Genomic DNA, 57,671 nt, shown 5'->3' with positions numbered 1-57,671 from the left:
ACACCAATTGTGCTAAAAGCTGATGGTTTAGCAGCTGGGAAAGGGGTTTTAATTTTAGATAACGTTGCAGAAGCACAAGAAGAATTAAAATTAATGTTGGGCGGAAAATTCGGCAATGCCGGAAGTACCGTTGTAATTGAAGAATTTTTAACAGGAATTGAACTTTCGGTTTTTGTATTGAGTGATGGAAAAAACTATGTGATTTTACCAGAAGCGAAAGACTACAAAAGGATTGGGCAAGGTGATACAGGTTTAAATACTGGTGGAATGGGTTCGGTTTCTCCGGTTCCTTTTGCTAATGAAGCATTTATGGCTCAAGTTAAACAAGAAATTATTCAGCCAACTATTGATGGTTTATTAAAAGATAATATTGATTATACAGGTTTTATTTTCTTCGGATTGATTAAAGTTGGCGATGAACCCTATGTAATTGAATACAATTGTCGTATGGGCGATCCAGAAACAGAAAGCGTTATTCCTCGTATAGAAAGCGATTTAGTTGAATTATTCATCGCATGTGCGGATAAAAAATTAGCCAATTACCAATTAAAAATTAGTGAGAAAAGTGCAGCAACTATTATGCTAGTTGCAGGTGGTTATCCTGGCGAATATGAAAAAGGAAAAGCAATTTCTGGAATTGAAAACTTACGTGATTCTTTAGCTTTCCATGCAGGAACTAATTTAGAAGGTGGTATTGTTAAAACAAATGGTGGTAGGGTTATTGCTATTACCAGTTTGCAAGATGATCAGTTTAATGCTTTACAACGAGCAACTGCAGATGCTGGTCGTATTTATTTTGATGGTAAATATTTTAGAGAAGATATTGGTTTCGATCTGATGTAATACTTTAAAAACAAGACATAAAAAAGCCTCGATAATGACTATCGAGGCTTTTTTATTATAATTTGAAAATTATTTAGCTAGTGTTTTTCCTTCTTTCTTACCAAGAATTTCAGCTAGTTTAGTTTGCAACTCTTCTCCTCTAATATTGCGAGCTACAATTTTTCCATTAGGATCTACTAAAAAGTTGAATGGAATAGCTTGTACACCAAAACTTTTTGAAACGTCATTATCCCAGCCTTTTAAATCAGTTACATGTGTCCAAGTTAAACCATCATCTTTAACTGCTTTTAACCAAGCTTCTTTTGTGGTACGTGTATTTCCACCATCTAAAGAAACACCTAAAACGGTAAATCCATCATGTCTAAATTTGTTATAAGCAGCTACCACATTTGGATTTTCTCCTCTACACGGACCACACCATGATGCCCAGAAATCAACTAATACATAACTTCCTTTAAAGTCAGAAAGGCGAACTGGTAAGCCATGTCTGTCATTTTGAGTGAAATTAACAGCAGTTATTCCAATTTGAGTTTTCTTAGCTCCATTTATAGAATTTTGAATATCCTTACCATATTGAGTAGCTCTTATTGCCGCAGAATATTTTAAAAATTCTGGCTCAACAACTTTTGGATCAATATCATATCCCATCGAACTTCTAAAAGCAACTAAACCTATATATGAATCCAGGTTTTCTGATGCAAATTTCTTCGTCAATGGATCTCTTTCCTTATTAGCCGCATTATATTTAGTCATAAAGGGCTTCATAAATACAGTATCTTTCTTCTGTTCAACACTATATGTGTTGTATTCTTTCATTAAAACAGCAACTTCGGCATCCATCGTTTTAAATAAAGATTTAAACCTAGCATTGTCGTCATTAATTTTTGATCCTGTTATTTTAGCATATTTAACAGAATCTGTCGCATCAACATTAATTGTTGCTTTTTCTAAATAAAGAGAAATTACATCAGATGGAACACGTTTTTTAGGATCAACTGGAGTTGCATCATGTTTAACTCGAATAGATGCCATAACTGGAGATTCTAACGTTCCTTTAAATTCAAATGCTCCATTTACCAAGGTTGCAGAATCTGTAATACTGTTTGAACCAACACGATACACTAAAAATGCTTTAGCGGGTTCATTTAAATTACCAACTTTACCTTTTACAGTAAAATCTTGTGCCATTAAGCCCACCGGTAATAGGCAAAGAGCAGATAAAATTATTTTTTTCATTATCAATAGGGTTTTTAGGTGGTGATTTACCAAAAATAGTAATCCTAAAATTTTTTAGCGAAATTCTATTGTAAAATTATCCTAGCTTTTGGTAAGTTCTCCACCATAAATCTGGCATTTCGCCATTAACGGCAGTATTATAATCTTCATAACGGCATGGCACAAGGTGATACCTTTCGTTTTTAGAAATTCCAGTAGGATATGGAACTTGCATCCACCAACGATCTGAACGTTTGCTTTTAACGAAATTCATTTCGCCAGAACCATCTTTTAAACTTGTTCGGTAAATAATGTATTGAGACTTTGGTGTTAACGGAAAATCTTGTTTTCGATTATAAAATCCATCTATAAAATACCACACCATTTGAGCAAGTAACATTGCCGTTTGTCCGTTACGATCATATGCTGGATTAAATTCATAAAAACCAATCGAAGTCAGTTTATCATTCATCCCCGCATAACGGGTAATTCTGCAAATATCTTCGCCATAAAAACCATTCGGACCAGCATTTATGTTTGCACCGGCATCGGCAGAACGAACAGCTCCAATATCAAAACTCATCATATTCGCATTACGGATAATCGGCTCTGTTAATGAAATATCAGGCATAAATTCACCTAACCGATGTACATCAAAATACAGCTTATCCATTACTTTTAGGCTATCCTGATTTACATAATAGGTTTGATAACCCACATTACTAAAGTTGAATAAATAATTAGGTTGATGTAAAAATATTTTACTCAAATATGAATTAGAATCAGTTGCAATTCCATCATTACTGTCTTCATCTAAATCAAATTTAGAATCAATAACTACCAAATCTACCTTTTGCTCTAAGCTTTCATACGCCATATATTGAGCATAGGTAATATCCTGACCACCACCAATAATTACAGGTAAAATATTCAATTTTATCAGCTCAGCTACCACAGTTTTTACTGCGAAATACGTATCAGATATTTCTTTACCCGCAATAATATTTCCTAAATCGATTATTTTACTCGTAAAAGCACCTTCGTTTAGGGTATAAAACTGAGCTCTAAAATGATCCGCACCTAAAGCACAACCGTTATTATTTACAGCTCCTCTATCATCTTTTACTCCAAAAATGGCAATATCATACGCTTTATCTTCCAAATCAGGAAAACGATCGGTATAAAAATTAGCCTTTAATCCCAGCTGACTGGTTAAAAATCCCTGCTTAGGACTAAACTTATCGGGGTTAATGGGCGAAAAAAAATCTGATAAAGACATAAAAGCGGTATAAATGTTTGGCATCAAATATCTATTTTTGAGCGCATATATTAATAAGCTATCTAAAAAAAATACAATGATACTGGTAACCGGCGCTACAGGGTTTTTAGGAGCAGAATTAATTACACAGTTAACAGCTCAAAATTTAAAGGTTCGAGCTTTAAAAAGAACGACTTCTAGTATTCCAGATTTACTGAGAGAAAATAAATTAGTGGAGTGGTTTGTTGCCGATATTAATGAGCCAGAAAGTTTGGAAGATGCTTTTGAAAACATTACACAAGTTTATCATTGTGCAGCCTTTATTTCTTTCGACCCAAAAGATAAGGCTAAATTATTGAAAATCAATATCGAAGGAACTTCCAATATCGTAAATCTTTGCGCTGAGCATCAAGCTCGATTAGTGCATGTAAGCTCTATTGCTGCTTTAGGAAATGCAAAAAAAGGAGAGCAAATTACCGAGAAAGATTTTTGGGAATACGATTCTAAAGTTCATGCCTACGCTATTTCTAAATACGAAGGCGAAATGGAAGTGTGGCGTGGCATAGCCGAAGGTTTAAATGCGGTAATTGTAAATCCAGCAGTAATTATTGGTAAAAATGCTGGCTTTGAAGGTAGTGGAGCAATTTTTAAGCTCGTAAAAGATGGTTTGAAGTTTTACACAGATGGCGCAACAGGAATTGTTGATGTGGAAGATGTTGCAAAAGCAATGATCCTTTTAATGAATAGCGAAGTTTTCGCTGAACGATATACGCTATCCGCAGATAATTTAAATTACAAAGATTTTTTTGCCGAAATTGCCACAGGATTTGGAATAAAACCTCCAAAAACAGAAGCAAAACCTTGGATGTTGGGTATTGCTTGGAGAGCAGCAAAACTGGCTTCATTATTTACTCAAAAAGCACCAGCTTTAACTCAAGATGCAGCTAGAAGTAGTTTTAACTTAAGTTATTATAGCAATGCAAAAGTTAAAAACGCAATTAATATTAATTTTAAACCTTTAAAAGAGAGCATTCTGGAAGTTTGCCAAGCTTTGAAATAATTTTAGATGAAACAGCAGAATTTTTACATTATTGATTTTGACAGCACTTTTACACAAGTAGAAGCATTAGATGAGCTGGCCCGTATTTCGTTAAACAAACATCCTGATAAGGAAGCGATTTTTAAGAAAATTGAAGATTATACCAATTTAGCTATGGAAGGAAAACTTTCTTTTTCTGAAAGTTTAGCAAAACGTGTGCAATTATTAGAAGCAAACGAAGATCATTTAAAGCAATTAATTACGCGTTTAAAAAAGAAAGTTTCTGCTTCATTTTCTCGTAATGCTGCGTTTTTCAAAAAACATGCGGATGAAGTTTTAATTGTTTCTGGCGGATTTAAAGAATTTATTACACCTGTTGTAAGTCAGTATCACATTAAAAAAGAAAATATTTATGCCAACACTTTTGTAACCACAGGTGATGGGAAAATTATAGATTACGATCATGCAAATCCATTAAGCGAAGAAGGTGGGAAAGTAAAATTGATGCGCCAAATGGACTTAAAAGGCGATCTATATGGCATTGGTGATGGCTATTCAGATTTTCAGCTTCGCGAAAGTGGATTAATTAAGAAGTTTTTCGCCTTTACAGAAAATATTGCTCGCGAAAGTATTGTTTCAAAAGCCGACCATGTTACGCCAAGCTTTGATGAGTTTTTGTATGTAAATAATTTGCCAAGAGCGATTTCTTATCCTAAAAACAGAATTCTGTGTTTGGTAATTGGTGATGTTTCTGCTGAGAGCATCGCATTGCTTAAAAAAGACGGTTTCTCGATCCGACATAAAACTTCTTTTGAAGAAAAATATGTTGCCGATGTAGGAATGATTTTATTAGCCGATGGCGAAAAAATAGAAAATGAAAAACTAGAGCGTGCTGTTAAACTAAAAACGATTGGTTATTTAGGAAGCGCTAAGAATAAATTCTCTTTTCAAACCTGTACAGATATGGGAATTGTAGTTTTTGATGATCCAAAAAGCAATCCACGAAGTGCTTCTTTTATCCCAAAACGCGTAATAGATTTTATGAATAAGGGAACAACTTACATGAGCACTAATTTCCCGAATTTGCAATTGCCAGCTATTGATAAATCGCATCGTTTAATTCATATTCACAAAAATGTTCCTGGAATTATGGCGCAGATTAATACTATTTTTGCTAAGCATAACATCAACATTGTTGGGCAATTTTTAATGACAAACCAAACATTAGGTTATGCCATAACTGATATCAATGCAGAATACGATAAGCAATTATTCAAATCTTTAAAAAAGATCGAGAATACCATTAAGTTTAGAGTGTTGTATTAAATATGCTTACTTTGTCAATCTTCCATAGATTGACAAAGTTTAAAAAGCAAACATGGCCAAAGAAGAACATTATTACACCAAGTTTGAAGAAGGAAAATTTTATCATATTTACAATCGTACAATTGATAAAAAAACCATGTTTGCTAATGATGGAAATAATGAATTTTTTCTACAAAAACTACGAGTTTATCTTTTAGGCGTTGCCGATGTTTACGCTTACTGTTTACTAGATAATCATTTCCATATTTTAATTCGGATTAATGAAAATATGAGCAATTATAGATTGGTGAATCAAATTGAAGATACCATTGACACTCATATAATTATAAGTAAGCAGTTTCGAGTATTTTTTCAGAGTTATGCCTTAGCTTTTAATAAACAGCAAAATAGATTTGGTACACTTTTTCAAACTCCTTTTAAAAGAGCATTAGTGAATGATGATGACTACTTCACGCATTTAATTTATTATATCCACTCCAATCCTCAAAAACATAATCTTATTGGTGATTTTAGAAATTGGAAATGGAGCTCATACAAAGGAATAATTAGCATTAAACCTAGCAGGCTAATGAAAGATGAAGTAATTAAGTGGTTTGGAGGTGAACAAGAATATTTAAACTTTCATCATAGCGGAAAATATTTATTAAATGATAATTTCATAATTGACGATTTTTAATTAGAACTTTGTCAATCTGCAAAAGATTGACAAAGTAACAAACATACTCATGGGTTTTAAAACTTGGAAATGGGCTTCATTTATTAGCCTAATTATATCTAGACCAAGCTAATTGATTAGTAATTCTATCGGTACATTTATTTTTGCCGCCTATTTTATTATTACTAATTTTAATTAAACCATGGATTTTACACCAGAAATAAAAGACAAAATAAACAAGCTTCAAGAAAAATACGAAGCGATGGGGCAAGATATGGCCTCCTATCTTGATGGATTATTGTACGCAGATTTTTTAACCTATTGGGATTATATTCACCTAGATACATTACTAAGTTTACAAAGCCCAAAAACACCTTTCCCTGATGAGGAAATTTTTATCATGTACCATCAGATTACAGAGTTGTACTTTAAACTTTGTTTACACGAATGCACACAAATTTCAACCCATCAAGAATTAACTGCTAAATTTTTTACGGAGCGTGTAAAACGGATTAACGCTTATTTTAATGCCTTAACCACATCTTTTGAGGTGATGGTAAATGGCATGGAAAAAAAGCAGTTCTTAAAATTCCGTATGTCATTGCTACCTGCTAGCGGTTTTCAATCTGGCCAATATAGAATGATTGAAATTAGTGCTACAGATTTTACCCAACTGGTAGATAAAAGTCAGCGTGAGGCATTAAAAAACTCCACTATCGAACAAAAATTCGAATACATTTATTGGAAGTTCGGAGCTACCGAATTAGCTACTGGCAAGCAAACTTTAACGTTAAAACAGTTCATTAAAAAATATGCAGATCAGTTTTTAGCACTAGCAAAAGAACGTGAGCGTAGCAATTTCTCCGCTTTATATCATCAACTAAACGAAAAAGGCGAAGATGTAAATGAGTTGGGAGAAGAATTGCGGAAATTAGACTTGTATGTGAATGTAGAATGGCCATTATCGCATTATAAATCCGCTGTGCGTTATTTAGAAAAAGACCCTGTTGATATTGCTGCGACTGGCGGAACAAACTGGCAAAAATATTTGCCTCCGCGTTTTCAAAAACGAATTTTCTATCCGTTTTTATGGACTGAAGAACAAATGCAAGAATGGGGTAAAGGATGGGTGCTTAGTGTATTGCAAACACTTCGGAAATAAGATTAATTTGGGTTTAGACCCATTTTTTTCTTAATTTTGCAGCTTAATTTAATACTTAAGGCAGTGATAGATACTTTACAAATTAAGGTTACCGAAACCAGCAATCCGAGATTGGCTGAAACAGAATTTAAAGACATTCCATTCGGAAAAATTTTTACCGACCATATGTTTATGGCTGATTTTGAAGATGGCGAATGGAAGAATTTGCAGATTTTACCCTATGGACCAATTCCAATGAGCCCTGCAATTTCTGCTTTACATTACGGACAAGCGATTTTTGAAGGAATGAAAGCATACCGTTTGCCAAATGGCGATATCAGTGTGTTTAGAGCGAACAAAAACTTTGAGCGTTTTAATATTTCTGCAGATCGCATTGCGATGCCTACTATTCCAGAAGAGATTTTTATGCAAGCCATTTCTGCTTTAATCAATATTGATAAAGGCTGGGTGCCAACACAAGAAAATTATTCGTTGTATTTAAGACCAGTAATGTTTGCTACCGATTCTTCTTTAGGTGTAAGAGCAAGCGATACCTATAAATTCGTTTTATTGGCAACACCAACTGGACCATATTATACTAAAGCGTTAAAAGTTAAAATCGAAACAAAATATACGCGTGCAAATGAAGGTGGAGTTGGTTATGCTAAAACCGCTGGCAATTATGCTCGTTCGTTATATCCATTTGCAGAAGCGCAAAAAGAAGGTTTCGACCAATTAATTTGGACAGATTCTGCTACACATACTTTAGTTGAAGAGTCTGGTGCAGCTAACGTAATGTTCGTTTTAGATGGCAAATTAATTACTGCTGCTGTAAGTGAAACCATTTTAAACGGTGTAACTCGTGATACAATCATCGCCTTAGCAAAAGACAAAGGAATTACAGTTGAAGAAAGAAAAGTTACCGTTGCCGAAATTATTGAAGGTGCTAAAAATGGAAAATTAACTGAAGCATTTGCAGTGGGTACTGCAGCTACGGTTACTCAAATTGGCGAAATTGGTTACGAAGGTGAGCTTTATAAATTAAGCGATGCAAGCACTCGTACTGTTTCTACAAGCCTAGCAAAAGAATTAAATGATATTAGAAACGGTTTAGCTGAAGATAGATTTGGCTGGAACTGGATAGTGTAATTAGTTTACAAGAATATTAAATCCCTTACACATAAAACATGTAAGGGATTTTTAATTTAACGCTGTTCTCGTTCTTTTTTCTCTATTCGTATTTGCCTACGCCTTCTTCGCTCATCCCTATCATCTTTCATCTTTTCAAATTTGGCAACTTGAGCTTTAATTTCGGCTTCTCTTTGTGGCGTAACACCCACACTATATTTAACGCCTTGGTAAAGTGTTTTCCAAATAAAATTGAAGAAAGATCCAGTTGGTCGTCGGTTATAATTTATTGGTGCTGTAGTAAATTTTCCTTCTTTACTAGGGTTATCAGAATAAATAACCAGTGCATTTGCCAAAATGGATAGCAAGCCTTTTCTAACTAATCTTGCCTTTCCTTCTTCCTTTTTTAACAACGCCACCGAAAGGTCATTAAAAGCAAAATCTACTTTCCCCGTAGCCACATCTTGATTTGCCTTGATATCAAAAGCCAAACTTTTAATCATCCCTTTATTTACCTGCACCATGCCCAAAGGTTTCGTAATCTGATTTAATTTTCGTCCATCTAAATTGGTAATTGCACCTTTATACGCAAATTCGCCAGTTGGCGAGTTCAAATCAAATTTAAAATTGATAGCTAATTTTCCTTGCCCCATTACATAACTCACTAAATCCGCTTGCATAATCGGATTTATAGTTTTCACTTTTACCCCATTGGTCACATTCATTATTGTTCCAGAAGTTTTTTCAAAACTTATTCTGCCTCGCTGCTGACTTCTTTTATCAAATTCTGTATAGCTGACATCGATATTGCTCAGTTTTATTTTTTTAATGGTCAATTGCGCTTTTAATTGCTGCAAAAGTTGATGAGGAAATCTTCCTGTTTTAATTTTTTCCAATTTTGGAAACGTGTTGTTATTGAAAACCGCAACTCCGCCATCAGCTATACTCATCTGACTAGCAATTAATTCTCTTTTTTGTATATAAGCAGGTAAATCAATGCCATCAAGGCTGATATTATTAAGTTGAATAGTAAAACGATCACGAGCATAACCTGCAACTTTAGCAAAATCAGCTTCGCTATAACGAGGTATTAATCCGAATTGTTTAATATTTACTTTTCCGCTAGATGCGTTAAAATCTAGTTGATTAACGTTGATGTGATACATGCTATCTGGCGTAGCATAACTATAATTACTCAAATTTATATTCACATCTTTTAGCAAGTATAATCTGGTTGTATCTTGCGCAGAAAGCGAATCAATTAGCCAATCCTTTAAGGTTACATTCAAGTTTGCAACAGAATCTACATCGGGTAAAAGCTCATTATTGTTCACATATTTAAATCGCACATTTTTAAAATCTACGAGCTCAACTCTTAAAGATTTAAACAAGTTTTTAATGTAATCATAAGGCGATTTACGTGGTCTAGGTGGCCGATTATCGTTAAAATCAAAATGTTTGTTCACCATTGTGATATCCGGATTATCGAATAAAAGCAAGCTTATATCTACCTTTTTATTGAAATAGATATCGTATGGATGAAATCTTTTAATAGAAAGTTTTTTTAAACGAATGTAATACAGATTGTTAGGCGCTTTTTTCGCTGCAACAAGCAATTTAAAAACATTCGTATCTGGCATAATATTTACATCGCCAATTGTGGCAGAACCCGTAATAAAATTGGTATGTATTTGTGAAAATTCTATACGGTACAAACCATGAGTTGATTTCTGTACCAGTTCTTTTATTTCTCGCCTAATTAAGGGTTTAAACTTTACACTGATATACCATGATGCACCAACTAAAGCTAAAGAAATGAATAGCACAATGCTTATCATCCATTTTAAAACTTTAAATTTTCGTGGTGCTTTTTCAGCCATATCGGAATTCATTTTGTGTGTTCCAATATAGTAAAATATAGCCATTTAAGAAATGATGTGATCCCGACCCAGACAACGCATTAAAGCTTATCTCCATACTAATAAATTACATGGTGTTAACAAGGTATAAACAGGGTGTTAACAGGGTGCTTACAGGGACATTTACTATATAATCATACTGTTATTACCCTGTAATATTCGAATAAGTTTTAATGTATATAAAACCCATATTTTAAATAGAGCGCATGAGAGATTTTTCGTTTCACGCTGGATAGCAAAACTCAATTAATTCTTTTCTCGTTCCGCTTTTCGTTCTGCTCGTTTTTTAATCCGTTCTGCTTTTTTGCTAGAGATAGGTTCTTTCATCGGTTTTACTGGCACAGCTTCAATCCCAACAGTTTCTCTAATACCTATAAAAACACTTTTCCACATGAGGTTAAAAAACGAAGCTTGCGGCACTCGTACAAAAGTAATATTGCTAGTTCTTAGTGCTTCCCCTTTGGTTGGATTATCATTTTTAATTAAAACGGTATTTGCCAAAAACGATAATAATCCTTTCTTTTCTTTCACCCCATTTTCATCTTCTTTCAGTAAATTAATTTTTAGGTCATTGTAGGCAAATTTAACCGTTCCAGAACTTCCTCTTTCATTGGCAGAGATGTTAAAATCTACACTTTTCACATTGCCATCATCAATAGTTACCAACCCCAACGATTTAGAAAGTGGATTTAATACTTTTAAATTAAATGGGCTTACATGACCAACGTAGCTAAAAGATGCGGCTTTATCTGTTAAATTAAAGTCGATTTTAACATTCAATTTTCCAGTACCCATCACATGAGTAGTTAAATCGGCATAAGCATGATTTTTCTTCACCAACCTCAAGGAATCATTTGTAATATTCAAAATATCTCCACCCAAATTGGTTAAATGTAATGTTCCTCTTTCTTTGGTTTTGGCGCTATATTCTGTGTAATCAATATCAACTTTGTTTATGCTTAAAGTATCAATCAAGGTTTCAATTTGCAATCTTTTTAAGGCATTGTTCGGGTAGTTTCTTCCTTTATCAAAATTTGGCGGAGGTAACTCTCTATTTAAAAATACCGCAACTTTTGCTGGGCCAATTATCAATCGTTTGGCATGTAAATCCCCATCATTATTTAAGGATATAAAATCTACACCGGTTAAATTAATTTCGTTAAAGTTTAAATTATAGCGGTCTTTCTGCACATTGTATTTACGACTAAAAGTTAAATCCGGATACAATGGAATAACCTTTAAACCTCTTACATTAATTGTTTTTTTGCTAAATGAACCACGAATGGTATCCACGCTAACCGTGTACATTTTATCTTTAGTTGTAGTTTTATATCCACTTAATTCGAAGCCAATATTTTTGGAATGAAAAACGCGAGTAGTATCTCTTTGCGAAAGTGAATCCACTAAAATATCTTTTGCACTAACTGCTAAATGTTGTACTCCATGCAATTTTTTCAACCCGCTATAATAATCAAAATCAGCCTCTACAATAGTAATACTCCCTACTCTAATTGATTTAATTGACTTTGATATCTGTTGATAAAGTGTTTGCTCAACCGCACTAGTATCTATTTGTTTAGGCACTTTATGATAAATCATATCAATAGATGGACGGTCCAACACGATGGAGTTTATTTGTATTTTTTTGTCAAAATAAGCAGTTAAAATTCTAACTCTACTCAACTTCAAATGCGCCAATTTAATTCTAAATAAATGTGTAGGTGCTCTTTTTATCGCTTTTAGCTGATTAAACACATTCGTATCTGGTGTTAGAAAAACGCTATCTAGCACCACATTTCCAGTAACTAAGTTTAAATGGATGTCTTTAAAATCTACTTGATATAAATGATTTGAACCAGTATACACTCCCTCCTTAATCTTTTCAGTCAACAAAGGTTTCCATTTGGCACTCAAATAAATAGCTGCTCCCCCAATTAAAAGAATGAACGTTAGCAAAATGCTTCCAACCCACCCGAGTATTCTTTTTGTATTGCGTTTTTTAGTTGGCATAAAATGATTTACGTAATAACTCAAATCTTGGTTGTTTTGTTTGAAATTTGTAAGGAGAGAGAATTTTGATGCTGACAATTTGTCATTTACAAATTAAATTTAGTACTTTTGAAACCCATAAAATTTGAATATTTGATGATTGATTTACAGCTTACGGATAAGAAACATGATGAAGAACGCCAAGGAGAGGCTTTAGTAATTGACGCTCCAAAAAAAGGCGATGGAAGAAAACTGTACATTGAAAGTTATGGTTGCCAAATGAATTTTGCAGATAGCGAAATTGTGGCTTCTATCTTAGCTGATACCGGTTTTGAAACGACTGGAGATTACCACCAGGCCGATGTGATTTTCATCAACACCTGTTCTATTCGCGAAAATGCAGAGCAGCGTGTGCGTAATCGTTTATCGCAATTTGGTGTAGAAAAAAGAAGAAATCCGAAGTTAATTGTAGGTGTTTTGGGTTGTATGGCCGAACGCTTAAAAGCTAAATTTTTAGAAGAAGAAAAGTTAGTTGATGTGGTAGTTGGTCCAGATGCATACCGTGATTTACCAGGTTTAATTAGTCAGGTAGAGGATGGACATAAAGCAGTAAATGTAATTTTATCCCGTGAGGAAACTTATGCAGATGTAAGTCCAGTTCGTTTAAACAGCAACGGAATTACCGCTTTTGTAACCATTATGCGTGGTTGCGATAATATGTGTTCGTTCTGCGTTGTGCCGTTTACAAGAGGTAGAGAAAGAAGCAGAGATCCATTCTCTATCATCAAAGAAGCAAAAGAATTATTTGAAAACGGCTACCGCGAAGTTACTTTATTAGGTCAAAATGTAGATTCATACCATTGGAAGCCCATCCCCAACCCTTCCCGAAAGGAAGGGAGCAGCGAAATGCTTAACCAAACTGAAGTATCAGATAAGCTAGATTTTATGAATACCTTAACTGGTGATGCGTTATTAGAGGCGTTAACGAATAAAACTGATTTACCTGCAACACGTAGAAACGAAAATGAACTAACAGAAGAAGGATCAATGAACTTCGCTCAATTATTGAGTTTGGTTGCAGAAATTAGTCCAGAATTGAGGGTACGTTTTTCTACTTCTCATCCAAAAGATATTACCGATGAGGTTTTATATACCATCGCTAAACACGATAACATTTGCAATTACATTCACTTGCCAGTTCAGTCGGGTAATTCGAGAATTTTAGCATTAATGAACCGCACCTATACTCGCGAATGGTACATGAATAGAATTGATGCTATTCGTCGTATTATTCCGGGTTGCGCCATCTCGGCAGATATTATTGCAGGTTTCTGCACCGAAACGGAAGAAGAACATCAAGATACGTTGAGCATTATGGATTATGCAAGATACAATTTCGCCTACACGTTCTCTTACTCAGAACGCCCTGGAACTTTAGCTGCTCGTAAATACCCAGATGATATTCCTGAAGATGTGAAAGCTCGTCGTTTGGCAGAGATATTTAAAAAACAACAAGAAGATTCATTAGCGTGTTTAGAAGATTTTGTAGGTAAAACGGTTAAAGTTTTAATCGAAGGTTTCTCTAAAAAATCTGACAAAGAATATAGAGGTCGTAATGACGAAAATGCAATGGTAGTTTTCCCAGTTACAGATTCTGTAAAACCTGGTGATTATGCGAACGTTTTTATTGAACGTTGCACATCAGCTACTTTGCTTGGGAGGATAGAAAATTAGTTGCGAGTTACAAGTTGTGGGTTATGAGTTTGGATGCATAAAGTAATACGCCCAGACCTGCAACATACAACATGCAACTCACAACACAATAACAACCCATAACACAAATGGATATACAAGATATTAAAAATAGGTTCGGAATAATTGGTGGTTCGCCGCTATTAAACCGTGCTATAGATACAGCCAGACAAGTTGCTCCTACAGATATGTCGGTATTAATTACCGGCGAAAGTGGTAGTGGTAAGGAAGTTTTTTCGCATATTATTCATCAAATGAGCACGCGTAAGCATGGTGCTTTTATTGCGGTAAACTGTGGTGCTATTCCAGAAGGAACTATAGATTCAGAATTATTTGGACACGAAAAAGGTTCGTTTACAGGTGCTCATGAAGCTCGTAAAGGTTATTTTGAGGTTGCCAATGGCGGAACGATTTTTTTAGATGAAGTTGCCGAATTACCATTGGGAACACAAGCTCGTTTATTGCGTATTTTAGAAAGCGGTGAGTATTTGCGTGTAGGTTCATCTAAAGTTCAAAAAACTGATGTGCGTATTATTGCAGCCACAAATGTGGATGTTTACAATCGTGTAAAATCGGGCAAATTCCGTGAAGATTTATACTACCGTTTAAATACAGTTCCGTTGCGCATTCCTGCTTTACATGAACGTAAAGAAGATATTTATTTGCTTTTCCGCAAGTTTGCAGCAGATTTTAGCGATAAATATCGTAGTCCAGGTATACAATTAGAGCCTGAAGCTATTCAGATTTTAAGCAATTATAGCTGGCCAGGAAATGTTCGTCAGTTAAAAAATATTGCAGAGCAGATTTGCGTTTTAGAGAAAGATAGAAATGTAAGTGCGCAGGCTTTGTTAAACTATATTCCGAATGAGCAAGCTAATAATTTGCCAATGACGATAAATGGGAGTAGCAAAGAGGATTTTTCGGAAAGAGATATTTTATACAAAGTTCTTTTTGATATGAAAAAGGACATGATGGAATTGAAGAAATTGGTTGCGGAAATCATCCAAAACGGCGGTAATACGTCGCATATTATGGCAGATAATCCTCAATACATCAATCAATTATACCAAGAAGTTGATTTACCAAATAATCACGAAGCAACATTAACAATTAAACATCCGACGCAAAATGCACCAACAGATTACAATTATGCGCATGATGTAGAAGAAGTTGAAGAATCATTATCCTTAATTGATAAAGAATCTGATTTAATTAAAAAAGCATTAAAAAAACATAAAGGCAAACGCAAATTTGCTGCACAAGAATTAGGAATTTCTGAACGTACATTGTATCGTAAAATCAAAGAATTAAATCTGTAACCTATGAAAAAAGTACTATTCATTTTAGCAGTTATCGCTCTCAGCGGATGTGGTTATAAATTTAACGGAGCCTCTACCGAAGGATTGAAAACTGTAAATGTTCAGTTTTTCGAAAACAATGCGCCATTAGTAGTTCCAAATTTAAGTCAATTATTTACAGAAGATTTAAAAGAGCGAATTCGTACACAAAGTAGATTGAGTATTACACAAAACGAAGCAGATGTTACTTTTGAAGGCAGAATTACGGGTTACGATATTAAACCGATCGCCATACAAGACAACGCTAGACCAATTGCTGGCGCAAACCGTTTAACCATTACCGTTCAGGTTAAATACACCAATAATACTAAAGCCGAAGGCGCAGGCAGTTTAAGCAAAAGTTTTGATCAAAGTTTTACTGCTTTTGAAGATTTTTCTTTGGCAGGGCAATCCTTACAATCGCAAGAGCAAGCACTCATTAAAAAAGTTAATGTTAAACTTACCGAGAATATTTTTAACCAGGCTTTTGCACAATGGTAAAGAAATTGAAATTTCAATTATTATCTTAGCGGCATGGAGCTCGATTTAAACACGAAACAACAACTGGCAGGTTTACTTGCAAAGCCGGCAACGGTAACGCAAGCTCATGCAGGTATGTTGACAACGTTGGTTAAAAAATATCCATATTATCAGCCGCTACATTTATTGCTGGCAAAAGCCAATATTAATGAGGCTAATCACGAAAACAGTTTAGCTACCGCAGCATTATACAATGGTGGTGGCTTAGTACATCGAGTAATTTATCAACCCGAAACATTAGCAAATACTTTTTCTTCTTCAGCCATCAAGGCGGATGAAAATTTTGACGGCGAACAGATTGAAATTGCAGAAGATATTGAGTTTATTGAGCCTGTGCCATTTGAAGATAATTTAACAGACGAGCAGGAAACTTTTGAGGAAATAGCTGAGATCAAAACAACTCCATCAAAAGAAAATAAAACCGATGAACAAGAAGTTTTTGATGAAATTGTTGAAGTAAATACCACAGCATTTGTTGCTCAGCCATCAGAAAAAGAAGTTGAAAACGAAGAAGATATCACAGAAGCAATTCCTGATGAATTAGCAATTGAAAGTATTGTTGCTACAGATTTCTTCGCATTCGAAAAGAGCTTTAGTACTGAAGAAGCTGTAGAAAATCAAAAAACTGAACCTGCAACTGTTACGCTACCTGAAGAATATAATCAAGAAGCAGAAGCGCAAACAGTAAGTAAATACGATGATGATAAGCTTCCGTATACTTTTTTATGGTGGCTTGCAAAAACGCGTAAAGAACATGAGCAAATATTTCAGCCTTATGTTACGCCTAAAAAGAACGATAATCCAACTCCAACTACTCCTGGTGAATTACAACAGCAATATGTAGAGCACATTTTTCATATTCAAACTCCATTTAATGTTGCGGAAGAAGCAAGCAAAGGTCCATTAAATAGACAAGTTGCACCAAAAGGATTAGAAATTATTGATTCGTTTATTAAGAATGAGCCTCAAATTAGAGCTCCAAAACCTGAACAAATCAACAATGAAAATAAAGCAAAGAAAAGCGCTGAAGATAATTACGATTTAGTTTCTGAAACTTTGGCCGCTATTTATATCGAGCAAATGCTTTACCACAAGGCGATAGACACTTATGAAAAATTAAGTTTGAAGTTTCCAGAAAAAAGCCGTTACTTTGCCGACCTTATTCAGTCTTTAGAAAAGAAAATTTAACAACATAACATAGTATGGTAACCTTATTAATCATTTTATTAATTATTTTTTGCATCGCATTAGGTTTATTCGTTTTAATACAAAACCCAAAAGGTGGTGGTTTAGCTACTGGCGGATCTGGCAGTAACATGTTTGGCGTACAACGCACAGGCGATGTTTTAGAAAAAGGAACTTGGGTGCTATTAACTTTAATTGTAGTGGCTTCATTAGCGCTTACAACTGTTGGTAAATCTGGTAACGGTTCTACTGCAACAGGTTCTAAAATAGATGAGCAAATTAACAAAGCTGCAACTCCATCTGTATTAGGTGGCGGCGCACCTGCACCTGCAACTACTACTCCAGCTGCAACTCCTAAAACTGGAGATACCACTAAAAAATAATTTTTCTTAACCGAAATAATGAAAACTCCTTAGTTAATCGCTAAGGAGTTTTTTTATACTCATTTTTAAAGTTTCTCCTGTAAAATTAGGTTAATCCTTTAGTTTTCATATCTTTAATATTAGATAAGAGCAAACCTAAACTATGAAGAAACTATTTAATCTCTCCCTTAAAAAAATTAACTTTCTGTTAATTTTTGGCTTATCAAGCCTTTTTCTATTTATCAATTCCTGCAAAAAAGACATCCAGTATTTAACTGATGAGCTAAACAAACAGGAAATTAATAAACTTTCAGATTGGTATCATAAAAATCTGGTAGTAGCCGACACTAACCAATTCAGTAGGTTGAAACCTATGTGGAAAGATGTATATGTAAACGAACAAACAGACTACAAGGTATATGAGGTGGCCTTACAAAACCCAGAAAAACTCTTAGTTTCTACCACAAATGTTTCAACGGAAAATTTTGAACAGCAGAACAATAAGCACGAAATAAGGTTACTGCTATTTGAGGATAAGAAAAATGCGGCCCTCGAGTTCTTTTGTTATATTGTACTGGAAAACCAAGGTAATACCGAAATGGAAAACTTTCATTATAAAAGGCCTGGAGAGTTTAGTGGCAAGGTATTGTTCTATGATCCAAGGGGGATAATGGCAAATGGATGGACCTATAATAAGGGCAAACTTAGCCACAGTATAACAGTTACAGCGAAGCCCGAGCCAACACAGGTTGTCAAGTCTGGGAGCAAGAAACTTAGCAATGTATATGGCTCTGGAACACAATGTAGTTCTGGTTTTGCAGATAGGTATATGATTGTATGCGGCAGTTACGAAGGCAGTACTGTAACTAACTGTAGGCTACAGTTTATAGGGATTACCTATGTAACCTATTGTACAGAGATTAGGAATGAGGGAGATGATGGTAGTGGCGGGGGCACTGAAGGACCTGGTGGTGGGGGTGATTATATTCCCCCAGTAGTTATTGACTGCGCAGATGTACCAAATGGAGATGCTTATTGGAACTCTAGCTGTAATACCTGCATGGGTGGCACTACTGGGATAACTGAATGCCCATTGGAACTAAAAACAGATTCATTAAAGAAAAAATTCCCTTGTGCAGATAAATTAATTGCTCAACCAATACTCACTTCGCCAATTATGAGTAAATTTGTTGAGCCTTTTTTAACTCCTCAAAGACCAACTGTAACCTACCTAACAGATAATACCTTGCCTTGGGGCAATGCAACAACGGGTGGCACCTTTATGCTTGGCAATAATGCTCCGGTAAATAGTGGTGCAGGACTATCATCGACCGTTACATTTAATGAAAAAATGTTGCAAAATAGTTCGCAACTCTTAATTGCAGCTACAGTTGTACACGAAACCCTACACGCATATATTAATTATAAAATAGCAATAGCACAGTATAATTATAATGCTTACAATGAAAGTAATTGGATGGTAGGATTAAATAATTTTTATTTAATGGGTAATTTGCCAGCTAATTACTCTAATCATACCATGATGTTAGAAGATTATTTCGATAAATCTATGGATGTATTACAGGCTTGGAATGCCAAACAAGGCTTTATCTATTCGACAAAAGATATGGCATCGGCCATGCTATATGGACTTAATACTTATGATACAGGTACTTCACAGACTCAGATAAACAATATTAATGCCGTGTTTCAAAATGTTAAAACAAAATATAGCATTACAGCATCTGATTTAACCACATTCAATCTAGCAAATTTAATTGCTACCACAAATAAGCTTCCAACAACAGGGTGTAATCAATAAATATATTATGAAATATTCATTCATTTTAGGAACAATGTTTTTATTACTTTTTAACCTACAAAAAGTAAATGCTCAAGCAAAAAGAGATACTATTTATTACCTGTTGGATACTGCGAAGGTGCCCATTAAAGATAGAATGTTTCGTATTGAAAGTGAGGGCCCTTTTATGTTTTATAGTTTAGAGTGTAAATGTTTTCCCTATGGATACGGGATTGGTTTTTACTATCAAATTGCCGATAAAAAAGAAAAGAGGATTAGTTTTCAAAAATTTAGGCAGCTTAAAACAGTTTCAGTTATGCAATTAATAGATTTAGCCCTTAAATGCTTACCACCAGAGAATAGAAATAAATATCAATTTATATTTGCTGAGCCAGAAGGTGATAAAATTCGACTTACAGAGATGATGCTGTGGATACCACTTAAGCCCCGAAAAACTATCACCGTCGAAACAATTGGACCGATAAGAAATTAATCTTTTAAGTAAAAATTCTTTAGCCAAAAGCTAAGGAGTTTTTTGTCTTTCCGTCAGTCTGACAAGGTATATCATCATGAAAAAAATATTTTTAATAGTTCTATTTTCAATTTGGCTAAGCAATGTTTTCTCGCAAGAAACGAATAGAAAAATCTATTTTTTGGCAGACACTATAAACACGCCGAAAAACAATCAAGTTTTGCGAATTGAAACAATAAGTTTTTTTGAGTATTCATTTATTTTCTATTGCAAATGTGCTTACCCATATAAAAGTTATGTTTCATTTTCTTATTTAACAACTAAAAAAGGACCTAAAGCAGAAATTGTATCTAAGATGCCAAATTATGCATATATCAGTTTTAAAGAACTTATGGAAGTTGCAGCAAAACATCATCGTTATTTTGATAATAGTTATGATTTGTATATTACTGAAGTATTACCAAATAATAAGTACAGAACAAACAAGGTGAAGTTTAATATTTACCCTGAACCAATTAATGATGGCGTTATTATAAAACAAAAGTAAGTGTCTTTATGCTAAATACATTAGAAACTTAACCAGATATTCACGAATAGCATTAGTAAAAACTCCTTAGTTAATTGCTAAGGAGTTTTTGTTTTTCTGCCAGTCTGACACCTGAAATTATACCTTAAAATCTATTAACTGACATCAAATGCAAATTTGACAAGTAAAACAGTCTTGGCATAAAAACTGTTTATTCCATTTCATCGTATTACATTTACGAATTAATTCAATTACAGAAAACTAAAAAATAAAAGTATTTATGGCTTTAAACTTTAAACCTAATGCAGACAGAGTAGTTGTTGAAGCTGCTGCTGCAGAAGAAAAAACTGCTTCTGGTATCTATATCCCTGATACTGCTAAAGAAAAACCTCAGCAAGGTATTGTTGTTGCTGTTGGACCAGGAAAATATGCTGATCAAACTGGAAATTTAATCCCTTTAAGTGTTAAAGTTGGTGATCAAGTTTTGTACAGCAAATACGGTGGTACAGAAGTTACTATCGAAGGTACAGAGTATTTAATCATGAGAGATTCTGATATTTTAGGAACATTATAAACCAAAAAAATTAAATTATTTAAAATTAGGTATGTTTTGGGTTCGATACGATTGCCTCAAATCTCAATACTCATATCTCAAATCTATTAATAATGGCAAAACAAGTAAAATATAACGTTGAAGCGAGAGACGCCCTGAAAAGAGGTGTTGACATTTTAGCGAATGCAGTAAAAGTAACATTAGGCCCTAAAGGTCGTAACGTAATTATCGATAAGAAATTTGGTTCACCAGCAATCACTAAAGATGGTGTAACAGTAGCTAAAGAAATCGAATTAAAAGACCCAATCGAAAACATGGGTGCTCAAATGGTGAAAGAAGTGGCTTCTAAAACTGCGGATATTGCGGGTGATGGAACTACAACTGCTACTGTTTTAGCACAAGCAATTGTAACTGCAGGTATTAAAAACGTAGCTGCTGGTGCAAATCCGATGGATTTAAAACGTGGTATTGATAAAGCAGTTACTGCTGTAGTTGAGAACTTGAAAAAACAATCTCAAGCTGTTGGCGATGACAACAATAAAATTAAACAAGTTGCTTCTATCTCAGCAAACAACGACGAAGTTATTGGTGCTTTAATTGCTGAGGCAATGAAAAAAGTAGGTAAAGATGGTGTAATTACCGTTGAAGAAGCAAAAGGTACTGAAACTGAAGTAAAAACAGTAGAAGGTATGCAATTTGATAGAGGTTATTTATCTCCATACTTTGTAACTAATGCTGATAAAATGGAAGCGGAATTAGAAAGCCCTTACATTTTAATCTACGATAAAAAAATCAGCAACATGAAAGAATTGTTGCCTGTTTTAGAGAAAACTGTTCAAACTGGTAAACCTTTGGTAATTATTGCTGAAGATTTAGATGGTGAAGCTTTAGCTACGTTGGTAGTAAATAAAATTCGTGGATCACTGAAAGTTGTGGCTGTTAAAGCTCCAGGTTTTGGCGATAGAAGAAAAGCAATGTTAGAAGATATCGCAATTTTAACTGGCGGTATTGTAATTTCTGAAGAAAGAGGTTATAAATTAGAAAATGCTGATTTAACCTACCTAGGTTCTGCAGAAAAAGTTGTGGTTGATAAAGACAATACAACTGTAATTAACGGCGCTGGTAAATCTGAAGATATTAAAGCTCGTGTTGGTCAAATTAAAGCGCAAGTAGAAACTACTACTTCAGATTACGATAAAGAAAAATTACAAGAGCGTTTAGCTAAACTTTCTGGTGGTGTTGCCGTACTTTATGTTGGTGCTGCTAGTGAAGTTGAGATGAAAGAGAAAAAAGACCGTGTTGATGATGCTTTACATGCAACTCGTGCTGCAGTTGAAGAAGGTATCGTTGCTGGTGGTGGTGTAGCATTTATTCGTGCAGTTGAAGCATTAGAAGGCTTAAAAGGCATTAATGATGATGAAAACACTGGTATCCAGATTATTCGTCGTGCTATTGAAGAGCCATTACGTCAAATTTGCGAAAACGCAGGTATTGAAGGTTCTATCGTAGTACAAAAAGTAAAAGAAGGTAAAGCCGATTTCGGTTACAATGCTCGTACTGATGTTTACGAAAACTTAATTGGAGCTGGTGTTATCGACCCTACTAAAGTTGGTCGTGTAGCATTAGAAAACGCAGCATCTATTGCGGCTATGTTGTTAACAACAGAAGTTGTTTTAGCTGATGAACCAGAAGAAGCTGGTGCAGCAGGCGGTCACCCACCAATGGGCGGCGGCGGCATGGGCGGTATGATGTAAACCCCTAAATCCCCTAAAGGGGACTTTAAAATAAAAATCCCTCTTAACGAAAGTTTTGAGGGATTTTTTTGTGCTCAAAAATTATAGTTAATTCTCTATATTTACTATACCTATTGTTTTTATCGTGAAATTAGCCCGTATACTGCTCTTAAGCTTTTTTTGTGCGCTTGCATTTCCTGCGTTTGCACAGTTAACTATAGGAACAGTAGACCCAGGGCCTTATACACCGGGTAGTACAATTGCTGCAACATTTACAATTAGTAATTCTTCCTGTATTGCGCAAGGGAATACGTTTAATCTAAGATTATCTAATGCTTCAGGGAACTTCTCTCCAGGGGTTATAATAGGTAGTTACAATGGCTTTTATGGTGCATTTGTAAATGGCACAATCCCGTCTGGAACACCTACTGGAAATGGCTATAAGGTTAGAGTAGAATCTACAAACCCTGCCTATATAAGTACGGAATCTGCTGCTTTTGAGATAAGGGCTGGCGGTGTAGTAACCGCCCAATTAAATTCAACATTATTAAGCTCAACAAATACAGAAGTCTTTGGAACCTGTACTAGTAAACCAAATAACAATTTCTTCTTAGATGACGAATCAACAACAGGAAGTACAGTTACCGCAACTGTTACTGATGAAATAAATGGTGGCACACCTACAAATTTGAGTTTTTCTTCAGGAATAGTTTCTTATACTGCTCAATTAGCTCACTATACCATTTTCACAAAGGCTAGGATGTCTGACGGAACCATTGGTACAAAAGCTTATTTCATCATTAATAATAGTGCGGTTACAGCTTTCTCAACCTCTGGAAATAATGTTGTATGCTTACCATTGGGATATTTGGAATTTACAGTAGTAACATCTGGCTCTGGCGGAATACAAAATAACTTCCCAGGTGATACTTATAAAATTAATTGGGGAGATGGTTCACCAGAAAGTTCTTATACTTTTTGTGAAATCGTTAGCAATTTGGGCAAGGTTCGCCATTTATATACGCAATCTTCATGCGGATCAAACTCAACAGGAAGTAGCGGTACAATTTATAATGTTTTCGATGTAGTTATTAAAGTAAATAATTCTTTTTGTGGTGATATCGGAACTCCCGTTTCTTCAACCGCTAAGGTTGTTGCAAAACCAGTAAATTCATTCACGCCTCCATTAACTGGTTGTACAAATACTATTCAAACGTTTTTAAACACCTCAGTTTCTGGAGAAAATCCAAATACAAATACGCCTGGGTGTACACCTAATAATGTAACTTATAATTGGTTTGTTGATGGAGTTCCTGTTAAGGTAAATCAGCCAAGATCTTACAATTTACAATGGACTTTTTTAACTCATGGCAATCATGTGGTTAGACTAGAGTCAACTAGTTCAGGAGTCTGTGACGCAGATCCTATTGAACACACCATCTGCATCCAAGACCCACCCGTACCAAGCTTTAACTTTAATGGAAGTAATGGTGCAACAGTATGTGCTCCAAACATTTTAAAACCAACAAATACATCATTCATAGATAATATTTGCAACGCCAATAACACTTATTCCTGGTCAGTATCACCAGCGGTTGGTTATGCAAATGGCACAAATGCAAACAGCGCTGAACCAGAGTTTAATTTTACCACTCCGGGTATTTATCAAGTAACTCTATCTATATCAACAGCATCATGCGGAACGGTTTCTTCGGCAGTACAAACTGTTATAGTCAACGGTCCACCCACCATAAGTTTATCGCCTAATGCTGCTCTTTGTAATGTAACCACTTACGATTTTAACCCAACCACAAACGGCCCAACTAAAACCTCATTTACAGGAACTCAAGTAGATTTACCTGCTACGTATACTTGGTCAGTTGCAGGTGGTGCTTTTGCTTTTACTGGCGGAACAACTGTCAGTTCAAAATATCCTTCCATTCAATTCTTAGATTATGCAACTTATACAGTAACAGTTACTCATACCAACACCTGCGGTACTATTACAAAAAGCCAAATCATTTCATTTACAAGCGCACCAGTTGTAGATGCAGGCCCAGACCAAATTATTTGTTACAATGATCCATTAGTAAATTTAAATGGGAGTGTTTCAGGCACTCCCACAAGTATAATTTGGGTAGGCGGAGGTGGAATTTTTTCTCCCGATAGGAATACATTAAATGCAACCTATACTCCAACAACAGCAGAAAGAAATGCCGGGCAAGTAACATTAACTTTAAGAGCGACGACTTCGCTACCAGCTCCATGTAATCGTATAGATAATGATGTAATCATTACGATTAAAAAGGAAGTAGTTGTCAGCAGTGCTGCTACTAAATCTATTTGTACAGGAACCAGTGTAAATTATAATATTACTTCTACAAGTGTTGGTGCAACTTTTACTTGGACTGCATCAGGCAGCACAAATGCAGGCGGCTTTACTAACGGAAGCGGGCTAACTATTTCAGATGTTTTAACAAATAGCGATCTTAATGCAAATGCAACTGTAACTTACACCATCACCCCTTCCGCAAACGGCTGCACTGGCAACCCTTTCACCTTTACAGTTACCGTAACCCCAAATCCAATCCTTACTCCAACGGCAACAAATGCAACTATATGCAGTGGTCAAAGCGCTGGAATTAACTTATCTTCTAATTTAGGAATAACTACAAAGTACACATGGACAAGTACCGTTACAGGAGGAGTAACTGGAAATACAAATAATCCAACCGCTACAACAACTTCATCAATTAATGATATTTTACTAAACTCAGGCACTTCATCGGGTACAGTAACCTATACCATTACTCCTATTTCTGCTACAGGATGTCCAGGAGATCCAAAACAAATCACAATAACCGTTGAACCTCAACCTACCACACCAATTGCAGGTCCAGATGAAAGTATTTGCAACACTAATGATTATACCCTAAAAGGAAATCAACCTATTGTAGGTGCGGGAGAATGGAAAGAAACCTCTAACATTGGAGGTATTACTTTTGACGATAAGACCGTATACAACACAACCGCTCATGGTCTACAACCTGGCAACACCTATACTTTTAGCTGGACAATTACAGGCGCTGCAAGTTGCGCTCCAAAAACTGATGATGTTAAAATTACCGTAAACCCTGTATCCGTAGGTGGCTCAACCGCAGCTAGCATTTCTACTGTTTGTGCAGGAAACAACTCTGGAACAATTACCTTAACAGGTCAAACTGGAACTGTAATCAGATGGGAAAGTTCTACAGATAATTTTGTAACCACAACACCAATAGCAAACACAACAACCTCATTAACCTATACCAATTTAAACGCTACTACTCAATACAGAGCAGTAGTACAAAGCGGTGTATGCGCACCTGCTAACTCTACCATTTCTACAATAACTGTAAACCAAGGAGCAGTAACGGCAACTGCGAGTCCAGATCAAATCCTTTGTGATGAAAGAACTACAACTCTTGCAGGAAATGATCCCTTAACAAATATTGGGGAATGGACATTAATATCTGGGCAAACAGGAGTAACATTTAATGCAAACCAATATAACACAGCTGTTAGCGGCATAGTTGGCGGCCAAACATATATCTTCCGTTGGACCATTTCTGGTTTAGCGCCTTGCCCTGCAACAAGTGATGAAGTAACCATTACCAACTTATCTGCCCTGCAAAATAATACCATTAGTACACCAGGAACTACTGTATGTACTGGGCAAACCATTACAATAGTAGGTTTGCTACCAACTGGCGGAAACAACGTTTACACCTACACTTGGCAAAGCAGTGCAGATGGCGGCGCAACTTGGAATCCCATCAGCGGTCAAACTAGTCGTGATCTTATTATACCCGTTTCTACTAATTTATCTTATCGCCGAATAGTAACTAGCGGAACATGCTCATCACCTAGTAACCCAATTGCAATAACTGTTTTACCTCCAATTGCAAACAATACCATTGCTGCAGATCAAATCATTTGTATCACCACACTTCCTAATCAGCTTACGGGTTCACAACCAACCGGTGGCGATGGCGCAAATTACACTTACCAATGGCAGCAAAGCACAGATAATGGTACAACATGGAATCCAATTCCATCTACCGATACTCGTAATTATCCTCCGCCAGCAATTACACAAACTACTTTATACCGCCGATTAGTAAGTAGCGGTGCCTGCACAGGAAGCCAACAGAGCATAAGCGGTATAGTTAAAATTACAGTAAACCTCAACGCAAAAGCAGAGTTTACCTTTACAAACGATATAGGCTGTGTTCCTTTTAAACTAGATGGCAATAACATTAAAGCAGTACCCTATCCAACCCGAAATGCAACGTATACCTGGTATGCAGACAACGTACAAATTGGAACAGGAATTAATTTCCCAAGTTTGGGTTACACCATCCCTACCGACAACACAAATGTTGTAATTAAATTAGTAGTAACCAGCAGTCTCGGTTGCCAGGATGATGTAATGACCCATACATTTAGCACCCGACAAACCATTACATCATCTTACAGGCAATCGGCTACAGAGGGTTGCGGGCCATTAGACGTTACCTTCACCAATACATCAACTTCGTTAACTAACGCTACATTCTTATGGGATTTCGGCAATAACACAACATCTACTCAAGCAACTCCACCGCCAATAAGATTCTTAGCAGACCCTAGCGGAAAAGACATCACCTATACCGTTACCTTAACCTCAACAACACCTTGCGGCAGTAGCACTACTACATCAACTGTGTTTATAAAAGCAAATCCAATCTCAGTATTCTCTCCAGATAAAACGGTGGGCTGTTCGCCATTTTTAGTAAACTTTAGCAATACCTCACCAGGTGGCACAAATACGTATACCTACGATTTTGGCGATGGAAGCGCTCCTTTCATCACCAACAATAAAAACTCAGTTTCACACACCTACACCACAGGACGTAATATTACAACCTACACCGTAACAATGACCGCCCAAAACGACTGTGGCACAGATGTAACTCAATACACCATACAAGTTTCTCCAAATACAATTACACCAGAGTTAGTAGTAAATAGCAACGAATTACGTGGTTGCGCACCATTAACGGTACACTTCTTTAACAACACCTCTGGTGCAAATTCATTTACCTACACCTTTGGCAATGACGGCACTGCAAATACACTTTCAGCACCAGAAACAGTTACCCATACCTTTACCCAACCTGGCATCTACACTGTTAGGCTCGATGCTACCAATGGTTGTTCTAATGCCAGCACTACAGAAACAATTACAGTTCTTGCACAACCAAAGGCAGAGTTTCATGGTGATATCCTCATTGGTTGCACCGGACTAAGCGTAAAATTCACCAACACCAGTACAGATGGTGTAAGTTACCTTTGGGACTTTGGCGACCTAACTTTCTCTCGAGATGTAGAACCAACGCATGTATACATAGACCCAGCTGGTTCATACACCGTAAAACTAACTACATATAATAATTTAGGCTGTCCAAACACAGCAACACTTACAGATTATATAAGAATTGTTGGGCCACCAAAAGCAGATTTTTCAACGTCGCCTGCGCCAGTAGTTAGCATCCCAACTTATACATTCAAATTCACCGATGAAAGTACAAATGCTCCTAAAACTTACAGATGGACTTTTGGCGATGGCGATGCTTCTTTACAAAAAGACCCAACACATACCTATGCAGATACTGGCAGATATTTAGTAACCATGCGAACATACAATGAATATGGTTGTGCAGATAGCATTCAAAAATTTGTACAAATTATTGGTGTGCCAGGCTATATGTATGTGCCTAATTCATTTATCCCGGGAGGTACAAGCTCGCAATTGCAAAAGTTTATAGCCATAGGTTCGGGCATTAAATCGTGGCACATGTCTGTATTTAATAAGTGGGGGCAGGTACTTTGGGAAACCACGCAATTAAACGATGGCAAACCTGTAGAAGGTTGGGATGGAACCTATAAAAACACACCGCAGCCACAAGGTATTTATTTCTGGAAAATAGATATAGAATTTATAAACGGCACAGAGTGGAAAGGAATGACATACGATAATTCGGCGCCAAAACGAACGGGCTCAATATATTTAATAAGATGATGAAAAGGATTGCCATAGGGATTTTACTGTTAAGCTTTGGGGTTTTAAAAACTAAAGCTCAAGATCATCTATTTTCTCAGTTTTTTAATGCCCCAATCTATTTAAACCCATCCTTAACCGGTCAGTTCGATGGCGATTTTAGATTAAACATGATTTACAGAAACCAATGGACTTCACTTGGCGGAGATTTATCTTACATCAACGCATCCGTAGATGTAGCTGTTCCAAAACTCGCTGGCGGTGTTGGTTTATCATTTAACAGAAGTACCGAAGGCACAGCCTATTTAACCAAAAACAATATTGCTGCAACCTATTCGTACAGTGTAGGTGGCGATGATTTTTTAGCATCCTTTGGCATACAAGCAGGTTTTACCAACCGCACTATCGATTGGAGTAAACTAGTTTTTGGCGATCAAATTGATAGAAGATTAGGCTATATACCAGGCAGTATTTCTTCCGCACAATTGCCAGATGTTTCTAACCGTTTTTACTTCGATCCAGCAGCCGGCGTAAACTTTGTATATCGCAATGCGATGTTAGGTGCAGCAGTATATCACATTAATAAGCCCGACGAATCTTTTAGTGGTACGCAAGCCAAATTACCTATGCGCATGAGCATAAACGCCAGCTTTAAAATGCCTTTAAGTTATAATTACGATTATACCGAAGATGAAGGCGCTTTCTTAATTCCTTCCGTAGTTTACTATAAACAGGGCAATGTAAGCTCCATAAGTGCAGGCGCACAATTCAAATACAAAGGCTTCAATACAGGCCTTTGGTACCGCACCAATCAAGAAGGGGGTTCAGATGCATTAGTATTTTCTTTAATTATCGATATCTTTCTAAAACGTAGCGACACCGAAAAAGTAAGAGTAGGCCTAAGTCACGATGCAACCACCTCTAAACTAAATTACACCAACACCAGCGGCACAACCGAAGCAAGTATTGGCTACGAAAAATATTGGCCAAATAGCACACGCACTAAAAAATACAACGGCTTGCGCTGCTCTAACTTTTACTAAAACTTTACGCTACAATCAGCGTTATTTAACTAATAATCCCGAAATTAGATCATCATCTAAAATCCATTCTATATGCAAAGCTTTTTTGATAGCAGCCATTTCATTACACAAAGTGAAGTCAATAAATTTTTATTAGCCACCCTACTTTGCGGACTAATTGGTGTAGAACGAGAGTTTAGAAGCAAACAAGCCGGCTTAAAAACCATGATTATGATTGGCCTCGGCGCAACCCTATTCACAATTTTATCAACCAAAATAGGACTCAACAGTCAAGATCGTATTGCCTCAAACATTGTAACTGGGATAGGATTTTTAGGAGCAGGTGTAATATTTAAAGAAGATAATCAAGTAAAAGGACTAACAACAGCCTGCGTAATTTGGATTGTCGCCGCTATCGGCATGGCAGTAGGCGCAGGTTATCACGAACAAGCCATCGGCGTAACCGTCGTAGTTTTACTAGCCCTACTAATTTTCCCCTATGTAGAAAATTTTGTAGAAAGACGCTTTACCAAAAGAACCTATCGCATAGTTAAACGATATGAAAACGAAAGCCTCGATGCTTACGAAGAAAACATCAGAACCTCCAAACTTAAACTCCACAGAGGCAAGCAAGAACTAGCAAACGGTATTATAAGCGGCACATGGGTAGCAGTGGGCAGCCCTAAAAACCATAAAAAATTTGTAGATAAAATGTTAATGGACGATAAGATTATTGCCTTCGATTTTTAAAACATTACTCCAATTTCACCCCTATTTCATTCTCCATAATTTCATCCAACAACTCATGCAGCCAGTACAAATCCGTTAACAAATCTTTAAAATCTATCGGTAAAGCATCCATATTATAAAAAAGATAATCAGATAACATCTTCCTCAAATTCTTATTTAACCTATTTGCTGGCACTATTTTTATAAATGTTTTAAATTCGTTTAAGATATTTTCAGAGATTTCAGTATCTGCTGATGTATTTAATTGTGGTGTAACTGCCTCATCCATATCTTTAGTTTATTTAGATTCTATTCACAAATTTGATTTTTTCTACTACATTTATAACAACAACACAAGTGTACTCACAATAAACGAACAATACAACAACAAAAGAATACATAATTCACAAAATGAAAGAAAAATTAGATAAAGAATTGATTTTAAGCAGAATAAAGTTTCACTATAAATTCAAATCTGATGCGCAGTTGGCTAGATTTTTAGGACTTGGCACAAATACACTTGCCAATTGGTACACAAGAAACACCATCAACTACGATCTAATATTCACAAAATGCAATGACCTAAACCCTACCTGGATTATTACAGGAGAAGGCAGGCCTACAAAAGCATATAGTAATTCTGAGGCTAATGCTCCTTCAATAGCCGAAGAAGATGCAGTAAAAATCAACTCCCAATACAATCAACTTACCGAAATAGAGCGTTTACATCAAATTATCACCCTACAAGAAGGAACAATTTCAGCGCAAGCAAAAACCATAGAAGTAATGAATAAACTCATTAATACAAAAGACAAATAGTTAAACAACCTCATTCCTACCAACCCTTAGAAAAGCCAATTCCGTAGCATCTATTTACGTAAGCCCCGCTTTCCGTTACAATCTTTTTTGGCAAAGTCTTCCGTCATTTCGAGCGCAGCCGAGAAACCTTTAAGCTGTGCGCTCCAGATAGATAACACAACAAAAAAGTATTTCCACTACAATCAGGTTTAGAGAACCCAAAACTGCACTATAAACTTAAGTTGTAACATTCCAAAAAAGAAACCTAGCACCTGCCAAGAGAAACCTAACAAACGCAAGTAAGAACCTAGCAAACGCAAGAAGAAACCCAGCAAACGCAAGAAGAAACCTAGCAAACGCAAGGAGAAACCGAACAAGCGCAAGAAGAAACTTAGCACCCGCCAGTTAAACACTATTAATTTCCATCATGAATTCCCCTCTCCTTCGGAGAGGGGTTAGGGGTGAGGCTCCCAAACCACAACCCACCCCCAAGAACGAGGACCGGCCTTGTAGCATTCCGAAGGAGAAAGCAATCCAAACTTCAGCACAAACTTTCAAAAACCACAATCCAAAACAATGAGCCAGTTCGATCCTTCATCGAACCTGCTGCTTGTTGCCTTAAAAGTTTTGATAGCTTAATCCAAGAGATGATACTAAGCCTTGATTTTTGTTAAACTTTTTATCAAGAAAAAGTTTAGAGCCATAGCGGCGGCGAGCTGAAAAAGAGAAAGCAAGAAAGATTGCTTCGTGCCTTTACAGCAATGACGAACGCGTTAGGTAAGCAGCAGTATAAAGCGGTCGTCTTTGCGAGCGCAGCGTGGCAGTCTCCTATTTATCTCTGTATTTACTAAAATAAAGAAGGTTCCCACTTCAGATGAAGAACCTTCTTCGCAATAACGAGTATTAGAAATATATCTTTACTATTCCATCTTAAAAACTAACGCATCCTTCAAACCTTTTGCATCCTTAGGTAAAACAATCTCCAAATCATTACCAACCCGCTTCCATTTCAAAACAGATTTAACCCCCAATAAAGAAATCCTTTTAGGCATCTTTGGTACCGATTTAAGCAGAATAGTTGGAGCAAGCTCAGCCTTCTCATCAATCAAATACAACGCATAACTACTTTCGTTTTTACTTTTAGTAAAGCAAACGTTAGCAGTTTTATAAGGCGCAATTGGCTCGGTTGCATAAATTGCTTCCTTATTAATATCCATCCATTGCCCAATTTCAGTTAAGCGTTGTAACACAACATCGGGAAAAGTACCATCAGGTTTTGGACCAACATCTAATAAAAAGTTCCCGCCTTTGGCAACAATATCTACTAATAAATGAATGAGGGTATTGGTGCTTTTATAATTATCATTTGGCACATAACCCCAAGCATCACCCATGGTCATACACGTTTCCCAAGGATAATTTAAAGGCTTTTCGGGAATCTTTTGTTCAGGTGTCTGATAGTTTTCATATTCACCATGCACCGTTCTATCCACCATAATTAAACCAGGTTGTTTAGCCCTAGCCATCTTGGCAATGCTAGGCATATCAATATCCTGATCCCAAGCAGGAATTGGCGCACCCCAAGACAAAACCTCTTCATTAACAGTTGCCTTTGGTCTAACCCAACCACCATCTAACCATAAAATATCCACCGAACCATAATCGCTCATTAACTCCTCAATTTGGTTATAAGTGTACTGCTTAAACTGTCGCCAACGCTGCGGATGTAAACGAATATCATAATTGTTGTTCCGATCTGGCGTAGCATAACGCGGCCACCAATAATATTCACTGTGCCAGTCTGGTTTAGAAAAGTATGCGCCAATCATAAACCCTTCGTTTCTAAAAGCAGAGAAAACTTCCTTAACAATATTCGCCTTTGGATTTGAGGAGAAAGGAACAGCTGCATTCGTTACCTTATACTCACCTTGTTTCGTATCGAACATTGCAAAACCATCGTGATGTTTAGTCGTAAAAACCACATATTGCATACCTGCTTTTTTAGCATAGCTAGCCCAAATGGTTGGATCGAACTTTACAGGATTAAATTGTTTATTGAGATCGAAATACCACTTTTTATATTCTTCGTAATTACGGGTACTATCGCGAGGTATCCATGATGCATCTTCAGAATTAATACTCCACGATTCTACAATCCCTGGGATACTGTAAATGCCCCAATGCATAAACAATCCAAATTTTTTATCTCCCCATTGGGATAATTTAGCGACAACTTTTGTATCTGTTGGTGGTTGGTAGGTTTGAGCAAAAGTTAAAAAACTGATGAAAAGGAAATAAATTATACATGCTGCTTTTTTCATAAAATGATTTTAAACTTCGCACCACAAAATACACAAATATCAGTAAAAGTATATAGCTTTGTTAACGATGCAAAACGAACAAATTTCAGTTTTCGACATATTTAAAATAGGTATTGGTCCTTCCAGTTCACACACTTTAGGTCCTTGGCGAGCAGCTCAACAATTTACAGCTTCCTTAAAAAAACAAGGTTTATTAAACGAGGTTGAGCAAGTAAAAATACTTTTGTATGGTTCTTTGGCTAAAACAGGCAAAGGGCACGGAACTGATATTGCTATTTTATTGGGTTTAGCCGGTGGCGATCCGGTAACTTTTGATGTAAACGCAATTGATAGCACTGTTGAAGAAATTAAAACTAGTCAGAAATTACTTTTAGGAGGAGAAAAAAAAATCGATTTCTCGTATATAGATGATTTAATCTTCCTATTTACAGAGAGTTTACCTTTTCATCCTAACGCAGTCACTTTTCAAGCATTCTTAAATACAGGCAAAGCCTTTTCTGAAACTTATTATTCTATTGGCGGTGGTTTTGTAGTTAAAGAAGGAGAAAATGGAAGTGAAAAAGAACAGGTTGACCTTCCATTTCCCGTACAAAAAGCAAGCGAACTTTTACATTGGTGTTTATCTACGGGTTTAAAAGTAAGTGAGGTGGTATTAGAAAATGAAGCTGCTTGGCGACCAGAAGCTGAAACCAAAAAGGGTATTTTGCAACACTTCCAGGTGATTAAGGAATGTATTTATCGCGGTTGCCACACTGGTGGTTTTTTACCTGGTGGATTAAATGTTGCCCGCAGAGCTTCGGCATTAAATAAACGATTAATTAACGGACAAACCTATACAGATTACGATAGTTGGGTAGCGGCTATTAGAAATGGTGGCAATGGTTTTAACTATATTTTAGACTGGGTAAGTTGTTTTGCTTTGGCTGTTAACGAAGAGAATGCTGCTTTTGGCAGAGTGGTTACAGCGCCAACAAATGGGGCGGCGGGTGTTATACCAGCAGTTTTACAATATTTTATTGCTTTCTGCGATGGGTATGATGAGGAGAAAATAATTCATTTTATTGCTTGTGCATCTGAAGTTGGAAGTATTTTTAAAAAGGGAGCAACAATCTCTGCGGCCATGGGTGGTTGCCAAGCAGAAATCGGAGTATCATCAGCGATGGCTGCCGCTGCATTAACAGAATGTTTGGGTGGTTCGCAACGACAAGTTTTAATGGCTGCGGAAATAGCAATGGAACATCATTTAGGTTTAACCTGCGATCCGATTGGTGGTTTAGTGCAAATTCCGTGTATAGAACGTAATACGATGGGCGCTATCAAGGCTATAACTGCAAGTCAGTTGGCGTTGCAAAGTAATCCCGATAAGGCAAAAGTAAGTTTAGATGCAGTTGTAAATACCATGTGGGAAACTGCGTTAGATATGAACTCTAAGTACAAAGAAACTTCTGATGGGGGCTTGGCAACGAATATTCCATTAAGTTTACCAGAGTGCTAGGTTTGGGGTTTACCACCTTAGAAACCTAAGAGAACCTAAGTTAGATCTTTCTCAACTATTCTAAAATGTCTTAGCTAGTAATTTATTTAAATCTGCTGTTTCGCTTTGATTGCCAAGTATCTATTTACCACATTAACAGTTAATTTTTGAGGTGGAGTTAGCAAACTTAAAATACCATGTTTCGTTAATTCCTTAACCATTAATTTCTTTTCGAAAGCAAATTTCTCGGCAATGGTTTTAATATAAATGCCTTCTATATCTTGTGCTGGTTCTTCACTTAATGATTTCAACGTGGTATTCTCAAAAAACACCACTAATAACAAATGGAATTTAGCAATGCGTTTTAAAAAGGGTAATTGTCTTTCTAACGCCGACATACTTTCGAAATTAGTAAAGAAAACCACCAAACTTCGCTGCTTTAAAACTGCCCTTACACTAATATATAAAGCTTCCATATCGGTTTCCAGATAGCGAGTTTTCTCTTTATACAACACTTCCATAATTTTGTTTAATTGCGTTGGTCGACGATCGGCTGGCACTAAACTCCCTGTTTTTTCGGCGATGGTAATCAGCCCTGCTTTATCTTGCTTTACTAAAGCTACGCTACTCAAAATTAAGCTGGCGTTAATGGCATAATCTAGTAAGCTTAAACCTTCGAAAGGCATTTTCATTGCCCTGGACTTATCGATTATGCAATAAATATGTTGTGCTTTTTCATCGGTAAAAGAGTTGACCATTAAATCGCCTTTGCGAGCTGTTGCTTTCCAGTTTACAGTTCTATAATCGTCTCCAGCAACATAGTTCTTAACCTGATCAAATTCCATACTATGACCAATTCGTCTCATTTTCTTTATCCCGATATCGGTTAAACGATTTGACACAGCCATTAATTCATATTGTCTCAACTTTAAAAACGAGGGATAAACGGGTACAATCTTATCAGCCCCAATATTAAATCGACGGCTTATTAAGGCCAAAGGTGATTGCACATATAATCTCGTCAATCCAAAATGATATTCACCGCGTTTAGTTGGTCGCAAGGTATAGGTGATTATTTTTTGCTCTCGCGATGATAAATTAGCTGTAAACCATAAATCGCGTTTTTGGAATTGAAATGGAATTTCATCGATAATTCCTACACTAATTTGAAAAGGATAAAAGTTTTCGAGGTAAATCTTAAGTTCATTATCATCGCCATTGCTTAACCGTTCTGGCACATCTCTCCGAAGAAAAACGCCCCTATCATTTCTGTACAGTAAAAAGATATCTAGTAAAACTAGAACCATTAATATGCCAAAAAGGATGTAAGGTAAATCGCCTAAAAATGGCATGAAAAAAGAAAATAAAAACAGGGTTACGCATACGCCAATGGCGATGAATAATCGTTTACCTAAAAATAGGTCTGTATAATATTTTCTAAACAGGTTCTTCATTTACTATCTCGGCACTTCTATTTTTTTAATAATTTGTGCAACCACATCTGCCGTAGTTAACCCTTCCATTTCCTTTTCTGGACTTAGCATAATGCGATGCGCTAACACAGGCGCAGCTACTTTTACAATATCATCTGGTGTTACAAAATCACGACCAGCCATTGCAGCAATAGCTTTTGCCCCATTTACCATAGCCAAAGATGCCCTTGGCGATGCTCCTAAATACAACGATTTATTATGTCGGGTTTCATGCGTAATTTGCGCAACGTACGCCAGCAATTTAGGTTCAACAAACAATGATTTGATAGTTGCTCTTAACGCTTTAATTTGCTCCACCGATAAAACAGGTTTAATTTCTTTTAATTGGTCTTCTGTTCGTTGTTGATGTTGGCTCGTTAATATTTCTATTTCTTCTTCTAACGAAGGATATTTAACTTCGATTTTAAATAGGAAACGATCCAATTGTGCTTCTGGCAAACGATACGTTCCTTCTTGTTCTATTGGGTTTTGAGTTGCCAAAACCATAAAAGGTTCTTCTAATTTGTAGGTGTTTCCGTCCACTGTAATTTGGCGTTCTTCCATCGCTTCAAATAACGCAGATTGCGTTTTTGCGGGCGCACGATTAATTTCATCTACCAAAATGATATTGCCAAAAATAGGTCCTTGCCTAAATTGAAATTCTGCTGTTTTAGGGCTAAATACTGCTGTTCCTAATACATCAGATGGCATTAAATCTGGCGTGAATTGTATTCTAGAAAATGTTGCTGAAATACATTTTGCTACTAATTTAGCGCTTAAGGTTTTCGCTACACCAGGCACACCCTCTAATAAAAGATGTCCATCTGCCAATAAACCTGCAATTAAAAGATCTATAGTGTCTTTTTGACCAATAATTACATGGCTTAAAGATTGCCTAATTTGATCTACTGCGGCACTTAATTGGCTTAAATCGGTTCGTTGATTAAACATTTCCTGTTCCATTGTTATAATTTAGTTTTTTATTTAGCCCTATATTTTTAACCACATAGGCACATAGTTTAGTTATCTGGTAGCGTACTAAAATATTCATTTACAAAAGTCTTTTGACCTTCTTTAAAAATATTTGAGCTATTAAAGTTAATAAGGATGCCCTTAGGGCATCGTAATAGTTTCATATAGGTCAGAAGCTGAGCATCAAACACTTTTGTCATTTCATTCACTGATTTTAATTCTACCACTACACATTGTTCAACAAATAAATCACATCTCAAATCTATATCCAATACTTTGCTTCTATAAACTATAGGAACTTTCATTTCAGTAAGAAAATTTATTTTTCTATATAATAGTTCTTCTATTAAACACCTATGATATACGCTTTCTAACAATCCTCGTCCCAATACTTTGTGAACTTCAATAGCACTTCCTATAATCTCATAAGTCAAATCGTCTAAGTACTTTTTTGTCAACATAACTATGTGTCTATGTGGTTGTATATTATTGGTCTTGTTTATAAAATTGTTCAATTAATTTATTTAGACGGATTAGCTGTTGGTCTTTCACCATTTGCCCCGCTTTAAGGTATGTTATTTCTTCTAAAAGCTCATCGATTATATCTGCATTTGCACCAGAAATTTTAATCAGCGATTCTTTAAATTCTTGGTTTAAATCCAAAGTTTTTAGGCGGTATTTATTCCGGATATACTCTAATAAATAGCTTACTTTTTTCTCTGCAATATCTCTATTATTGCGCTGCTGGTAATACACTCGCCCTACTACTTCGGCAAATTCTACAGATGTATTTTTTAATCTTTCTATTACTGGAATTATCCGTTGTCTTCGTTTAATTTCAAATAAAATGAACGCCACTAAACTAAATAGCGCAATGTAATAGGCCCATCGTAATTCATCGTATTTAAAAAACACTCTTAAAACTGAATGATCTTGCGCATCAGGCCGGGTAAAATGTTCGTTCCAAATTAAGGTTTCTGCTTTTGGCAAATAAGAAAGCACTTTAGATGCATAATCCAAACCATCCTCTTTGAGCAGACTATAATTGGTTAACAATTGTGGATTTGGTAAGATAAACAAAGAGCCTTTACCAAATTTGTATTGAATAAAATTGGAAAACTTATCTTCCTTCTTCCCTAAAACAATAGCTCTTGCGGTATCTACATTTAAAAAATATTGCTCGCTTATTCCTTTATCAAAATAATAATCAAGGTCTCTTTTTAAGGATGGATTAACAAAGTTGATAGGATATTTTCGTTTATTCTGGAAGTTGAAATCGGATGCAATTTGTAGTTTTAACTTATCTAGTAAACCACCTTTAATTTGAAAAGCAGCAATAAAAATATTGTTTCCGCTTTGCATATATTTTACCATTTCTCGGTAATCGAGTTTATCTACACTTAAGTTTGAAGCAATAATAAAATAATTAGATTGACCTTTTGGTTGCTCTCTTAAGTTATTATAAACAGCAGATTGAACAGTTTTTATTTTTGTATTTGGAAAAATATCATTAATTCTTTGGCGTAAAATGTAAGTGCCAAATGGAATTTTATCTTCAGAAAGATAAGTGGGCGCCCAATTAGTTGGCTTTGGTTTAAAATATTGTGCAACCAAATAACCCACTATTAAAATGCTACCAATTATTAAATATCTTCTCAATCCGCTGTTCATATCGTTTTTTGATTAAACTGTAAAAAGGATTGATTAATTGGTTCGAAACTACTTTTATCTATAAAAAACTCGCCGTACCAAATGTATTCGAATTGGTTAGTTAGCGTATTAAATTCTTGTTTGTAGTTTTCATTTTCGAGCTCTAAAACATAAGCCTGATTGGTTTTTTCTGGCTGCCAGTTAATGAGCTGTTTATCGCTTAAATGCTTTAAAGTTTTTAAATATAACAGTCGTACCGCGAGGCGATAATTTCCGTTTTGCAAAGCGAAATCAATTTGTTCATCGAAATCAATTTCATGAATGTTTTCTAAACTTTCCTCAAATGGTATGGCTACTGCTTTAGATTTTCCCGTTAGGAATTTATAATCTAAACCAATTAATTTAATAACCGCAAATACAACTATGGCAATTACAACAGCGATTAAAACATATTTTATAATGCTGCCGGTAATTCCTCCACTAAAAATATTATTGATTAAACGCCAAATCCATCTCCAAAAACGATCCCATAAGCTTAAACTTTGTGGTGCAACATCATCATAAATAAAGTCTTTTTGTACACTATATTTTTTAACTGCCGTTTCATCAAATTTTCGTAGATCTACTTTACTGCTATCTGATTTTAAAATAATACCTTTTTTAACTACGGCAGGTTTAGCAACTGGTTTTTGCACAGCAGTCGCGTGGGCATTACTAGTCCATATAAAAACGATAAAGAAAACCAGCAGTAAGCGCATTTAATATTCTTCTGGAGTTTCGGCTTGATTTGAATTTTGACCCAAACCATCAATTCTATTTAATAAGCCAAGGCTTTCTTTTCGTTCTACTAAATTGAAATAAATTAGTGTTGAACAAATGATTGGAAGAATCATAAATATATAAGCAATCTGTTGCGATACTGAAGAAACAAAAGCATAGGTTTTTGTAATGGGTTGTTCTGCATGTGTAAATGCACTGACCATTGCAATAATTATGGCAGGTAATTGTACAATCATACTGCAAGCGTAAAATATAACATAGATGACTAATAAAGTTGCAGCGGTTACCCACCATTCATTTTTTAGTAATTTGAATGATCGTTCAAAAGCGTGTGAAAAGTTTCCGTTCTCTATAATCATAACTACATAAAATAATGTTACTGCTGGGAAAACGTACACACCAGGAATTAAACAACACGCAAAGCATAGACATAAGAAAATTGTCATCAAAAGTCCACTTCCCAACATTCTGAAAAAGTAATATTTAAAGTACGCCCATACTTCAGCAACCGTTGGTGGTAAATTTCCCTTTTCTACATACAATGTAACGTAACTTAAAACCGAAACATACATGGAGGTATAGCTTAAAATCATAAAAATGATAACTATTACATAGCTAAATCCCATGTTATAATACTTTGCAAACGGGCCGCTACCTGGATAACCCCCACTTTCCGTTAAACCAACTAACTGCATTTGAGCAATTATTGAACTTAATATTCCGCCTAAAATAAAAATGCCGCTTAGCGAGAAAAATGCCGCCATTAAAGGCTTAAAATTCTGTTTAATGAAGAGAAAAGTATCTCCAATAATATCTCCAAATTCTCTTATTTTTTTAAATTCTACTTTATCTTTCATGAGTTTACTGTTTGAGTGCGTTTATATAGTTGTATTGGATAAATGATTACATACCAAATCATAAAAATTAAGGAGCCAGCTAAAATACTAATGCTTAACCAAATTGGCATTTCGGTATGACGAGTAATAAAGCTTTCGAAAAATGCAGCCATTAAAATGATTGGAATAATACCCAAAGCTATTTTTGTGGCATCTTTGGCGCTGTTTTTAAAGGCGACTAAACGTGTGTGCGTTTTTGGAAAAAGTAGGCCATGACCTAAAACTAATCCGGCACCGCCCGCAATAATAATGGCTAATATTTCTAACGTTCCGTGAATCCAAATGACTAAAATAGATTGCGTACCTAAACCTTTGCTGAAGAAATAATATTCGAATGCGCCAAGCATAATTCCATTTCTGAGCAGAAAAAATACTGGTCCAATTGACAAAAGTGCTCCACTTACAAACATCACAAACGAAACCCAAACGTTGTTTGCTGCAATTTGAAAGAACATTTGAAATTCTCCTGTTTTCTTGTAAACACCAAACGGATCTCCCTTTGCAATATTTTCATTCGTCATGTTTACATAACTATCGCCCATAATTAAGCGAACAAAACGATCATCATACTTGGCAGATAATGCTCCAATGCTAGCGGCGATAATGAAAAAAATAAATGAGTAAACTATCTGCTTACGATATTGATAGAATAATAACGGTAATTCGTATTTCCAGTAGCGGGCAAAACGACCTTTTTCTTCTTTTTTATTTTTATAAATAGATTGGTGTAAAACAGATGCAATACCATTTAAATATCCTGTAGTTTGAGATTTTGGATAAAAGGTTTTTGCATACGCCAAATCGTTTGTAATATCTATGAAACGATGGGCCAATTCATCGGGGTTATTCGTTTGTAAAACTTCGTAGCTTTTCCATTTATCGGAATTCTGCTTCACAAACAGCGCTTCTCTCATAAAATAATTTCCCGGGTTAAATATTTCTGTTAAAATAAAACAAAATTTCAATTAGTCAATAAAAAATAAAAATCCCTATTATATTTGAGACTATGGAAACCGTTAAAGTAAATACTAGTCAACATATTGATATTGATTATCCCGTTGCGGGCTTAGGCGAACGTGTTGCCGCTCGATTAATTGATTTCGGTTTGTTTATAGCAATATTTATTATCTTTTTACTGTTGTTTCAAATGATTGGATTATCGAGTGGTGGCAGTATTTTTAGCTTTATTCCATTTATTATTTACGCGGTTGGTTTCGTATTCTACGATTTATTGTGTGAGATTTTCATGAATGGTCAAAGTGTTGGTAAACGTTTATTAAAAATTAAAGTCATCAGCCTTGATGGCGCACAAGCGAGCCTAGGACAGTATTTTATACGGTGGGTTTTTAGAATAGTAGATTTTACGTTAACGCAATGGTTGGGCGCATTAATTTGCGTAGCCGTTACAGATAATAAGCAGCGCATTGGCGATATTGTTGCGGGTACAACGTTAATTAAAACTGTGCCGCGTACACAATTTCAACACATTGCTTTTCATCCAGTTGCCGAAGAATATAATCCAGTTTTTGATAGTGTACACCAAATGACGGATAGAGATATAGAACTCATTCACGAAGTTTTAAATACGTATTACAAAACTCGAAACCACGATTTAATTTATCACATGGCAGCTAGAGTTTCTAATCATTTGGGTATTGTTATGCCTAACGGGATGAATGAACTTGAGTTTTTAAAAACTGTGATTATGGATTATAATCAGCTTACTTCTAGAGCGGTTTAGTTTTTTCACCACCTAAGAAACCTTAGATCATCTTAGCACATACTTTTATAAATAAGCTTAGGTTTTCTTAGCTGTCTTAGGTCGTAATTTATTTAAACACAGCTACAACCGCATTCGAAACTTTTACTGCCCATTCGCTGTACATTTTACCAGAGGGATGTAACCCATCGCTAGCTACTAAAGAAGCATCTGTTGCTGCATTTCTAGAACCTGGTGTAATATCAATATAACTCACACCTTTTGCTAAAGTTTCTTCTTTACAAATAGCATTAAATGTATCAATTTCTTGTGCAATGGTAGCTGTATTTCTCCCACTTCCTTTTCCAAAAGGTGTTACACCCCAATCGGGGATTGAAATCACAAAAACATGTTTTTTATTTCCGCCAGCAAAGCCGATAGCTGTTTGTAATAATGCTGCAAATTGTACGCGATATTCTGCTTGCGAATTTCCTCTATACTGATTATTAACCCCGATGAGCAAAGTAACTATATCGTAAGTTTCAGTAATTTTTTCAGCTTTGATAGCGGCTTGCAGTTCATCCGTTGTCCAACCTGTTTTTGCAATAATTTTTGGAGCAGCAAACTTTAATCCTTGCTCATTTAGCATCGAACTTACTTGATAAGGGAAACTTTCTTTTTGAGGAACAGCTTCGCCAATGGTATAAGAATCGCCGAGGGCGAGATAAGTTAAGGATGATTTATTTGTTGGAGACATCTTTTGGATTGCATTTTTACTACAACTCAATAATAAGCATAATGATAAAAACCCAAGGCTAAATTTCATCTTTTAATTTACGTAAAATTTTATGATGAAGATTTAAACCAATTAAATTAATTCCATTTTAAATAACTGAGCGATATGATTTTTGAGTTTTCCTTTTACTTCTTCCATATCCAATTTTCTACCCAATTCTCTCTCCAACGAAGTAACATCTTTATCATCTATCCCGCAAGGAACAATGTTTTTAAAATAATCTAAATCGGTATTTACATTAAATGCAAAGCCATGCATGGTTACCCATCTGCTACAACGCACACCTAATGCACAAATTTTACGAGCTTTTTCATTGTCTGCATCTAACCAAACACCTGTAAACCCAGTATAGCGACCAGCGGTAATTCCGTAATCTGCAAGTGTTAAAATCACGGCTTCTTCTAGTGTTCTTAGATATAAATGGATATCGGTGAAAAAATTATCTAAATCTAAAATTGGGTAACCTACAATCTGACCAGGGCCATGATAAGTAATATCACCCCCACGATTAATTTTATAATAAGTAGCTAGTTTATTCTTTAAGCCTTCTTCATCCAATAATAAATTTTCTGGATGCCCGCTTTTGCCTAACGTATACACATGCGGATGTTCGCAAAAAACAAGATAATTCGAAGTTTCAATTTCAGTGTTTTCAGTTCTGTTTTTGCCTTTTAAGGCAACCGTTTCATCAAATATTTCTTCTTGTTTTGCCCAAGCATCTTGATAATCTGTTAAACCCCAATCTATAAACTTAACTACCTTATTCATCCTTTTTAATTAAGCAACAACATAACCCAACATATAACCATCTTTGGTTTTAAAATAATTCACGGCTAATTCCTTTGTACCATCTGGTAATTCTACCAAGGCTTGCAATGAACCTTCATCTTTTAATTTAAAAGGCTTAATATGTATATGTTGTTTAAACTCTAAACCCTTTTTGCCATGCCATTTGTAAATTGCTTCTTTAACACACCAAGCAACATATAAACCATTGGTATTATCGCCAATTTGTTTTTGAGCAAGCTCAACATCAGATAAAAATTTATGTTTAATGCTTTTAATTTTCATTTTAATCAATTCGATATCCACCCCAACTTTTTTATCCTTACTAATTATTACGGCAGCATAATCATACGAATGACTTAAAGAAATATGAGTGTCAGAATTAACTAAATACGGTTTGCCATGATCATCCATTCGACAATCTATATAATCTGCTGTATTGAGCATGGTTCGCAGCAATAAACGCGTACTTAGCCAATGTAATGCTCGTTTTCCATTACTTAAAGAAGCGATAACATCCAGCTCATGCTGTTTAAGTTGTAAACCAGAGAGTAACTGTTCTTCCGTTTCCTCAATTTTCCATACCGAAAGTATGGTTTGATCATCAATTTTTTTATTAAAAACTACTGGCATCTCTTATTTAGAAAATCAATGCAAAAGTATCTTAAATTAATCATAATTTAGTCCAAAATACTTATAAAATGATACTGTCAGATAAACGCATACTCGAAGAAATAGACAAAGGCACCATTATTATAGAACCATTTAATTTAAACTGCCTTGGCACTAACTCTTACGATGTGCATTTGGGCAAATACCTGGCTACATATAAAGATCGTGTTTTAGATGCTAAAGCACACAATAAAATAGAGCATTTCGAAATACCAAAAGATGGATTTGTACTACAACCTGGCACTTTATATTTGGGTGTAACACTAGAATATACCGAAACTCATGCTCATGTTCCATTTTTAGAAGGCAAAAGTAGTACAGGTCGTTTAGGTATTGATATTCATGCTACCGCTGGCAAAGGCGATGTTGGTTTTTGCAACACCTGGACATTAGAAATTTCTTGCGCACAACCCGTTCGTATCTATGCGGGCATGCCTATTGGTCAGCTTATTTATTTTTTAGTTGATGGTAGTATAGAAAATATGTACAACACTAAAAACGATGCTAAATACAACAATAAAACTACCAAACCAGTAGAAAGTATGATGTGGAAAAACACATTTTAATTAATCAACTAACTTTTTAATTACATTATTTCAATTAAGCCTTAGGTTTTTGTAACTTAAGGCTTTATTATTTTCACACAATGAAACGAAAACTTCTAATCCTATCCATTGCGCTCCTCTCTGTGTTCAGTTTTTCTGCCTTTATAACTGATGATGATCCATTTACCGAATTACTCAAAAAGCTCGAAGAATTTGCTAAAAAGTATCCACAAGAAAAAGTTTATCTCCATTTAGATAAGCCTTATTATGCCGTGGGCGATAACATTTGGTTTAAAGCTTACGTAGTTGATAGTCGAACTTCTGAACCTTCAACGCTAAGCAAAATCTTATATGTAGAATTAATTAATGAAAAGGATTCTATTAAAAGACAAATCAAATTGCCTATGCAAAGCGGAATTACGTGGGGAGATTTTAAGCTGACCGATTCGTTAAACGAAGGAAATTACAGAATTAGAGCGTACACACAGTGGATGAGAAATGCCGGACCGGAATTCTTTTTTGATAAAACAATAAAAATTGGGAATTCTTGGGCGAATAAAGTTTTCACTAAAACTAACAATCAATATAGTACCGAAAATAATGCAGAAAAAGTAAATAGCACTATTCAATTTTCAGATAAAAATGGCAAACCATATGCAAATAACTTAGTCAATTATGAGGTACAATTAAATTCGAGAAATATTACTAGAGGCAAAGCAACTACTAATGAAAATGGTGAAATTAATGTTGCAATCCTTAATACTCAACCTAATGTATACAAATCGGGTAAAATTACTGCCACCATTACAATGGCTGATAAACAAACCGTTGTTAAAGTTATTCCAGTAAAAACCACTTCTGCAGAGGTTGATGTTCAGTTTTTCCCAGAAGGAGGAAATTTAGTTGAAGGTTTACCGAGCAAAGTTGCTATCAAAGCAATTAATGCAAATGGTTTAGGAGAAAATGTAAGCGGTAGAGTTTTAGATAATGAAGGTAGCGAAATTTTAAAATTTGAGACAGCTTATTTGGGTATGGGAAGTTTCATTTTAAATCCGCTGCCAGGCAAAACTTATACAGCAAAAGTTAAACTTACAAACGGTTCTGAAAAAACTATTGCCTTACCTAAACCACAAGCCAGTGGTTATGTACTTTCCGTAAATAATACAGATAGCGCTAAAATGAACATCAAAGTAATATTAACTACCGATGTAATGAATAAAGGCGAACTTAAATTAGTAGCACAACACAATGGCAATGTATATTTTGTAACCAAACTTTCATCAGAAAAACAACTAATTTCAGTAAGCGCTCCTAAATCCGAATTTCCATCAGGTATTGTTCAACTCACTTTGTTTTCTGCCGATAATTTACCCGTTGCAGAACGATTAGCTTTTGTAAATAACAGCAATGATAAAATTGCCCTAAATGTTCAGAATTTAAAATCGGATTATGACAAAAGAGGAAATGTAGATTTAATATTCACTGCAACCAGTAATGCAAAACCAATAGAAGGAAGTTTCTCAGTCGCTATTACAAATACAGCTGCAGTTGCTCCAGATTTAGAAAACGAGAGTAATATTTTAACAAGTCTTTTACTTACATCAGATTTAAAGGGTTATGTAGAAAAACCAAATCACTATTTCTTAAACAACGATTTAAAAACACGCACCCAATTAGATAATTTATTACTTACACAGGGGTGGAGGAGAATAAATTGGAACAACATTATCAATAACCAATTTTCAGCTATCGCGTATCAAGCAGAAAAAAGTCTAAAAATAAGCGGCACGCTTACCAAAGGAGGTAAACCAGTAGTTAAAGGAAAAGTAGTACTCTTTTCTAATTCTAACGGCTTTTTTGTTGTTGACACCTTAAGTGATGCCAATGGTCGTTTTAACTTTGATAAAATTGATTTTACAGAAAATATCAAATTTGTGGTACAAGCCCGCACCGATAAAAATAACAAAAACATACAAATAGACCTAGATGTGGTACCTGGGCAAGTAGTTACTGTAAATAAAAACACTGGTGATGTTGAAGTTAATGTGAACGAAACCTTAATGCCTTATTTAGCACAGAGTGATAAATATTTTGATGAGCAAACTAAAAGAGGCTTATTGGACAGAACGATTACGCTTAAAACAGTTAACATTGTTGAAAAGAAAAACCCAGCTCCTAATTCATCGAATTTAAATGGTGCTGGTCGTGCAGACTTTGTAGTTACAGCTAAAGATTTAGAAACTGCTTTCTCCCTTTCCATGTATTTACAAGGCAGGGTTGCAGGTATAATGATACGCGACGGAAAAGCCTATTCTACACGGGCGAATGGAGGTGCAATGAGCATAGTTTTAGATGGAATGAATATGGGAAGTGATTTCCAATTAGACGACATCATTGTACAAGATATAGAAAGTGTTGAAGTGTTAAAAAGTATAGGCAACACCGCAATTTATGGCAGCGGCGGTGCAAGTGGTGTTATCGTAATTACCACAAAAAGAGGTGCTGGTACAGAAAGTAATTACGCCAGATATGCCCCAGGCATAGTTACCTATGCACCGAAAGGGTATTATCAAGTTCGCCAATTTTATTCACCAAAATACGATGCAACCCCCGATCCTAAACCAGATTTAAGATCAACTGTATATTGGAACCCTCACGTAGTATCAGACGCAACTGGTAAAGCAAACCTAAATTACTACAACACAGATCAAACTGGAACATACAGAATTGTAATAGAAGGAATAGATGTAGATGGAAATTTGGCCAGAAAAGTAATTACTTACCAAGTAAATTAATATGAAAAAAAGACTAATTGTTTGTTTTGTTGGCCTATTATCTCTCTTTAGCTTCTCTGCATTTATTGTAGATGAAGATCCATTTACAGAGTTGCTAAAAAAATTGGAAGAGTTCACAAAAAAATTTCCGCAAGAGAAAATTCATCTTCACTTGGATAAACCTTATTATGCCATTGGCGATGATATTTGGTTTAAAGCTTATGTAATAGATAGTCGTGATCAAAAGCCAACAGCAATTAGTAACATTATTTATGTTGAGTTGATTAATGAAAAGGATTCAATCCAAAAACAACTCAAATTATCAATGAAGGGTGGTATTGCTTGGGGAGATTTTAAATTAACCGATTCTCTAAATGAGGGCAATTATCGTATTAGAGCCTATACACAATGGATGCGAAATGCTGGATCAGCATTTTTCTTTGACAAAACCATAAAAATTGGAAATTCTTGGGCAAACAAAGTTTTCACTAAAACAAGCAGTCAATTTACTACGGAAAATCTCATTGAAAAAGTTAGTACAACTATTCAGTTTACCAACAAAGATGGCAAGCCTTATACAAACAGTGAGGTCAATTATGAAATTCAATTAAATACAAACAAGAGTTCTAAAGCAAAAACTACAACAAATGCCAATGGCGAAATCAAAATTCCTATAATTAACACGCAACCAAACCTCTCTAAATCTGGAAAAATACTTGCAACTATTACCATGCCAGATGGTCAAAAAGTTGTTAAAAACATCCCCATAAAAACAACATCGAATGCGGTCGATGTTCAATTTTTCCCAGAAGGAGGAAATCTAATCGCTGGCCTCCCCTGCAAAATTGCTATTAAAGCAATTAATACCAACGGACTTGGAGAAAATGTAAATGGAGTAATTATAGATAATGATGGGACCGAGATTTCAAGCTTCGAGACTGTTTACTTAGGCATGGGTACATTATCGCTAACACCAAACGAAGGGAAAACTTATAGCGCAAAAATAAAATTTGCAAATGGCACAGAAAAAACCATTAACCTACCAAAAGTAGAACCAAGCGGATATGCATTAGCTGTCAATAATACCGACACCTCAAAAATGGCAATCAAAATCATGATGAGTCCGAATCTCCTCAACCAAGGCGATCTTAACTTAATAGCACAACATAACGGCACCATTTTTTTTGCAACTAAAGTTTCTACAGCCAAGCAGATTGCAACTGTAGTTGTGCCTAAAATTAATTTCCCATCGGGTATTGTTCAAATTACACTTTTCTCTCCAAATAATACCCCAGTTAGTGAACGTGTAGCTTTTGCAAATAATGCTGCAGATAAAATTGATATCGACTTACAGAATTTAAAATCAAGTTATGGCAAAAAATCAAATATGGATTTGACGTTAGTAGCTTCAAACAATTCTAAAATTACACAAGGTAGCTTTTCAGTAGCCGTTACTAATTCATCTGTGGTTATCCCTGATATAGAAAATGAAAGCAATATATTAACAAGCCTTTTACTCACTTCAGATTTAACAGGTTATATAGAAAAACCCAATCATTATTTTTCAAATAATGATTTAAAAACCCATATAGAATTAGATAATCTTTTACTTACCCAAGGATGGAGAAAGATAGATTGGAAAGCGATAAATAACCCCTCTATACAAACCCCTACTTATCCAGCAGAAAAAAGCATGAAAATTAGTGGATTAGTAACAACAAATAATAAAAAACCTGTAGCAAATGGAAAAATCACGTTGCTTTCCACAACAAAAGGAATGGTAATGGCAAATACCACATCTGATGAAAATGGTCATTTTAGTTTTGATGGTGTTAGTTTTGGAGATAGTATAAAATTTGTATTACAAGGCAGTACTAAGGAAGGCAAAAAAGATGTTAGAATAGTACTAGATAAATTCCAGCAACAATCAATCGGTGCAAATACTAACAATGGCGATATCGAAACAAATGTAAATACCTCCATTTTAAAATACCTTACAGAAAGTGATAATTACTTTGAGGAACAATACAAAAAAGGATTTTTAAACAGAACAAACCAACTAAAAACTGTAAATATTGTACAGAAAGTTACTAAAGAAGATAAAGCTTCACCAAATTCATCAAACTTAAATGGGCGAGGCAGAGCAAATTATGTGGTAACTGAAGAAGATTTAAAAAATACTCTTTCCTTAGCTCAATATTTCCAAGGCCGTGTTCCAGGGGTAGCAGTATCTACAGAAGAAGACACAAGAGGGCAACCAATTCTTACAAAAGGCAGATTCGAGGCTGCTCCTATAATGGCAGTATCGTTAGATGGAATAGTACTACGTGATTTCTCTTTGGATAATATTGAAGTTTCCGAAGTTGAAAGCATTGAGGTAATTACTGATGTTGCGTTATCAGTAATTTATGGTGTAGATGGATATAATGGAATATTAATTATTACCACCAAAAGAGGTAAGGGCAAAAAAATGTCTGAAATAAGTGCGCCGGGTATCACCATTTTTACACCAAAAGGATATGATATAGTTCGCCAATTTTACTCTCCAAAATACGATGTAAAACAAGATGACAAGCCAGACTTTAGACCAACCGTGTATTGGAATCCTCACGTAGTATCAGATGCAACTGGTAAAGCAACGCTAAACTATTACAACACAGACCAAACTGGAACATACAGAATAGTAATAGAAGGTATAGATGCCGATGGCAATCTCGCCAGAAAAGTAATTACTTACCAAGTAAATTAACCAAACCCTATGAAAACAATAGAAACCACCATAAAAGATCGTCTAGCAATAATTAGCCTCAACAGGCCCAAATCAAACTCATTAAACCGAGAAATGGTTATCGAACTAACCGATATGCTAAACAATATCGAAACAGACCCTAACATTGGTGGTGCAATAATTACAGGCAAAGAACACTTCTTTTCAGCAGGGTTAGATTTAATAGAACTATACAACTACAACGAAGAAGAAGCAAAAAGTTTTTGGCATCTATTTCTAAACTTCGTTGCCAAAATCACCTCCTTCAAAAAACCATTAATAGCAGCAATAAACGGACATAGCCCAGCAGGCGGTTGCGTAATTGCTCTCGCTTGCGATGCCCGCGTAATGGCCGAAGGAAAATATATCATTGGCTTAAATGAAGTTCCAGTTGGTATTATCGTGCCAAACAGCATCTTTAGCCTATACTCATTTTGGTTAGGCAAAGCCCATGCAACAAGAAGCCTATTAGAAGGAAAACTATTTCATCCAGAAGAAGCCCTAGCCATAGGTTTAGTAGATGAATTAGTAAAACCCGAAAGCATTTTAACTGCTGCCGAACGCAAAGCCAGAAAATACATGGCGTACGAGAGAAACACCTGGTCGCAAAGCAAACTAAACATCCGAAAAGAACTAATAGCAAGCACAAGTGCAGATCAAAGTGCCGACCTAGAAATTATGCTAAAACAATGGTGGTCACCAAGCACCAGAGCAATTCTAAAAACAATTATCGATAGCCTACAAAAGAAATAGTAAATGGTTTACGGTCGATAGTTAATAACTTCAACAGGTTAAGCATAATCGACCATTGAACATATGAACCAATGAACAATTGAACCAAATGAACAATTGAACCAAATGAACCAATGACCAACGAAATGTTAAAAGACGATGCCCTAAAAGGTAAAACCATAGTAGTAACAGGTGGCGGCACAGGCTTAGGCCGAGCCATGGGAACTTATTTCTTAAAACTAGGTGCCAATTTGGTTATCACCAGCCGCAAATTAGAAGTACTACAAAAAACCGCCAATGAAATGGCAGCAGAAACAGGCGGACAAGTTTTAGCTGTGCAATGCGATGTAAGAGACTATGAACAAGTAGAAGCCGTACTCTCAGCAACCATCCAAAAGTTTGGCAAAGTAGACGGACTATTAAACAATGCCGCAGGCAATTTCATCTCCCCAACAGAACGCTTATCAGCCAATGCCTTCTCCAGCATTATCGATATCGTTTTAAAAGGAACCGTAAACTGCACCCTCGCCTTTGGCAAACATTGGATCAAAGAAAAACAACCCGCAAGCGTCCTAAACATCGTAACCACCTATGCCTTTACCGGTTCCGCCTACGTCGTTCCATCCGCTTGCGCAAAAGGCGGCGTACTCGCACTCACCAGATCCCTAGCCGTAGAATGGGGTAAATATGGCATCCGAACCAACGCAATCGCACCAGGCCCATTCCCAACAAAAGGCGCATGGGATAGATTATTACCAGGAGATTTAGCCGAAAAATTCGATTTCAAAAACCGAGTTCCCCTAAAACGCGTAGGCGAAAACCAAGAACTAGCCAACTTAGCCGCATTCCTCATCAGTGATTTTGCAGGCTACATCAACGGCGAAATCATTACAATAGATGGCGGCGAATGGCTACAAGGTGCCGGCCAAATGAATGGATTAGAAGCAATACCATCAGAAATGTGGGACATGCTAGAACAAATGACCAGATCCGCCAAAGGAAGTTAAAGTTAACCTAACCACATAGACACATAAAAAACATAGCTAAAACTTATGAAGAACTATGTGCCTATGTGGTAAAAAATAATTCGAAAAGCCAACTCAGTAACACCTATTAAAGCAAGCCCTGCTATCCACTTCAATCTTTTTGTATTAACGTCTTTCGTCATTTCGAGCGCAGCCGAGAAACCTTTAAACAGTGCAATTCAACAACAAGATGATGCAACAAAAAAGTATTTCCGTTACTATCAGGTTTAATAAACTCAAAACAATCTAAAACACTTCGTCATTGCGAAGTACCCCTAAACACCCAAACACCTAGGAGAAACCCAGCTAAGGTTCTCTTAGGTTTCTTAGGTGGTAAAAAACCTACCACAACTATAAAACAACCAACATCACTCCCACTTTTATCATAATCACTCCGACTTATACAGAAGTACATTCCGTTTATACCTATTTTACTCCCACTTATATCAAAGTCACTCCGTCTTTTAACAAAAACACTCCCACTTTTAACAACATCACTCCGACTTATGCAATAGTTACTCCTACTTTTATCATCTGCATTTCCGCAAACATCAACATTACTCCCACTTTCATCACCTCCACTCCCAATTTATTCAGTAAATTTGAATACAACAACACTGCACAAGCTAAAAACCAGACCTACAACCAAAATAAAATCAACATGAAATCATTATTCAACACCCCAGAACGTGAAGAAATCATCAACCGCATTCAATCTATAACCGAAACCAGCGAAAGACAATGGGGCAAAATGCTACCATCACAAATGTTATTGCATGCACAAGCCCCCATTAAAGTGAGCATTGGCGAACTAAAATTACACAGCAACTTAATATTTATGATTTTGGGTCCAATCATTAAAAAGAAATTAATGAAAGAAGAACCCTTCGAGAAAAACCTACCAACCCACAAAAGTTTCATAGTAACCTTCGACCCAAACTTAGAAACCGAAAAGCAAAACCTAATTAGCTTAATTAACAAGTTCGATGCTCAAAAAGAGAACCTTGCCATAAAACATCCAATCTTTGGCAAAATGAGCACACAACAATGGGATGTTCTGCTATGGAAACACACAGACCATCACCTACGTCAATTCGGAGCTTAAGCCTTAAAAACCACTTCCGTAGCACCAAAACCAAACTTCTCTTTGCGGGCATCCATAAAGGTGCGCACCTGCGGATGTTTGCTAATCGTTTTATGAATATGATGTCGCAACGTACCATTACCAACACCATGAATAAACACAATAGAAGGCATCTGATGAACAATCGCTGCATCCAGCATTTGCTGAAAATAACCTAACTGAATATCAATTATCTCCGATTGACCCAAAAACTGATAATCATCTCTTATTTTTTCGATATGTAAATCTATTTCGGTAGCAGGTTTTAAAATTTTTGGTTTCTGGGTTTCCCCTCTAAAAAAACTTTCCTTTAACTTTTGCGCATCAATTAACTGTACGGGTTCATCTAATTGTATCAACCATGCGTATTTGTTAATTTCTGTAACTTGTTTTTTCGCCCCACTGAAATCCTTAGCCTTAAACTTTCTAGTTAAATTTAACGGCGCAACAGGTTTAACATTTGCAGTAGTAAAATACAATACCTGAAAAATAAAATCAGGCCAAATTTCTAAATCACTTAAATTAGCGCTATAAATTTGCGTGCTCGTTTTCGCTTGTACTACACTCGCAAATTCACCTTTATAAATCCCTTTTTTATCCGTCTTTAAACTCAACAACAGCTGATAAGAGGTGTTATTAATTAATGTAAAATGTACCACAGAACTCGCTTTCGAGTCTTCAGCAACCGCTAAAAAAATTCCAGTTTCTTTAAACTCTTCATCAATAACTACGGATTGCTTTTCATCACTTTGTGCAACACGATTTGAACCATGCCCATGCACATGTGTTAAATTTGTAACCGACACAGGTATTTCAAACCCATCTGTATCCGTTACACCCAATGTTTGCGCATCAATAACTCGCGTTACATATCCTTCTCTCTTTTCGTCTACAAAACGAACAAAATCACCTAGTTTGAACATAAATTGTTTTATTATCGTTGTGAGTTGCATGTTTGGGCAACTAGATTAAACATCCAACAATCGTAATTCGTAAATCTAAACTCGTAAATCAACTTTACCATCTAATTAAAGCACTTGCCCACGTAAAGCCAGATCCAAAAGCAGCTAAACAAACTAAGTCGCCATCTTTTATCTTTCCCGCTTCCCAAGCTTCGCACAACGCAATTGGTACAGATGCAGCTGTAGTATTACCGTATTTTTGAATGTTATTAAACACTTTATCGTCGCTTAAACCCAACAATTGCTGCACATACTGACTAATACGCAAATTTGCCTGGTGTGGCACCAATAAATCAATATCCTTTTCAGTTAAATTATTTGCTTTCAACGCTTCTCTTATCACCTCTGGGAATTTTACGACTGCTTTTTTAAACACCGCAGGTCCATCCATATAAGGCAATGCTGCTCCGTCTTCCAATTGTTCGGTCGTCATAAATAGGCCACCCAACTCTTGGTCAGGGTAACCTGGTTTATCTTTCATCCATTTATTTGCATGTGCACCTGGATAAAACATAGCTAAAATTTCTGCATCTGCACCATCGCTATGCAAATGTGTACTTAAAATTCCTTGTCCTTCTTTTTTTGCTGGCTGCAAAACTACTGCACCAGCACCATCGCCAAATATTACAGAAACATTTCTACTTCGAGTTTCAAAATCCATGGCAAAAGAATGTTTTTCGGCACCTACTACTAAAATGTTTTTGTACATACCGGTTTTAATAAACTGATCGGCAACAGAAAGTGCATATAAAAAGCCAGAGCATTGGTTACGCACATCGAGTGCACCAACCTCTTTCATCTTCATTTCACGTTGTAATAAAACCCCACAACCTGGAAAATAATAATCTGGACTCAGTGTAGCGAAAATAATAAAGTCAACATCTTGTGCAGTAATACCAGCCCTTTCGATTGCAATTTTTGCAGCTTCAACACCCATCGTTGTGGTAGTTTCTTCTAATCTATCCGCAAAGCGACGTTCTTTTATACCCGTACGTTCCTGTATCCACTCATCATTGGTCTCCATAAAACGAGATAAATCGGTATTTGTATATATATTTTTAGGCACATAATAACCGATGCCGGCGATTTTCGAACTTTGCATAAAATCTGGTTTGAAGAACAAATGTAATTAATTTGGTTCATAGTCGATAGTTAATGATTTATAGCCATTGTCTATTAACTATGAGCTATTAACTAGTGAAAATTTGCTTATTTTTGTACCATGTCAACAGAAACAAAGGAAGAAACATTTACGTTAGAAGAGATCCTTACCTCTTTAAAAACCGTTCATCGCCTAATTTTATGGAACGATGATGTAAATACCTTTGAACATGTAATTTGGTGCATGATGAAATACCTAGATTATACCGAAGCGCAAGGCGAAAAAATTGCTTTGGAAGTACATAATAAAGGAAAATGTGCCGTACTTGAGGGTTCTTTTACCGAAATGGAAGTTTATCGTAAAATTTTACAGCAAGAAGGGTTGACTGTTACTGTAGATTAGTCATTCTACCACCTTAGCGATATTATATTTTCTTAGCTGTTCTAAGATGTCTTAGGTGGTAATTTAATCCAATTGCTTTAATAACTCTACTAACTCTGCTTGTGTAGTTTGCGTTTTATCTTTTGCATACCAACGATGTAATTGCTCAGCAACCGCATACGCATCATCATTTTCGGCTTTCCATTGCTTTAATAAAGTTTGGAACACCTGTGGTCTTGGTCCCCATTTGGGTAAAATTGGGTTTTTATTTTCATCCAATACTAATAAAACAGGAATTGCTCTTCCACCATTGGTGAGATGACTGTCTATTAGTTCAAGATTTTCATCTCTCAACACTACTCTCATGTTAAACTTTCCTCTCGATTCCTCAACAATTTTATCAAATACTGGCAAAATTTGAGCAGCATCTCCACACCATCCCTCACTAATTACCAAAAAATTATATTTCCCTTTTATAGTCGAAATTACAGTTGATAGGTCTTTATTTAAATACGTCTCTTTCTCAATCCTGTTCATTCTGTGGTTGTTCATTTTTGTATAATGCAACATCTCCGGCGAATGATCTTCTCCAGTAGTTTTACCATCTTGCAGACGCAAATAAACTACTTCACGGTAAACCGAATACGTCATACCTTCATCAAAAATAGCGCTGTAATTGAGCATAATATAGCTGTAATAAAATAGTTACTCCTCGTTTTTTAAACCTTCAAGCCCGAACTTTGTCTTGTATTTAGGAAAACGAATTTACTAAATTTACCAAACTGATTTTAACTCTAACCATTTTATATTAGCTCAATCTTGAAAAGACTGTTACCCTATTTTTTTGCTGTTACATTACTGAGTTTATTTGCTTTCGGCGCTAAGGCTGCAGAAAAAGGTGCTATTAGAGGAAGAGTGGTTGAAGAAGTAGGCGCATTACCTATTCCATACGCAGTAATTTCTCTTTTCGAGGCAACTGCCGAGCAACCTTTATTAACTATACAAACCGATGAAAATGGATATTTCAAATTCATTAACCTTAAAACTGGCACCTACAAAGTAAAGGTTAGTTATGTTGGCTATACTAATCTTTTTGTAAACGAGATTATCATTACGGAGAAAGATTTCGATAAAAATTTAGGTAATCTAAAATTAGGTAACGAACAAAGTAACCTTAACGAAGTTGTGATAACTGCACCCAAACCTTTGGTAGAATTTGCTGCCGACGTAATTACCTATAATGTTGGTTCATCTATTTTAGCAGAAGGAAGCACGGCTACTGATGTGCTTAAAAATGTGCCAATGGTACAAGTTGATATTGATGGAAATGCAACTAT

Annotated in this window: 49 protein-coding genes (2 of these 49 cut by a window edge); 30 read left to right on the top strand and 19 right to left on the bottom strand. The window is 35.8% G+C overall.

The window, feature by feature from the left end:
• A protein-coding gene (gene purD, locus GM921_RS14035; RefSeq protein WP_182923260.1) for a phosphoribosylamine--glycine ligase crosses the window boundary here: on the top strand, nt 1–843 show its 3' portion. Its footprint begins 429 nt before the window's first position; 843 of the gene's 1,272 nt are visible here — the last part of the coding sequence; the start codon falls outside the window, past its left edge; the stop codon is at nt 841–843.
• Nucleotides 844–912: 69 nt separating this feature from the next.
• Here purD and GM921_RS14030 read toward each other — a convergent pair whose 3' ends face one another.
• Entirely contained in the window at nt 913–2,079 is a 1,167-nt protein-coding gene (locus tag GM921_RS14030; protein WP_182923259.1) for a TlpA disulfide reductase family protein, read from the bottom strand.
• Between the two features lie 76 nt (nt 2,080–2,155).
• Nucleotides 2,156–3,337 carry a formimidoylglutamase gene (locus GM921_RS14025; protein WP_182923941.1) on the bottom strand — a complete coding sequence of 394 codons (1,182 nt, stop codon included), beginning with the start codon at nt 3,335–3,337 and terminating at the stop codon, nt 2,156–2,158.
• 76 nt (nt 3,338–3,413) lie between these two features.
• On the opposite strand from GM921_RS14025, the gene GM921_RS14020 reads away from it, so the two are divergent.
• The 5 genes from GM921_RS14020 (at nt 3,414) to GM921_RS14000 (ending at nt 8,626) form a co-directional block, all read left to right on the top strand.
• Nucleotides 3,414–4,376 carry an NAD-dependent epimerase/dehydratase family protein gene (locus tag GM921_RS14020; RefSeq protein ID WP_182923258.1) on the top strand — a complete coding sequence of 321 codons (963 nt, stop codon included), beginning with the start codon at nt 3,414–3,416 and terminating at the stop codon, nt 4,374–4,376.
• A gap of 6 nt (nt 4,377–4,382) precedes the next feature.
• Nucleotides 4,383–5,681: an HAD-IB family phosphatase gene (locus GM921_RS14015; RefSeq protein WP_182923257.1), complete on the top strand. Its 1,299-nt coding sequence runs from the start codon at nt 4,383–4,385 to the stop codon at nt 5,679–5,681.
• A gap of 52 nt (nt 5,682–5,733) precedes the next feature.
• Nucleotides 5,734–6,357, top strand: coding sequence for a transposase (locus GM921_RS14010; protein WP_182923256.1), 624 nt, complete (start codon nt 5,734–5,736; stop codon nt 6,355–6,357).
• 181 nt (nt 6,358–6,538) lie between these two features.
• On the top strand, nt 6,539–7,498 hold the full coding sequence (locus GM921_RS14005; RefSeq protein WP_182923255.1) for a tryptophan 2,3-dioxygenase family protein: 960 nt from the start codon (nt 6,539–6,541) through the stop codon (nt 7,496–7,498).
• Nucleotides 7,499–7,561: 63 nt separating this feature from the next.
• Complete coding sequence (locus GM921_RS14000) at nt 7,562–8,626, top strand: branched-chain amino acid aminotransferase (RefSeq protein WP_182923254.1); 1,065 nt, start codon at nt 7,562–7,564, stop codon at nt 8,624–8,626.
• Nucleotides 8,627–8,682: 56 nt separating this feature from the next.
• Here GM921_RS14000 and GM921_RS13995 read toward each other — a convergent pair whose 3' ends face one another.
• A complete protein-coding gene (locus tag GM921_RS13995) occupies nt 8,683–10,485 on the bottom strand; it encodes a hypothetical protein (RefSeq protein ID WP_182923253.1) in 1,803 nt (600 codons plus the stop codon).
• Nucleotides 10,486–10,770: 285 nt separating this feature from the next.
• Nucleotides 10,771–12,558, bottom strand: a complete 1,788-nt coding sequence (locus GM921_RS13990; protein WP_235969841.1) for an AsmA family protein — start codon at nt 12,556–12,558, stop codon at nt 10,771–10,773.
• A gap of 111 nt (nt 12,559–12,669) precedes the next feature.
• Here GM921_RS13990 and GM921_RS13985 point away from each other — a divergent pair, with 111 nt between their 5' ends.
• The 13 genes from GM921_RS13985 (at nt 12,670) to GM921_RS13925 (ending at nt 30,628) form a co-directional block, all read left to right on the top strand.
• Nucleotides 12,670–14,247 carry a MiaB/RimO family radical SAM methylthiotransferase gene (locus GM921_RS13985; protein WP_182923939.1) on the top strand — a complete coding sequence of 526 codons (1,578 nt, stop codon included), beginning with the start codon at nt 12,670–12,672 and terminating at the stop codon, nt 14,245–14,247.
• Nucleotides 14,248–14,354: 107 nt separating this feature from the next.
• Nucleotides 14,355–15,584 (top strand): sigma-54 interaction domain-containing protein, encoded by a 1,230-nt coding sequence (locus GM921_RS13980; RefSeq protein ID WP_182923252.1) that lies wholly within the window; start codon nt 14,355–14,357, stop codon nt 15,582–15,584.
• Nucleotides 15,585–15,587: 3 nt separating this feature from the next.
• Nucleotides 15,588–16,103 carry an LptE family protein gene (locus GM921_RS13975; RefSeq protein ID WP_182923251.1) on the top strand — a complete coding sequence of 172 codons (516 nt, stop codon included), beginning with the start codon at nt 15,588–15,590 and terminating at the stop codon, nt 16,101–16,103.
• 33 nt (nt 16,104–16,136) lie between these two features.
• Nucleotides 16,137–17,330, top strand: coding sequence for a hypothetical protein (locus tag GM921_RS13970; protein WP_182923250.1), 1,194 nt, complete (start codon nt 16,137–16,139; stop codon nt 17,328–17,330).
• 14 nt (nt 17,331–17,344) lie between these two features.
• Nucleotides 17,345–17,710 carry a preprotein translocase subunit SecG gene (gene secG / locus GM921_RS13965; protein ID WP_182923249.1) on the top strand — a complete coding sequence of 122 codons (366 nt, stop codon included), beginning with the start codon at nt 17,345–17,347 and terminating at the stop codon, nt 17,708–17,710.
• A gap of 142 nt (nt 17,711–17,852) precedes the next feature.
• Nucleotides 17,853–19,511 carry a hypothetical protein gene (locus GM921_RS13960; protein ID WP_182923248.1) on the top strand — a complete coding sequence of 553 codons (1,659 nt, stop codon included), beginning with the start codon at nt 17,853–17,855 and terminating at the stop codon, nt 19,509–19,511.
• A gap of 7 nt (nt 19,512–19,518) precedes the next feature.
• A complete protein-coding gene (locus GM921_RS13955; RefSeq protein ID WP_182923247.1) occupies nt 19,519–19,983 on the top strand; it encodes a hypothetical protein in 465 nt (154 codons plus the stop codon).
• Nucleotides 19,984–20,059: 76 nt separating this feature from the next.
• Complete coding sequence (locus GM921_RS13950) at nt 20,060–20,509, top strand: hypothetical protein (RefSeq protein ID WP_182923246.1); 450 nt, start codon at nt 20,060–20,062, stop codon at nt 20,507–20,509.
• Between the two features lie 259 nt (nt 20,510–20,768).
• Complete coding sequence (gene groES / locus GM921_RS13945; RefSeq protein ID WP_048907794.1) at nt 20,769–21,062, top strand: co-chaperone GroES; 294 nt, start codon at nt 20,769–20,771, stop codon at nt 21,060–21,062.
• A 92-nt stretch (nt 21,063–21,154) separates the two neighbouring features.
• Nucleotides 21,155–22,795 carry a chaperonin GroEL gene (gene groL, locus GM921_RS13940; protein ID WP_182923245.1) on the top strand — a complete coding sequence of 547 codons (1,641 nt, stop codon included), beginning with the start codon at nt 21,155–21,157 and terminating at the stop codon, nt 22,793–22,795.
• 124 nt (nt 22,796–22,919) lie between these two features.
• A complete protein-coding gene (locus GM921_RS13935) occupies nt 22,920–28,877 on the top strand; it encodes a PKD domain-containing protein (protein WP_182923244.1) in 5,958 nt (1,985 codons plus the stop codon).
• Nucleotides 28,874–29,899 carry a PorP/SprF family type IX secretion system membrane protein gene (locus GM921_RS13930; RefSeq protein ID WP_182923243.1) on the top strand — a complete coding sequence of 342 codons (1,026 nt, stop codon included), beginning with the start codon at nt 28,874–28,876 and terminating at the stop codon, nt 29,897–29,899. The genes GM921_RS13935 and GM921_RS13930 overlap by 4 nt, the downstream gene beginning before the upstream one ends.
• 72 nt (nt 29,900–29,971) lie before the next feature.
• Entirely contained in the window at nt 29,972–30,628 is a 657-nt protein-coding gene (locus tag GM921_RS13925) for an MgtC/SapB family protein (protein ID WP_182923242.1), read from the top strand.
• 4 nt (nt 30,629–30,632) lie between these two features.
• Here GM921_RS13925 and GM921_RS13920 read toward each other — a convergent pair whose 3' ends face one another.
• Nucleotides 30,633–30,896: a hypothetical protein gene (locus tag GM921_RS13920; RefSeq protein ID WP_182923241.1), complete on the bottom strand. Its 264-nt coding sequence runs from the start codon at nt 30,894–30,896 to the stop codon at nt 30,633–30,635.
• A gap of 122 nt (nt 30,897–31,018) precedes the next feature.
• Here GM921_RS13920 and GM921_RS13915 point away from each other — a divergent pair, with 122 nt between their 5' ends.
• Nucleotides 31,019–31,426 (top strand): helix-turn-helix domain-containing protein, encoded by a 408-nt coding sequence (locus GM921_RS13915; RefSeq protein ID WP_182923240.1) that lies wholly within the window; start codon nt 31,019–31,021, stop codon nt 31,424–31,426.
• Between the two features lie 899 nt (nt 31,427–32,325).
• Here the strand turns inward: GM921_RS13915 and GM921_RS13910 are convergent.
• Entirely contained in the window at nt 32,326–33,726 is a 1,401-nt protein-coding gene (locus GM921_RS13910; RefSeq protein ID WP_182923239.1) for an alpha-L-fucosidase, read from the bottom strand.
• 67 nt (nt 33,727–33,793) lie between these two features.
• Between GM921_RS13910 and GM921_RS13905 the strand changes: the two genes are divergently transcribed.
• Nucleotides 33,794–35,221, top strand: a complete 1,428-nt coding sequence (locus tag GM921_RS13905; RefSeq protein ID WP_182923238.1) for an L-serine ammonia-lyase — start codon at nt 33,794–33,796, stop codon at nt 35,219–35,221.
• 86 nt (nt 35,222–35,307) lie between these two features.
• Here the strand turns inward: GM921_RS13905 and GM921_RS13900 are convergent, their stop codons facing one another.
• Genes GM921_RS13900 through GM921_RS13870 form a run of 7 tightly spaced genes read right to left on the bottom strand, consistent with a single transcriptional unit; the run spans nt 35,308 to nt 41,884 of the window.
• Nucleotides 35,308–36,654: a DUF58 domain-containing protein gene (locus GM921_RS13900; RefSeq protein ID WP_182923237.1), complete on the bottom strand. Its 1,347-nt coding sequence runs from the start codon at nt 36,652–36,654 to the stop codon at nt 35,308–35,310.
• A 3-nt stretch (nt 36,655–36,657) separates the two neighbouring features.
• Nucleotides 36,658–37,635: an AAA family ATPase gene (locus GM921_RS13895; protein WP_182923236.1), complete on the bottom strand. Its 978-nt coding sequence runs from the start codon at nt 37,633–37,635 to the stop codon at nt 36,658–36,660.
• A gap of 56 nt (nt 37,636–37,691) precedes the next feature.
• A complete protein-coding gene (locus GM921_RS13890) occupies nt 37,692–38,105 on the bottom strand; it encodes a GxxExxY protein (protein ID WP_182923235.1) in 414 nt (137 codons plus the stop codon).
• 25 nt (nt 38,106–38,130) lie between these two features.
• Nucleotides 38,131–39,315: a DUF4350 domain-containing protein gene (locus GM921_RS13885; RefSeq protein ID WP_182923234.1), complete on the bottom strand. Its 1,185-nt coding sequence runs from the start codon at nt 39,313–39,315 to the stop codon at nt 38,131–38,133.
• A complete protein-coding gene (locus GM921_RS13880) occupies nt 39,312–40,052 on the bottom strand; it encodes a hypothetical protein (protein WP_182923233.1) in 741 nt (246 codons plus the stop codon). The genes GM921_RS13885 and GM921_RS13880 overlap by 4 nt, the downstream gene beginning before the upstream one ends.
• Complete coding sequence (locus GM921_RS13875) at nt 40,053–40,931, bottom strand: hypothetical protein (protein WP_182923232.1); 879 nt, start codon at nt 40,929–40,931, stop codon at nt 40,053–40,055.
• Nucleotides 40,928–41,884, bottom strand: coding sequence for a stage II sporulation protein M (locus GM921_RS13870; protein WP_182923231.1), 957 nt, complete (start codon nt 41,882–41,884; stop codon nt 40,928–40,930). Before GM921_RS13870 ends, GM921_RS13875 begins: the two co-directional genes overlap by 4 nt.
• Before the next feature lie 92 nt (nt 41,885–41,976).
• On the opposite strand from GM921_RS13870, the gene GM921_RS13865 reads away from it, so the two are divergent.
• Entirely contained in the window at nt 41,977–42,711 is a 735-nt protein-coding gene (locus GM921_RS13865; RefSeq protein ID WP_182923230.1) for an RDD family protein, read from the top strand.
• Between the two features lie 88 nt (nt 42,712–42,799).
• On the opposite strand, the gene GM921_RS13860 is transcribed toward GM921_RS13865, so the two are convergent.
• The 3 genes from GM921_RS13860 to GM921_RS13850 form a co-directional block, all read right to left on the bottom strand.
• Entirely contained in the window at nt 42,800–43,426 is a 627-nt protein-coding gene (locus GM921_RS13860; protein ID WP_235969840.1) for an SGNH/GDSL hydrolase family protein, read from the bottom strand.
• Between the two features lie 111 nt (nt 43,427–43,537).
• On the bottom strand, nt 43,538–44,233 hold the full coding sequence (gene lipB / locus GM921_RS13855) for a lipoyl(octanoyl) transferase LipB (RefSeq protein WP_182923228.1): 696 nt from the start codon (nt 44,231–44,233) through the stop codon (nt 43,538–43,540).
• A gap of 9 nt (nt 44,234–44,242) precedes the next feature.
• On the bottom strand, nt 44,243–44,884 hold the full coding sequence (locus tag GM921_RS13850; RefSeq protein WP_182923227.1) for a 4'-phosphopantetheinyl transferase family protein: 642 nt from the start codon (nt 44,882–44,884) through the stop codon (nt 44,243–44,245).
• Between the two features lie 68 nt (nt 44,885–44,952).
• Here GM921_RS13850 and dcd point away from each other — a divergent pair, with 68 nt between their 5' ends.
• The 6 genes from dcd (at nt 44,953) to GM921_RS13820 (ending at nt 53,871) form a co-directional block, all read left to right on the top strand.
• A complete protein-coding gene (dcd, locus tag GM921_RS13845; protein ID WP_182923226.1) occupies nt 44,953–45,489 on the top strand; it encodes a dCTP deaminase in 537 nt (178 codons plus the stop codon).
• An 80-nt stretch (nt 45,490–45,569) separates the two neighbouring features.
• Nucleotides 45,570–48,263, top strand: coding sequence for a TonB-dependent receptor plug domain-containing protein (locus tag GM921_RS13840; RefSeq protein WP_182923225.1), 2,694 nt, complete (start codon nt 45,570–45,572; stop codon nt 48,261–48,263).
• Between the two features lies 1 nt (nt 48,264).
• The gene (locus GM921_RS13835) at nt 48,265–50,991 is read left to right on the top strand and encodes a carboxypeptidase-like regulatory domain-containing protein (RefSeq protein ID WP_182923224.1); all 2,727 of its coding nucleotides are present in this window, start codon (nt 48,265–48,267) and stop codon (nt 50,989–50,991) included.
• Between the two features lie 9 nt (nt 50,992–51,000).
• Complete coding sequence (locus GM921_RS13830; protein WP_182923223.1) at nt 51,001–51,762, top strand: enoyl-CoA hydratase/isomerase family protein; 762 nt, start codon at nt 51,001–51,003, stop codon at nt 51,760–51,762.
• A 113-nt stretch (nt 51,763–51,875) separates the two neighbouring features.
• Nucleotides 51,876–52,748 carry an SDR family oxidoreductase gene (locus GM921_RS13825; RefSeq protein WP_182923222.1) on the top strand — a complete coding sequence of 291 codons (873 nt, stop codon included), beginning with the start codon at nt 51,876–51,878 and terminating at the stop codon, nt 52,746–52,748.
• Between the two features lie 679 nt (nt 52,749–53,427).
• A complete protein-coding gene (locus GM921_RS13820) occupies nt 53,428–53,871 on the top strand; it encodes a DUF1569 domain-containing protein (protein ID WP_182923221.1) in 444 nt (147 codons plus the stop codon).
• Here GM921_RS13820 and GM921_RS13815 read toward each other — a convergent pair.
• Both GM921_RS13815 and GM921_RS13810 read right to left on the bottom strand, forming a co-directional pair.
• The gene (locus GM921_RS13815; RefSeq protein WP_182923220.1) at nt 53,868–54,812 is read right to left on the bottom strand and encodes a Smr/MutS family protein; all 945 of its coding nucleotides are present in this window, start codon (nt 54,810–54,812) and stop codon (nt 53,868–53,870) included. The two genes, GM921_RS13820 and GM921_RS13815, sit on opposite strands and share 4 nt — an antisense overlap.
• Before the next feature lie 94 nt (nt 54,813–54,906).
• The gene (locus tag GM921_RS13810) at nt 54,907–55,953 is read right to left on the bottom strand and encodes a 3-oxoacyl-ACP synthase III family protein (RefSeq protein WP_182923219.1); all 1,047 of its coding nucleotides are present in this window, start codon (nt 55,951–55,953) and stop codon (nt 54,907–54,909) included.
• Nucleotides 55,954–56,073: 120 nt separating this feature from the next.
• Here GM921_RS13810 and GM921_RS13805 point away from each other — a divergent pair, with 120 nt between their 5' ends.
• Nucleotides 56,074–56,355: an ATP-dependent Clp protease adaptor ClpS gene (locus tag GM921_RS13805; RefSeq protein ID WP_182923218.1), complete on the top strand. Its 282-nt coding sequence runs from the start codon at nt 56,074–56,076 to the stop codon at nt 56,353–56,355.
• A 63-nt stretch (nt 56,356–56,418) separates the two neighbouring features.
• On the opposite strand, the gene GM921_RS13800 is transcribed toward GM921_RS13805, so the two are convergent.
• Entirely contained in the window at nt 56,419–57,018 is a 600-nt protein-coding gene (locus GM921_RS13800; protein ID WP_182923217.1) for a thioredoxin family protein, read from the bottom strand.
• Nucleotides 57,019–57,153: 135 nt separating this feature from the next.
• Between GM921_RS13800 and GM921_RS13795 the strand changes: the two genes are divergently transcribed.
• Nucleotides 57,154–57,671, top strand: the start of a protein-coding gene (locus GM921_RS13795; protein ID WP_182923216.1) for an outer membrane beta-barrel protein. It continues 1,897 nt past the right edge of the window; only the first 518 of its 2,415 coding nucleotides appear in the window; its start codon is at nt 57,154–57,156; its stop codon lies beyond the right edge, outside the window.

This window comes from Pedobacter planticolens, assembly GCF_014172375.1.
GTDB classification, from domain to species: Bacteria; Bacteroidota; Bacteroidia; order Sphingobacteriales; family Sphingobacteriaceae; genus Pedobacter; species Pedobacter planticolens.
The sequence above is the reverse complement of the archived record's forward strand: the minus strand, read 5'-3'. Positions and strand labels throughout refer to the sequence as shown.

What these genes read in the sequence shown, in the direction of transcription:
- GM921_RS13925 (WP_182923242.1), top strand. Translation starts at nt 29,972, where the DNA reads ATGCAAAGCTTTTTTGATAGCAGCCATTTCATTACACAAAGTGAAGTC.
- GM921_RS13985 (WP_182923939.1), top strand. Translation starts at nt 12,670, where the DNA reads ATGATTGATTTACAGCTTACGGATAAGAAACATGATGAAGAACGCCAA.
- GM921_RS13905 (WP_182923238.1), top strand. Translation starts at nt 33,794, where the DNA reads ATGCAAAACGAACAAATTTCAGTTTTCGACATATTTAAAATAGGTATT.
- GM921_RS13800 (WP_182923217.1), bottom strand. Translation starts at nt 57,018, where the DNA reads ATGCTCAATTACAGCGCTATTTTTGATGAAGGTATGACGTATTCGGTT.
- GM921_RS13830 (WP_182923223.1), top strand. Translation starts at nt 51,001, where the DNA reads ATGAAAACAATAGAAACCACCATAAAAGATCGTCTAGCAATAATTAGC.
- GM921_RS14015 (WP_182923257.1), top strand. Translation starts at nt 4,383, where the DNA reads ATGAAACAGCAGAATTTTTACATTATTGATTTTGACAGCACTTTTACA.
- GM921_RS13995 (WP_182923253.1), bottom strand. Translation starts at nt 10,485, where the DNA reads ATGGCTGAAAAAGCACCACGAAAATTTAAAGTTTTAAAATGGATGATA.
- GM921_RS13870 (WP_182923231.1), bottom strand. Translation starts at nt 41,884, where the DNA reads ATGAGAGAAGCGCTGTTTGTGAAGCAGAATTCCGATAAATGGAAAAGC.
- GM921_RS13850 (WP_182923227.1), bottom strand. Translation starts at nt 44,884, where the DNA reads ATGCCAGTAGTTTTTAATAAAAAAATTGATGATCAAACCATACTTTCG.
- GM921_RS13835 (WP_182923224.1), top strand. Translation starts at nt 48,265, where the DNA reads ATGAAAAAAAGACTAATTGTTTGTTTTGTTGGCCTATTATCTCTCTTT.
- GM921_RS14020 (WP_182923258.1), top strand. Translation starts at nt 3,414, where the DNA reads ATGATACTGGTAACCGGCGCTACAGGGTTTTTAGGAGCAGAATTAATT.
- GM921_RS13970 (WP_182923250.1), top strand. Translation starts at nt 16,137, where the DNA reads ATGGAGCTCGATTTAAACACGAAACAACAACTGGCAGGTTTACTTGCA.
- lipB (WP_182923228.1), bottom strand. Translation starts at nt 44,233, where the DNA reads ATGAATAAGGTAGTTAAGTTTATAGATTGGGGTTTAACAGATTATCAA.
- GM921_RS13810 (WP_182923219.1), bottom strand. Translation starts at nt 55,953, where the DNA reads ATGCAAAGTTCGAAAATCGCCGGCATCGGTTATTATGTGCCTAAAAAT.
- GM921_RS13950 (WP_182923246.1), top strand. Translation starts at nt 20,060, where the DNA reads ATGAAAAAAATATTTTTAATAGTTCTATTTTCAATTTGGCTAAGCAAT.
- GM921_RS13805 (WP_182923218.1), top strand. Translation starts at nt 56,074, where the DNA reads ATGTCAACAGAAACAAAGGAAGAAACATTTACGTTAGAAGAGATCCTT.
- GM921_RS14005 (WP_182923255.1), top strand. Translation starts at nt 6,539, where the DNA reads ATGGATTTTACACCAGAAATAAAAGACAAAATAAACAAGCTTCAAGAA.
- GM921_RS14010 (WP_182923256.1), top strand. Translation starts at nt 5,734, where the DNA reads ATGGCCAAAGAAGAACATTATTACACCAAGTTTGAAGAAGGAAAATTT.
- GM921_RS13860 (WP_235969840.1), bottom strand. Translation starts at nt 43,426, where the DNA reads ATGTCTCCAACAAATAAATCATCCTTAACTTATCTCGCCCTCGGCGAT.
- GM921_RS13825 (WP_182923222.1), top strand. Translation starts at nt 51,876, where the DNA reads ATGACCAACGAAATGTTAAAAGACGATGCCCTAAAAGGTAAAACCATA.
- GM921_RS13910 (WP_182923239.1), bottom strand. Translation starts at nt 33,726, where the DNA reads ATGAAAAAAGCAGCATGTATAATTTATTTCCTTTTCATCAGTTTTTTA.
- GM921_RS13975 (WP_182923251.1), top strand. Translation starts at nt 15,588, where the DNA reads ATGAAAAAAGTACTATTCATTTTAGCAGTTATCGCTCTCAGCGGATGT.
- GM921_RS13980 (WP_182923252.1), top strand. Translation starts at nt 14,355, where the DNA reads ATGGATATACAAGATATTAAAAATAGGTTCGGAATAATTGGTGGTTCG.
- GM921_RS13815 (WP_182923220.1), bottom strand. Translation starts at nt 54,812, where the DNA reads ATGTTCAAACTAGGTGATTTTGTTCGTTTTGTAGACGAAAAGAGAGAA.
- groL (WP_182923245.1), top strand. Translation starts at nt 21,155, where the DNA reads ATGGCAAAACAAGTAAAATATAACGTTGAAGCGAGAGACGCCCTGAAA.
- GM921_RS13865 (WP_182923230.1), top strand. Translation starts at nt 41,977, where the DNA reads ATGGAAACCGTTAAAGTAAATACTAGTCAACATATTGATATTGATTAT.
- GM921_RS13915 (WP_182923240.1), top strand. Translation starts at nt 31,019, where the DNA reads ATGAAAGAAAAATTAGATAAAGAATTGATTTTAAGCAGAATAAAGTTT.
- GM921_RS13885 (WP_182923234.1), bottom strand. Translation starts at nt 39,315, where the DNA reads ATGAACAGCGGATTGAGAAGATATTTAATAATTGGTAGCATTTTAATA.
- secG (WP_182923249.1), top strand. Translation starts at nt 17,345, where the DNA reads ATGGTAACCTTATTAATCATTTTATTAATTATTTTTTGCATCGCATTA.
- GM921_RS13930 (WP_182923243.1), top strand. Translation starts at nt 28,874, where the DNA reads ATGATGAAAAGGATTGCCATAGGGATTTTACTGTTAAGCTTTGGGGTT.
- GM921_RS13920 (WP_182923241.1), bottom strand. Translation starts at nt 30,896, where the DNA reads ATGGATGAGGCAGTTACACCACAATTAAATACATCAGCAGATACTGAA.
- GM921_RS13820 (WP_182923221.1), top strand. Translation starts at nt 53,428, where the DNA reads ATGAAATCATTATTCAACACCCCAGAACGTGAAGAAATCATCAACCGC.
- GM921_RS13900 (WP_182923237.1), bottom strand. Translation starts at nt 36,654, where the DNA reads ATGAAGAACCTGTTTAGAAAATATTATACAGACCTATTTTTAGGTAAA.
- GM921_RS13840 (WP_182923225.1), top strand. Translation starts at nt 45,570, where the DNA reads ATGAAACGAAAACTTCTAATCCTATCCATTGCGCTCCTCTCTGTGTTC.
- groES (WP_048907794.1), top strand. Translation starts at nt 20,769, where the DNA reads ATGGCTTTAAACTTTAAACCTAATGCAGACAGAGTAGTTGTTGAAGCT.
- GM921_RS13875 (WP_182923232.1), bottom strand. Translation starts at nt 40,931, where the DNA reads ATGAAAGATAAAGTAGAATTTAAAAAAATAAGAGAATTTGGAGATATT.
- GM921_RS13895 (WP_182923236.1), bottom strand. Translation starts at nt 37,635, where the DNA reads ATGGAACAGGAAATGTTTAATCAACGAACCGATTTAAGCCAATTAAGT.
- GM921_RS13890 (WP_182923235.1), bottom strand. Translation starts at nt 38,105, where the DNA reads ATGTTGACAAAAAAGTACTTAGACGATTTGACTTATGAGATTATAGGA.
- GM921_RS14030 (WP_182923259.1), bottom strand. Translation starts at nt 2,079, where the DNA reads ATGAAAAAAATAATTTTATCTGCTCTTTGCCTATTACCGGTGGGCTTA.
- GM921_RS13880 (WP_182923233.1), bottom strand. Translation starts at nt 40,052, where the DNA reads ATGCGCTTACTGCTGGTTTTCTTTATCGTTTTTATATGGACTAGTAAT.
- GM921_RS13960 (WP_182923248.1), top strand. Translation starts at nt 17,853, where the DNA reads ATGAAGAAACTATTTAATCTCTCCCTTAAAAAAATTAACTTTCTGTTA.
- GM921_RS14025 (WP_182923941.1), bottom strand. Translation starts at nt 3,337, where the DNA reads ATGTCTTTATCAGATTTTTTTTCGCCCATTAACCCCGATAAGTTTAGT.
- GM921_RS13955 (WP_182923247.1), top strand. Translation starts at nt 19,519, where the DNA reads ATGAAATATTCATTCATTTTAGGAACAATGTTTTTATTACTTTTTAAC.
- dcd (WP_182923226.1), top strand. Translation starts at nt 44,953, where the DNA reads ATGATACTGTCAGATAAACGCATACTCGAAGAAATAGACAAAGGCACC.